The sequence below is a fragment of the Bradyrhizobium sp. SZCCHNS3002 genome (assembly GCF_032377435.1).
Classification (GTDB): domain Bacteria; phylum Pseudomonadota; class Alphaproteobacteria; order Rhizobiales; family Xanthobacteraceae; genus Bradyrhizobium.
In genome coordinates this window covers 112,336-168,396 of the sequence record NZ_JAUHHY010000011.1, presented here as the reverse complement: position 1 = coordinate 168,396, position 56,061 = coordinate 112,336, and the positions used below count along the sequence as shown (strand labels likewise).

Annotated in this window: 52 protein-coding genes (2 of these 52 cut by a window edge); 15 read left to right on the top strand and 37 right to left on the bottom strand. The window is 66.5% G+C overall.

Annotated elements, in window-relative coordinates; genetic code table 11:
- The 3 genes from QW845_RS23710 to pnp all read right to left on the bottom strand — a co-directional run.
- Positions 1 to 677, bottom strand: the 5' portion of a protein-coding gene (locus QW845_RS23710; RefSeq protein ID WP_315803938.1) for a hypothetical protein. Its footprint begins 163 nt before the window's first position; the window shows 677 of its 840 coding nt (coding positions 1–677); the start codon lies at positions 675 to 677; its stop codon lies off the left edge, out of view.
- 115 nt (positions 678 to 792) lie between these two features.
- The gene (locus tag QW845_RS23705; protein ID WP_315803937.1) at positions 793 to 1,263 is read right to left on the bottom strand and encodes a GNAT family N-acetyltransferase; all 471 of its coding nucleotides are present in this window, start codon (positions 1,261 to 1,263) and stop codon (positions 793 to 795) included.
- Between the two features lie 147 nt (positions 1,264 to 1,410).
- Complete coding sequence (gene pnp, locus QW845_RS23700) at positions 1,411 to 3,567, bottom strand: polyribonucleotide nucleotidyltransferase (RefSeq protein ID WP_315803936.1); 2,157 nt, start codon at positions 3,565 to 3,567, stop codon at positions 1,411 to 1,413.
- Here pnp and QW845_RS23695 point away from each other — a divergent pair.
- Complete coding sequence (locus QW845_RS23695) at positions 3,566 to 3,718, top strand: hypothetical protein (protein ID WP_315803935.1); 153 nt, start codon at positions 3,566 to 3,568, stop codon at positions 3,716 to 3,718. The two genes, pnp and QW845_RS23695, sit on opposite strands and share 2 nt — an antisense overlap.
- 208 nt (positions 3,719 to 3,926) lie before the next feature.
- Here QW845_RS23695 and rpsO read toward each other — a convergent pair whose 3' ends face one another.
- The 7 genes from rpsO to rimP all read right to left on the bottom strand — a co-directional run bounded on the left by rpsO (position 3,927) and on the right by rimP (position 11,915).
- Positions 3,927 to 4,196, bottom strand: coding sequence for a 30S ribosomal protein S15 (gene rpsO / locus QW845_RS23690; protein ID WP_015663225.1), 270 nt, complete (start codon positions 4,194 to 4,196; stop codon positions 3,927 to 3,929).
- Positions 4,197 to 4,198: 2 nt separating this feature from the next.
- A complete protein-coding gene (gene truB / locus QW845_RS23685; RefSeq protein WP_315803934.1) occupies positions 4,199 to 5,305 on the bottom strand; it encodes a tRNA pseudouridine(55) synthase TruB in 1,107 nt (368 codons plus the stop codon).
- The gene (rbfA, locus tag QW845_RS23680) at positions 5,305 to 5,721 is read right to left on the bottom strand and encodes a 30S ribosome-binding factor RbfA (protein WP_315716923.1); all 417 of its coding nucleotides are present in this window, start codon (positions 5,719 to 5,721) and stop codon (positions 5,305 to 5,307) included. The genes truB and rbfA overlap by 1 nt, the downstream gene beginning before the upstream one ends.
- Positions 5,722 to 5,882: 161 nt before the next feature.
- Positions 5,883 to 8,645, bottom strand: a complete 2,763-nt coding sequence (gene infB, locus QW845_RS23675) for a translation initiation factor IF-2 (RefSeq protein WP_315803933.1) — start codon at positions 8,643 to 8,645, stop codon at positions 5,883 to 5,885.
- Between the two features lie 77 nt (positions 8,646 to 8,722).
- Positions 8,723 to 9,436 (bottom strand): RNA-binding protein, encoded by a 714-nt coding sequence (locus QW845_RS23670; RefSeq protein ID WP_315803932.1) that lies wholly within the window; start codon positions 9,434 to 9,436, stop codon positions 8,723 to 8,725.
- 80 nt (positions 9,437 to 9,516) lie between these two features.
- Positions 9,517 to 11,139 (bottom strand): transcription termination factor NusA, encoded by a 1,623-nt coding sequence (gene nusA / locus QW845_RS23665; RefSeq protein ID WP_315803931.1) that lies wholly within the window; start codon positions 11,137 to 11,139, stop codon positions 9,517 to 9,519.
- A gap of 14 nt (positions 11,140 to 11,153) precedes the next feature.
- Complete coding sequence (gene rimP, locus QW845_RS23660; RefSeq protein ID WP_315803930.1) at positions 11,154 to 11,915, bottom strand: ribosome maturation factor RimP; 762 nt, start codon at positions 11,913 to 11,915, stop codon at positions 11,154 to 11,156.
- Between the two features lie 424 nt (positions 11,916 to 12,339).
- On the opposite strand from rimP, the gene QW845_RS23655 reads away from it, so the two are divergent.
- On the top strand, positions 12,340 to 13,416 hold the full coding sequence (locus QW845_RS23655; RefSeq protein ID WP_315803929.1) for a DUF2336 domain-containing protein: 1,077 nt from the start codon (positions 12,340 to 12,342) through the stop codon (positions 13,414 to 13,416).
- 21 nt (positions 13,417 to 13,437) lie between these two features.
- Here the strand turns inward: QW845_RS23655 and QW845_RS23650 are convergent, their stop codons facing one another.
- From QW845_RS23650 to tsaB, 12 genes are all read right to left on the bottom strand, one after another.
- On the bottom strand, positions 13,438 to 14,175 hold the full coding sequence (locus QW845_RS23650) for a tRNA (guanine(46)-N(7))-methyltransferase TrmB (protein WP_315803928.1): 738 nt from the start codon (positions 14,173 to 14,175) through the stop codon (positions 13,438 to 13,440).
- Positions 14,172 to 15,305, bottom strand: coding sequence for a M20 family metallopeptidase (locus QW845_RS23645; RefSeq protein ID WP_315803927.1), 1,134 nt, complete (start codon positions 15,303 to 15,305; stop codon positions 14,172 to 14,174). Before QW845_RS23645 ends, QW845_RS23650 begins: the two co-directional genes overlap by 4 nt.
- Before the next feature lie 322 nt (positions 15,306 to 15,627).
- Complete coding sequence (locus QW845_RS23640) at positions 15,628 to 16,044, bottom strand: helix-turn-helix domain-containing protein (RefSeq protein ID WP_006615449.1); 417 nt, start codon at positions 16,042 to 16,044, stop codon at positions 15,628 to 15,630.
- 232 nt (positions 16,045 to 16,276) lie between these two features.
- Positions 16,277 to 17,872 (bottom strand): apolipoprotein N-acyltransferase, encoded by a 1,596-nt coding sequence (lnt, locus tag QW845_RS23635; protein WP_315803978.1) that lies wholly within the window; start codon positions 17,870 to 17,872, stop codon positions 16,277 to 16,279.
- Between the two features lie 11 nt (positions 17,873 to 17,883).
- Entirely contained in the window at positions 17,884 to 19,053 is a 1,170-nt protein-coding gene (locus tag QW845_RS23630; protein ID WP_315803926.1) for a hemolysin family protein, read from the bottom strand.
- Positions 19,054 to 19,055: 2 nt separating this feature from the next.
- A complete protein-coding gene (gene ybeY / locus QW845_RS23625; RefSeq protein ID WP_315803925.1) occupies positions 19,056 to 19,565 on the bottom strand; it encodes an rRNA maturation RNase YbeY in 510 nt (169 codons plus the stop codon).
- A gap of 62 nt (positions 19,566 to 19,627) precedes the next feature.
- Positions 19,628 to 20,665 (bottom strand): PhoH family protein, encoded by a 1,038-nt coding sequence (locus tag QW845_RS23620; protein ID WP_409997956.1) that lies wholly within the window; start codon positions 20,663 to 20,665, stop codon positions 19,628 to 19,630.
- Between the two features lie 4 nt (positions 20,666 to 20,669).
- The gene (gene miaB / locus QW845_RS23615; protein ID WP_315803923.1) at positions 20,670 to 22,067 is read right to left on the bottom strand and encodes a tRNA (N6-isopentenyl adenosine(37)-C2)-methylthiotransferase MiaB; all 1,398 of its coding nucleotides are present in this window, start codon (positions 22,065 to 22,067) and stop codon (positions 20,670 to 20,672) included.
- A 55-nt stretch (positions 22,068 to 22,122) separates the two neighbouring features.
- Entirely contained in the window at positions 22,123 to 22,842 is a 720-nt protein-coding gene (locus tag QW845_RS23610) for an HAD family hydrolase (protein WP_315803922.1), read from the bottom strand.
- Positions 22,835 to 23,290, bottom strand: a complete 456-nt coding sequence (locus QW845_RS23605; RefSeq protein ID WP_315803921.1) for a Fur family transcriptional regulator — start codon at positions 23,288 to 23,290, stop codon at positions 22,835 to 22,837. The genes QW845_RS23610 and QW845_RS23605 overlap by 8 nt, the downstream gene beginning before the upstream one ends.
- A 43-nt stretch (positions 23,291 to 23,333) precedes the next feature.
- Positions 23,334 to 23,816 carry a ribosomal protein S18-alanine N-acetyltransferase gene (rimI, locus tag QW845_RS23600; protein WP_315803920.1) on the bottom strand — a complete coding sequence of 161 codons (483 nt, stop codon included), beginning with the start codon at positions 23,814 to 23,816 and terminating at the stop codon, positions 23,334 to 23,336.
- Positions 23,813 to 24,514: a tRNA (adenosine(37)-N6)-threonylcarbamoyltransferase complex dimerization subunit type 1 TsaB gene (gene tsaB, locus QW845_RS23595; RefSeq protein ID WP_315803919.1), complete on the bottom strand. Its 702-nt coding sequence runs from the start codon at positions 24,512 to 24,514 to the stop codon at positions 23,813 to 23,815. Before tsaB ends, rimI begins: the two co-directional genes overlap by 4 nt.
- A gap of 254 nt (positions 24,515 to 24,768) precedes the next feature.
- On the opposite strand from tsaB, the gene QW845_RS23590 reads away from it, so the two are divergent.
- The gene (locus QW845_RS23590) at positions 24,769 to 26,451 is read left to right on the top strand and encodes a PAS domain-containing methyl-accepting chemotaxis protein (protein ID WP_315803918.1); all 1,683 of its coding nucleotides are present in this window, start codon (positions 24,769 to 24,771) and stop codon (positions 26,449 to 26,451) included.
- 82 nt (positions 26,452 to 26,533) lie between these two features.
- Here QW845_RS23590 and QW845_RS23585 read toward each other — a convergent pair whose 3' ends face one another.
- The 4 genes from QW845_RS23585 to murJ form a co-directional block, all read right to left on the bottom strand.
- On the bottom strand, positions 26,534 to 27,103 hold the full coding sequence (locus QW845_RS23585; RefSeq protein ID WP_315803917.1) for a NifU family protein: 570 nt from the start codon (positions 27,101 to 27,103) through the stop codon (positions 26,534 to 26,536).
- 108 nt (positions 27,104 to 27,211) lie between these two features.
- The gene (locus QW845_RS23580; RefSeq protein WP_315716941.1) at positions 27,212 to 27,706 is read right to left on the bottom strand and encodes a universal stress protein; all 495 of its coding nucleotides are present in this window, start codon (positions 27,704 to 27,706) and stop codon (positions 27,212 to 27,214) included.
- 154 nt (positions 27,707 to 27,860) lie between these two features.
- Positions 27,861 to 28,913, bottom strand: coding sequence for a tryptophan--tRNA ligase (trpS, locus tag QW845_RS23575; RefSeq protein ID WP_315803916.1), 1,053 nt, complete (start codon positions 28,911 to 28,913; stop codon positions 27,861 to 27,863).
- Positions 28,914 to 28,961: 48 nt separating this feature from the next.
- Positions 28,962 to 30,521, bottom strand: coding sequence for a murein biosynthesis integral membrane protein MurJ (gene murJ, locus QW845_RS23570; RefSeq protein ID WP_315803915.1), 1,560 nt, complete (start codon positions 30,519 to 30,521; stop codon positions 28,962 to 28,964).
- A gap of 70 nt (positions 30,522 to 30,591) precedes the next feature.
- Between murJ and QW845_RS23565 the strand changes: the two genes are divergently transcribed.
- Complete coding sequence (locus QW845_RS23565; protein ID WP_315803914.1) at positions 30,592 to 31,593, top strand: adenosine kinase; 1,002 nt, start codon at positions 30,592 to 30,594, stop codon at positions 31,591 to 31,593.
- A 191-nt stretch (positions 31,594 to 31,784) separates the two neighbouring features.
- On the opposite strand, the gene QW845_RS23560 is transcribed toward QW845_RS23565, so the two are convergent.
- Positions 31,785 to 32,975 (bottom strand): serine hydrolase domain-containing protein, encoded by a 1,191-nt coding sequence (locus tag QW845_RS23560; protein WP_315803913.1) that lies wholly within the window; start codon positions 32,973 to 32,975, stop codon positions 31,785 to 31,787.
- Between the two features lie 340 nt (positions 32,976 to 33,315).
- Between QW845_RS23560 and QW845_RS23555 the strand changes: the two genes are divergently transcribed.
- Both QW845_RS23555 and QW845_RS23550 read left to right on the top strand, forming a co-directional pair.
- On the top strand, positions 33,316 to 33,636 hold the full coding sequence (locus QW845_RS23555; RefSeq protein ID WP_315803912.1) for a hypothetical protein: 321 nt from the start codon (positions 33,316 to 33,318) through the stop codon (positions 33,634 to 33,636).
- 153 nt (positions 33,637 to 33,789) lie between these two features.
- On the top strand, positions 33,790 to 35,283 hold the full coding sequence (locus QW845_RS23550; protein WP_315803911.1) for an NAD-dependent succinate-semialdehyde dehydrogenase: 1,494 nt from the start codon (positions 33,790 to 33,792) through the stop codon (positions 35,281 to 35,283).
- A gap of 39 nt (positions 35,284 to 35,322) precedes the next feature.
- On the opposite strand, the gene QW845_RS23545 is transcribed toward QW845_RS23550, so the two are convergent.
- Positions 35,323 to 35,925, bottom strand: a complete 603-nt coding sequence (locus QW845_RS23545) for a hypothetical protein (RefSeq protein WP_315803910.1) — start codon at positions 35,923 to 35,925, stop codon at positions 35,323 to 35,325.
- 294 nt (positions 35,926 to 36,219) lie between these two features.
- Here QW845_RS23545 and QW845_RS23540 point away from each other — a divergent pair, with 294 nt between their 5' ends.
- Complete coding sequence (locus tag QW845_RS23540) at positions 36,220 to 36,909, top strand: phytanoyl-CoA dioxygenase family protein (RefSeq protein ID WP_315803909.1); 690 nt, start codon at positions 36,220 to 36,222, stop codon at positions 36,907 to 36,909.
- Positions 36,910 to 37,057: 148 nt separating this feature from the next.
- Positions 37,058 to 37,687: a glutathione S-transferase gene (locus QW845_RS23535; RefSeq protein ID WP_315803908.1), complete on the top strand. Its 630-nt coding sequence runs from the start codon at positions 37,058 to 37,060 to the stop codon at positions 37,685 to 37,687.
- 25 nt (positions 37,688 to 37,712) lie between these two features.
- Here the strand turns inward: QW845_RS23535 and QW845_RS23530 are convergent, their stop codons facing one another.
- A complete protein-coding gene (locus QW845_RS23530) occupies positions 37,713 to 38,111 on the bottom strand; it encodes a VOC family protein (protein WP_315803907.1) in 399 nt (132 codons plus the stop codon).
- Positions 38,112 to 38,206: 95 nt separating this feature from the next.
- On the bottom strand, positions 38,207 to 39,295 hold the full coding sequence (locus tag QW845_RS23525) for a mandelate racemase/muconate lactonizing enzyme family protein (RefSeq protein WP_315803906.1): 1,089 nt from the start codon (positions 39,293 to 39,295) through the stop codon (positions 38,207 to 38,209).
- A 171-nt stretch (positions 39,296 to 39,466) separates the two neighbouring features.
- Between QW845_RS23525 and QW845_RS23520 the strand changes: the two genes are divergently transcribed.
- Together QW845_RS23520 and QW845_RS23515 are read left to right on the top strand one after the other, a co-directional pair.
- Positions 39,467 to 40,132, top strand: coding sequence for an HAD hydrolase-like protein (locus QW845_RS23520; protein ID WP_315803905.1), 666 nt, complete (start codon positions 39,467 to 39,469; stop codon positions 40,130 to 40,132).
- Positions 40,133 to 40,245: 113 nt separating this feature from the next.
- The gene (locus QW845_RS23515; protein WP_315803904.1) at positions 40,246 to 40,923 is read left to right on the top strand and encodes a nitroreductase; all 678 of its coding nucleotides are present in this window, start codon (positions 40,246 to 40,248) and stop codon (positions 40,921 to 40,923) included.
- Positions 40,924 to 41,064: 141 nt separating this feature from the next.
- On the opposite strand, the gene QW845_RS23510 is transcribed toward QW845_RS23515, so the two are convergent.
- Positions 41,065 to 41,544, bottom strand: a complete 480-nt coding sequence (locus tag QW845_RS23510) for an Lrp/AsnC family transcriptional regulator (RefSeq protein WP_315803903.1) — start codon at positions 41,542 to 41,544, stop codon at positions 41,065 to 41,067.
- A 134-nt stretch (positions 41,545 to 41,678) separates the two neighbouring features.
- Between QW845_RS23510 and QW845_RS23505 the strand changes: the two genes are divergently transcribed.
- On the top strand, positions 41,679 to 42,071 hold the full coding sequence (locus QW845_RS23505) for a nuclear transport factor 2 family protein (protein WP_315803902.1): 393 nt from the start codon (positions 41,679 to 41,681) through the stop codon (positions 42,069 to 42,071).
- 953 nt (positions 42,072 to 43,024) lie between these two features.
- On the opposite strand, the gene QW845_RS23500 is transcribed toward QW845_RS23505, so the two are convergent.
- Both QW845_RS23500 and QW845_RS23495 read right to left on the bottom strand, forming a co-directional pair.
- Complete coding sequence (locus QW845_RS23500) at positions 43,025 to 43,939, bottom strand: phosphoribosylaminoimidazolesuccinocarboxamide synthase (RefSeq protein WP_315803901.1); 915 nt, start codon at positions 43,937 to 43,939, stop codon at positions 43,025 to 43,027.
- A gap of 39 nt (positions 43,940 to 43,978) precedes the next feature.
- Positions 43,979 to 44,896: a pirin family protein gene (locus tag QW845_RS23495; RefSeq protein WP_315803900.1), complete on the bottom strand. Its 918-nt coding sequence runs from the start codon at positions 44,894 to 44,896 to the stop codon at positions 43,979 to 43,981.
- Positions 44,897 to 45,036: 140 nt separating this feature from the next.
- Between QW845_RS23495 and QW845_RS23490 the strand changes: the two genes are divergently transcribed.
- Both QW845_RS23490 and QW845_RS23485 read left to right on the top strand, forming a co-directional pair.
- A complete protein-coding gene (locus QW845_RS23490; RefSeq protein ID WP_315803899.1) occupies positions 45,037 to 46,089 on the top strand; it encodes a helix-turn-helix domain-containing protein in 1,053 nt (350 codons plus the stop codon).
- Positions 46,090 to 46,230: 141 nt separating this feature from the next.
- Positions 46,231 to 47,637: a serine hydrolase gene (locus QW845_RS23485; protein ID WP_315803898.1), complete on the top strand. Its 1,407-nt coding sequence runs from the start codon at positions 46,231 to 46,233 to the stop codon at positions 47,635 to 47,637.
- 8 nt (positions 47,638 to 47,645) lie between these two features.
- Here the strand turns inward: QW845_RS23485 and QW845_RS23480 are convergent, their stop codons facing one another.
- Positions 47,646 to 49,016, bottom strand: coding sequence for an MmgE/PrpD family protein (locus tag QW845_RS23480; RefSeq protein WP_315803897.1), 1,371 nt, complete (start codon positions 49,014 to 49,016; stop codon positions 47,646 to 47,648).
- A 117-nt stretch (positions 49,017 to 49,133) separates the two neighbouring features.
- Between QW845_RS23480 and QW845_RS23475 the strand changes: the two genes are divergently transcribed.
- Complete coding sequence (locus QW845_RS23475; protein WP_315803896.1) at positions 49,134 to 50,276, top strand: FUSC family protein; 1,143 nt, start codon at positions 49,134 to 49,136, stop codon at positions 50,274 to 50,276.
- A gap of 5 nt (positions 50,277 to 50,281) precedes the next feature.
- Here the strand turns inward: QW845_RS23475 and QW845_RS23470 are convergent, their stop codons facing one another.
- The 3 genes from QW845_RS23470 to murA all read right to left on the bottom strand — a co-directional run bounded on the left by QW845_RS23470 (position 50,282) and on the right by murA (position 54,320).
- Complete coding sequence (locus tag QW845_RS23470; RefSeq protein WP_315803895.1) at positions 50,282 to 51,667, bottom strand: MATE family efflux transporter; 1,386 nt, start codon at positions 51,665 to 51,667, stop codon at positions 50,282 to 50,284.
- A 707-nt stretch (positions 51,668 to 52,374) separates the two neighbouring features.
- On the bottom strand, positions 52,375 to 52,854 hold the full coding sequence (locus QW845_RS23465; RefSeq protein ID WP_315803894.1) for a DUF2867 domain-containing protein: 480 nt from the start codon (positions 52,852 to 52,854) through the stop codon (positions 52,375 to 52,377).
- 170 nt (positions 52,855 to 53,024) lie between these two features.
- A complete protein-coding gene (gene murA, locus QW845_RS23460) occupies positions 53,025 to 54,320 on the bottom strand; it encodes a UDP-N-acetylglucosamine 1-carboxyvinyltransferase (protein ID WP_315803893.1) in 1,296 nt (431 codons plus the stop codon).
- A gap of 321 nt (positions 54,321 to 54,641) precedes the next feature.
- On the opposite strand from murA, the gene QW845_RS23455 reads away from it, so the two are divergent.
- A protein-coding gene (locus tag QW845_RS23455; RefSeq protein ID WP_315803892.1) for an acetoacetate--CoA ligase crosses the window boundary here: on the top strand, positions 54,642 to 56,061 show its 5' portion. Its footprint extends 575 nt past the window's final position; 1,420 of the gene's 1,995 nt are visible here — the first part of the coding sequence; it begins with the start codon at positions 54,642 to 54,644; its stop codon lies beyond the right edge, outside the window.

The window sequence follows — 56,061 nt, the reverse complement described above, 5'->3', positions numbered from 1 at the left end:
TCGGCCAGCCGTGCGCCGGTATCCGCCGAGAATGAGCCGATCTTCTCGTAGGAATGGCCGTCGATCAGCGTGATGTTGACGTTCGCGAACAGGTGCGAGTGCCGGATGAGTGATCCGAGGCCCTGATTGTAAGCGCCAATGCCCCTGAGCCTCAGGGTGGTGTTGGGAATGGTCGCCTCGAACCTGGTGACCACGAGGTAGCGTTCGCAATTTGCATTCGTGGTGACGTTGCGCACGATCGAGGTCAGGCTCTCCTTCGGATCGGGCAGGAAGCGCGACGTCGGATGGTAGTAGGGCTCGAACGCGCCTTTGGGATAGCCGACCCTGCGGACGGTCGGATCGCCGGCGGTCGCCGCACGCACGCGCGCCACGGCGAGGTCGTCCAGTCCCCAACCCGGCAGGGTGACCTCGTCCTCTTCGGTTTCGAACACCGTGAGGCCGAACTTGCTGACGGCGAGCTGGTCGCCGAGCGCGGCAATGACGCCCAGCCGGCAGGGACCGCTTTCAACAGCGATCGGCTTCGCCGCCGGCTTCTTTCCCGAGGACTTCTTGGCGGCGGGCGCGGCCTTGGCCGGGGCTGTCATCGTCGACGGAGCCTGGGCCCAAGCCGCAGTTGTGAAGGCAGCAGCGAGACCGACGAGCGCAAGACGGGGGATCAGCAGGAGCGGTGCGGACATGGCGGATGTTCGAGATTGACGAAGCGAGCGGGAACCCGAACTTAGTTCGCCCGCGAAGGCGCACGCAACGGTTTCCGGCCGACACGTGCAAGATCAGCGCTTGCACGCTCCGCGATCATGAGTCCGCCGCCCGGTCGCCACGCTTCCATCGATAATATTTCATGATGCGGCCGTGCAGCGGATCAGCCTGCTTCTTTTCCAGCACGAAGCCCTCGCGTTCGTACCAGCGCCACGCCTTCCCGTTGCCTTCGGCGCAACGCAGCCAGACCTCGTCGGGCAGCAGCTCGCGGGTGAAGGCGAGCAGGCGGCGGCCGAGCGAGCGGCCCTGATGCGACGGGGCGATCATCAGCTGGTCGAGATAGAGCAGGGGCACGTTGATCGCGAGCATCGCCGCGAGCTGGCCGCCGTCATCAGCGACATAGAGGCTCCAGCCACCCTCCATCTCGCGCGGCACGCGCTCCTTGAGCAGGCTCAGCAGCGTGTCGCTCGGGCGCTCCAGCCCGGTCGAGCACCAGCTCTCCATCCAGAGCCTCGCGATGGCGTCGTATTCGTCCGGGCGAGCGGGGCGGATGACAGGATGGTGCATGTGGGGTGACCTGAAGCGGGGGTGACGGCCTGGCCTCTGCATCCGCAGCCATGACCTGGGACGCGCGAGGGTGTGCGACCGATAGGACAACAAAAAAGGGCGGCTCGAAAGCCGCCCTTTGTGTTTCACTCGAAGGGTGCCCCGGCTTTACTCGCCGGCGGCTTCGCGCGCCTCGGCGGGCGCGTCCTTCTGCTTGGCCTCGAGATCCTCGCCGGTGGTCTGGTCGACCGCCTTCATGGACAGCCGGGTCTTGCCGCGGTCGTCGAAGCCGAGCAGCTTGACCTTGACCTTGTCGCCTTCCTTGACGACGTCGGTGGTCTTCTGCACGCGCTTGTCGGCGAGCTGCGAGATGTGCACGAGGCCATCGCGGGTGCCGAAGAAGTTCACGAAGGCGCCGAACTCCATCACCTTGACGACGGTGCCGTCATAGATCTGGCCGACCTCCGGATCGGAGGCGATCGACTTGATCCACTTGATGGCGGCCTTCATCGCCTCGCCGTCGTTGGAGGCGACCTTCACGGTGCCGTCGTCCTCGATGTTGACCTTGGCGCCGGTCTTCTCGACGATCTCGCGGATCACCTTGCCGCCGGTGCCGATCACTTCGCGGATCTTGTCGGTCGGGATCTTGAAGGTCTCGATGCGCGGCGCGTATTCGCCGAGTTCGGCGCGCGCGGCGGTCAGCGCCTTGGACATCTCGCCCAGGATGTGGATGCGGCCTTCGCGGGCCTGACCCAGCGCAACCCGCATGATCTCCTCGGTGATGCCCTCGATCTTGATGTCCATCTGCAGCGAGGTGATGCCGCTCTCGGTGCCCGCGACCTTGAAGTCCATGTCGCCGAGATGGTCCTCGTCGCCGAGGATGTCGGACAGCACGGCGAAGCGGCTGCCTTCCAGGATCAGACCCATCGCGATGCCCGCGGTCGGCCGCTTCAGCGGCACGCCGGCATCCATCAGCGCCAGCGAGGAGCCGCACACGGTCGCCATCGACGACGAACCGTTGGACTCGGTCACCTCCGACACGACGCGCGTCGTGTAGGGGAACTCGTGGTGCGGCGGCAGCACCGGGTGGATGGCGCGCCAGGCGAGCTTGCCGTGGCCGATCTCGCGGCGCTTGGTGCCGCCGAGACGGCCGGTCTCACCGACCGAGTAGGGAGGGAAGTTGTAGTGCAGCAGGAACGTCTCCTTGTACGTCCCCGACAGCGCGTCGATGTACTGCTCGTCCTCGCCGGTGCCGAGCGTGGTCACGACCAGCGCCTGGGTTTCGCCGCGGGTGAACAGCGCCGAACCGTGGGCGCGGGGCAGCACGCCGACCTCGCAGACGATGTTGCGCACCGTCTTGGCGTCACGGCCGTCGATCCGCTTGCCGGTGTCCAGGATGTTCCAGCGGACGATCTTGGCCTCGAGCTCCTTGAACACGGCGGCGATACGGAGCTTGTCGTATTTCGGCTCCTGCCCCTCGGGGAAGAAGTAGGCCATCACCTTTTCCTTGACGGCGCCGACGGCAGCATAGCGCTGCTGCTTGATCGGAATCGCGTAGGCGGTGCGCAGGTCCTGCTCGGCGATCCCGAGCATCTCCTTCTCGATCGCGGCGTTGTCGATGATCGCGACGTCGCGCGGCTCCTTGGCGGCCTTTTCGGCGAGCTCGATGATCGCGTTGATCACCGGCTGGAAGTGACGGTGACCGAACATCACCGCACCGAGCATGATGTCCTCGTTGAGCTCCTTGGCCTCCGATTCCACCATCAGCACGGCGTCCGAGGTGCCGGCGACCACCAGGTCGAGCTGGGTGTCGGCCATCTCGTCGAGGGTCGGATTGAGGATATATTCGTCATTGGCGAAGCCAACGCGGGCCGCGCCGATCGGGCCCTTGAACGGAACGCCCGACAAGGTCAGCGCTGCCGACGCGCCGACCAGCGCGACGATGTCCGGATCGTTCTCCATGTCGTGCGACAGCACGGTCACGATCACCTGGGTCTCGTTGCGCCAGGCATCGACGAACAGCGGGCGAATCGGGCGGTCGATCAGGCGGGAGACCAGCGTCTCCTTCTCGGTCGGACGGCCCTCGCGCTTGAAATAGCCGCCGGGAATGCGGCCCGCGGCGTAGGTCTTTTCCTGATAGTCGACGGTCAGGGGCAGGAAGTCGACGCCCTCCCGCGGCGCCTTGGCGGCGACGACGGTCGCGAGCACGACGGTCTCGCCATAGGTGGCGACGACGGCGCCGTCAGCCTGGCGGGCGATCTTGCCGGTTTCCAGCTTGAGCGGACGCCCACCCCAGTCGATCTCGACGGAATGCTTGGTAAACATGGGTATCTTCTTTCATGAGATGATCGAAGGCGGACTCCCCAGAAACAAAAAAACCATGCGCAAGATTGCGGGGCGCTGGAATGCGATCAGCGGCCTGCGATCCTGCCATGGTTTTCTTATTTCGGATGGCGTCCATCCTTCTCGTAAATAACGGGCACCTTGCCCGTCACGCCCAGCGGCCGGATTGCTGCTGAAGCGTACTGCATGGTCCTGGTCGGATCAGTCGAAGAGCGTATCCGCTTCTTTCCAGATCCGGCCAGACCGCATGATCCCGGATGAGCGAACGCCGCGCGTGCGGCGTCCTCAGGATCATGTCGTCAACGCGCGCAATGACGCGCGCGCTCATTCCATAGCGAAGCTCAACGACGAATGTTGTGCTTCTCGAGCAGCGCCTTGTAGCGCGCCTCGTCGTTCTTCTTCAGATAGTCCAGCAGCGAACGGCGGGTCGACACCAGCTTCAGGAGGCCGCGGCGGGAGTGATTGTCCTTGCCGTGGGTCTTGAAATGGCCGGTCAGGTTGTTGATGCGTTCCGACAGGATCGCAACCTGCACCTCGGGAGAACCGGTATCACCGGCCTTGGTGGCGTTCGCCTTGATGATTTCCGCCTTGCGCTCTGCGGTCACCGACATCGTCAGTCTCTTTCGTTGCGACCGGAGCTGGCAGTCAGTCCGGTCAGGTTGAACACGCGCTTGGGGATGAGTTCGCCATTGCCAATTTCGGCAAGCGCCAGAAGGCGGCCTGCGACCGTGACATAGACTGTGCCGCTACTATTGGGCGCATCCCGTCCGCGCAACAAAACGGCCTGGCCCCTGTGGAGCCTTGCCGCATCAGCCCGAGTGACGGCCAGTGCCGGGATGTCGTCCAGCGCGGTCTCAACGGGCAGGAGTGCGTCGGCGAGGCTTCCCTCACCGGACGCGGCTCTATTGCACAAAGCCTCCAACTGTTCCAGCGGAATCATGTCGTTCTCGGTAAACGGACCCACCAGGGTCCGCCGGAGCGCGCTGATATGGCCGTAACAGCCGAGGAGGCGGCCCATGTCGCGGGCCAGCGCCCGGACATAGGTTCCCTTGCCGCATTCCGCCTCGAATACCGAATGGTCGGTGTCGGGCTGGTCGACGAGGGTCAGTTCATGGATCTCGACCGGGCGCGGCTGCAGCTCGACGACCTCGCCGTCGCGGGCGAGATCATAGGCGCGCTCGCCCTGGACCTTGATCGCGGAATAGCGCGGCGGCGTCTGCTCGATCCGGCCGGTAAATTGCGGCAGCAGCGCCCGGATCGCCGCGGCATCCGGCCGGCTGTCGCTGGTCTCGACGACCCGTCCTTCGGTGTCGTCGGTATCGCGCTCCTCGCCCCAGGTCACGGTGAAGCGGTAGCGCTTGCGGCCGTCCATCACGAAGGGAACCGTCTTGGTGGCTTCGCCCAGCGCGATCGGCAGGCCGCCGGAGGCGAGCGGATCGAGCGTGCCGGCATGGCCGGCGCGCTTGGCCTGGAACAGGCGCTTCACCACCGCCACGGCCTGGGTCGAGGTCATGCCGATCGGCTTGTCGAGCACGACCCAGCCATGGACGTCGCGACGATCGCGGCGCGGCTGGTTGCCCTGACCGTTTCCTTGGCGCTGCTTGTTGCGCGGATCATTGTTGTCGCGCAACGGGCGTCCGTCGGCAGAATGGATCGTCTTGGCCGTGGTCGGTTCGGCGCTCGGCGCGTCGACAGTGCCGGTTTCGGGGGGAATGGTCATCAGCTCTCTTCCGAATCCGAATTGAGGTCTCTCTGCACCGCGGGTGTTCGCAGTAATTTCTCGATCCGTTCCGCTTCGTCGAATCGCTCGTCGACGCGGAAGCGGATGTCAGGTGCAAATTTCAGGTTAACGCGCCGCGCGATGTCGCCGCGCAGGAACTTCTTGTTGCGCTCCAGCGCCGTGAGCACGACGTCCGTATCCTGTCCGCCGAGCGGCATGATGTAGATCGTGGCGAGCTTCAGGTCGGGCGACATGCGGACTTCGGGCACCGTGATGATGTGTCCCTCCAGGTCCGGATCGTGCACGTCACCGTGGCTGAGAATGTCGGCGACAGCGTGACGCACGGTCTCGGCCACGCGCAACTGACGCTGCGAGCCGCCGGAAGCGGCGCTTCCCCTCTGGTGATGGCGAGGCATTTTTCAAAAAATCCAATGGATCGTCGCCCGGCGCTGACGCGGGCGAGAGGATCATTCTGATTGAGTTCAACGACGCTTCGTTAAGTTCAAGAGGCGCAGCGATTCCGCATCTGCACGGAATCGCTGCTCACTCGAATTGCAGCGCTCTGTAGGATTCGGACTTACAGCGAGCGCTGGATAGTCTCCACGCGATAACATTCGATGACGTCGCCGACACGCATGTCGCCGTAGCTCTCGAAGGCCATGCCGCATTCCTGGCCGGCCTGCACTTCCTTCACTTCGTCCTTGAAGCGCTTCAGCGTCGACAGCTTGCCCTCGTGAACCACGACGTTGTCGCGGATCAGGCGGACATTGGCGCCGCGTTCGACAGTGCCGTCGGTGACGCGGCAGCCGGCGACCTTGCCGACCTTGGAGATGTTGAACACCTCGAGGATCTGCGCATTGCCGAGCATGGTCTCGCGCAGCGTCGGCGCAAGCAGACCGCTCATCGCCTTCTTCACGTCATCCACGAGGTCGTAGATGATGTTGTAGTAGCGGATCTCGATGCCGTTGCGCTTGGCGAGCGCGGCCGCTTCCTTGTTGGCTCGCACTGAGAAGCCGATGATCGCGGCGTTGAAGCCTTCGGCCAGCGTGACGTCGGACTCGCTGATGCCGCCGACGCCGGCATGCAGGATGCGGGCGGCGACCTCCTCGGTGCCGAGCTTCTCCAGCGAGCCGAGAATGGCTTCCAGCGAGCCCTGCACGTCGGCCTTGATGATCAGCGGGAATTCCTTGCGGCCCACGGTCTTCAATTGCGACATCATCTGTTCGAGCGAACCGCGCATGCCGGAGATCGAGGCGGCCGCGTTCTCGCGCTTCTGGTGCGCGCGGTAGCTGGTGACCTGGCGGGCACGGGCTTCGTTCTCAACGACGGCGAGACGATCGCCAGCTTCCGGCGGACCGTTGAAGCCGAGCACCTCGACCGGCACCGACGGGCCTGCCTCCTGCAACGTCTCGCCCTGGTCCGAGATCAGCGCGCGGACGCGGCCCATCTCGGCGCCGGCGACGATGATGTCGCCGACCCGCAAGGTGCCGCGCTGAACCAGCACGGTGGCAACCGGGCCGCGGCCGCGATCGAGCTTGGCTTCGATCACGGTGCCCTCGGCCGGGCGATCCGAATTGGTCTTGAGGTCGAGGATGTCGGCCTGCAACGCGATCATCTCGAGCAGACGGTCGAGATTGGTCTTGTTCTTGGCGGACACCTCGACGTCGACGACCTCGCCGCCCAGCGATTCGACCTGCACCTCGTGCTGGAGCAGCTCGGTGCGGACGCGCTCGGGACGGGCGTCGGGCTTGTCGATCTTGTTGATCGCCACGATCATCGGCACCTTCGCCGCCTTGGCGTGGTTGATGGCCTCGATCGTCTGCGGCATGACGCCGTCATCGGCCGCGACCACCAGCACGACGATGTCGGTGACCTTGGCGCCGCGGGCGCGCATCGCGGTGAACGCGGCGTGGCCGGGCGTGTCGATGAAGGTGATCTTCTTGCCGGAATCCGGCGCCGTCACCTGATAGGCGCCGATGTGCTGGGTGATGCCGCCGGCTTCACCCGAGACCACATTGGCATGGCGCAGCGCGTCGAGCAGCGAGGTCTTGCCGTGGTCGACATGGCCCATCACGGTGACGACCGGCGAGCGCGGCTCGGTGTCGGTCGAATCGTCGACGACGTCGAACAGGCCCTCTTCCACGTCCGAGGCGGCGACGCGCTTGACGGTGTGGCCGAGCTCTTCCGCGATCAGCTGCGCGGTGTCGGCATCAATCACGTCGGTGATCTTGTGCATCGCGCCCTGGCGCATCAGCAGACGGATCACGTCGACCGCGCGCTCCGACATGCGGTTCGCCAGCTCCTGGATGGTGATGGCTTCCGGAATCGTCACCTCGCGGACGAGCTTCTCCTTCTGCTCGTTGGCGGCATGGCCCTTCAGGCGCTGCGTGCGGCGGCGGAACGACGCGATCGAGCGCTCGCGCACATCGTCGGCCGTGAGCGCCGTGACCACCGTCAGGCGGCCGCGCTGCTTCTGCGGACCCGGCTTGTGCGTGGTCTTCGGCGGCGGCGCGGGACGTGCGGCTCCACCGGGACCCCTGCGGATCTGGCGCGGACCCTCATCCTCGTCCGGACCGGCGGCAACCGCCGCCGGCGCGCGGCCGAGCGGACCGCCGGCGGCAGGACGGGCGCCGGCCGGGCGTGCGCCCGCCGGCTGAGCGCCGCCGGGCCGCGAGCTCGGACCACCAATCTGCTGCGGCCGGCTGCCCGGTGCGCCGACGGGCCTGCCGGGGGCGGGCGTCGAGCGGGCCGGTGCCGTCGCGGCGGGCTGCGGCGCGGATGTCGCCGGACGGGGCGCCTCGCCTTCACCGAACCGCTTCTTGGCCTCGAGCTCGGCCTTGCGCTTGGCTTCCTCTTCGTGACGGTGCCGCTCTTCCTCGGCCTTGCGGCGCGCCTCGGCAGCCTCGCGCTCGGCGCGTTCGGCGGCTTCGCGCTCGGCGCGGCGGCGGGCTTCCTCTTCGGCCTGGCGGCGTTCCTCGATGTCGCGCACGCGGGCGTCGGCCAGCGCGCTGGCGCGCGCCGAGCGCTCGTCCTCTGTCAGGGTGCGGAGCACGACGCCGGAGCCGCTGCGCTGTGGACCGGACGACCGCGGCCCGGACGGGCGGTTGCTCGCCGGCGGCGGCGTCGGCGCCTTGGCGACGGTCGGCTCCGGCGCGTGCGGCGCATCGGGCGCCCCATCGCCAACACGGCGCTTGGTGCCGCGCTTCTCGACCACCACCTGCTTGCTCCGGCCATGTGGGAAGCTCTGGCGCACCGTGCCAGTCTCGACGCGCGGCTTCAGCGTCAAGGTCTTGGTCGGGACACTCAGTTTCTTGTCGCCCGGAGTGTTGTTGTCGGCCATTCAGTCGTCCTAATCTCGTTTACCTGCGTGCGGGTCTGCCGCACCGTCCCATTCGTGCAATCGTCGCGTATTCGTCGCTATGTCTTCGAAGTCGAAGCAGATTTCGTGGCCGCGGTTCCGGCAATCTTGTCAGCGTCGGCCGACCGGTATCGGACCAGTGTCTGGCTGCGCGACAGGAATGTCCTGCTCGCCGGGCCTGCGAGCACGGCAGCATGTATCACATTTGAGCGCCCAAGTGCCAAATCCAATTCTGCCGAAGTGAGACAGCAGATGATCGGAATTGTCGGGGCTTGGCCCTGACCCTCGGCGTTCGGCCGCACCAGCGCGTCGAGCTTGCGGATCCCGTCGGCTGCACCGTCCGCAGCATGGACGAGGGCTGCCAAGGTCGACCGTGACTGCCGCTGCGACAGCGCCGCTTCCACCTTGGAGAAACCGGAGACGACCTCGCCCGCCTTGGCGGCAATCCCCAGCGCTTCGATCGCGCTGCGGGCCAGCAAGGCTTCCAGGTCTTCGGGAAGGGTAGGCGGGACGCGGACGTTGGTCTTGAAGCCTCGGCTGAAATGGTGACGCCGCACCGCCTCCGCAACCGCCTGGCGCGAGGCGGTGATCCACAAGCCCCGCCCCGGCAGCTTGCGCTTGATGTCGGGCACGACCTCGCCCGACGGGCCGACGACGAAGCGGATCAGCTCGCCGATCGGCCGCACTTCGCGGCTGACCGCGCACATGCGCATGGTCGCGGACTTTTCGGTCCGCGGTCCATTGTCGAGCTCGGGGTCGGCCAAAGCGAGCATGCGGTGATGCGGCTCCTCATCTCAAGCGAGCTGGGTCAGGGTGGGGGGCATTGCGGTGTCCATGGGGCGAGCCAAACGGGTCAGGCGGGCTGTCTTTCGGTCGTTTCGTCCTCATTCTCGGGCTCGGCTTCGGCCTTGGCGAGGTCAGCCTCACTGATCCAGCCGGCCTTGACGCGGGCCTGCATGACCATGGCTTCGGCGTCATCGCGGGAGACATCGAGACCGTCGAGGAAACCGGGGAATTTGGTGGCTTCGCCCCCCTCCTTGCGCTCGGTCCAGCCGACCAGATCGTCGGTGGCGCAGCCCGCGAGGTCCTCGACCGTCTTGATGTCGTTCTCGCCGAACTTGACCAGCATCTTGGTGGTGACGCCGGGCACGTCCTTCACCGCGTCCTCGACGCCGAGCTCCTTGCGCCTGGCCTCGAGCTCGGCTTCCTGCTGCTCGAGGAATTCGCGGGCGCGGGTCTGCAGCTCGGTCGCGGTCTCCTCGTCGAAGCCCTCGATGCCGGCGAGATCCTTGAGGTCGACCAAAGCGAGCTCCTCGACCGAGGTGAAGCCTTCGGACGCCAGCAACTGGCCGACGACCTCGTCGACGTTCAGCGATTCCATGAACACGCGGGTGGAATTCTCGAAGTCGGCCTGGCGGCGCTCCGATTCCTCCTGCTCGGTCAGGATGTCGATGTCCCAGCCGGTCAGCTGCGAGGCGAGCCGGACGTTCTGGCCGCGGCGGCCGATCGCCAGCGAGAGCTGGTTGTTGGTGTCGGGGACGACCACCTCGATGCGCTCGCGGTCCTCGTCGATGACGACCTTGGCGACTTCGGCCGGCGCCAGCGCGTTGACCACGAAGGTCGCGATATCCGGCGACCACGGGATGATGTCGATCTTCTCGCCCTGCAGCTCGTTCACCACGGCCTGCACGCGCGAGCCGCGCATGCCGACGCAGGCGCCGACGGGGTCGACCGAGGAGTCGCGGGAGACAACGCCGATCTTGGCGCGCGAGCCGGGGTCGCGAGCGACCGCCTTGATCTCGACGATGCCGTCATAGATCTCCGGCACCTCCTGCGCGAACAGCTTGGCCATGAACTGCGGATGGGTGCGCGACAGGAAGATCTGCGGTCCCCGGGTCTCGCGGCGGACGTCGAACACGTAGGCGCGGACGCGGTCGCCGTTGCGGAAGACCTCGCGCGGCAGCATCTCGTCACGGCGGATGATGGCCTCGCCGCGGCCGAGGTCGAGGATCACGCTGCCATACTCGACGCGCTTGACGACGCCGTTGACGATGTCGCCGATGCGGTCCTTGAACTCCTGGTACTGCCGGTCGCGCTCCGCCTCGCGCACCTTCTGCACGATGACCTGCTTGGCCGATTGCGCGGCGATGCGGCCATATTCCAGCGGCGGCAGGGTGTCCGCGATGGTGTCGCCGATCTGGGCGCCCGGGTTGGCGCGGCGCGCATCATCCAGCGAGATCTGGTTGGAGGGGTTCTCGACCTTCTCGACCACCAGCATGTGGCGCGACAGCCGCAGCTCACCCTTCTTCGGATCGATCTCGGCATGAACGTCGGTCTCGCTGCCGTAGCGGGCGCGGGCGGCCTTGGCGATCGCGTCTTCCATCGCGGCGATCACGATGCCGCGGTCGATCGACTTCTCGCGCGCGACGGCGTCGGCGATCTGCAGCAGTTCCAACCGGTTGGCGCTGACGGCCATGGCTCAAGTCTCCTCTAATCAGGATCGATCTCGCCCCTGCGCGCGCGGTCGGCAGCGAGGCGATGTTTCTTGGTGTTGGTCGGCAGCGGCTTCTTGGCCGGCTGCTTGTCTTTCAACTTCGGCTTCGGCTTGGCCTGGGCCGCCGGCTTGGCGTGCGGCGCCAGCGGCGGTGCGATGCCAAGCTCGCGCTTCTTCTCACGCTCGGCGGCCTTGCCGCGGCGCATGGATTCGGCGATCAGCTCGTCGGTCAGCACCATCTTGGCGTCGCCGATGTCGGTCATCGGCAGCACGACATCGGCATCCTGGTCCTTGGCGACGTCGTCGCGGGTGATGCGGACGCCGTCACCTTCGACGCCCTTGATGATGCCGCGGAAGCGTTTGCGGTTCTGATGCGCCACCGCCATCTCGATCTTCACGAGATGCCCGATATGGCGCTCGAAATCGGAGCGGCGCACCAGCGGCCGGTCGATGCCCGGCGAGGAGATCTCGAGCCGGTAGGCACGGTCGATCGGGTCGGCGATATCCAGCACCGGCGACAGCGCACGCGACACCGCCTCGCAATCCTCGATCTGCATCGTGCCGTCGGGGCGCTCGGCCATCACCTGGACGGTGCAGCCGGCCTCGCCGGAGATGCGGATCCGCACCAGACGGTACCCCATTCCCTGCAGCACGGGGTCAGCCACCGCCGCGACGCGCGCCGCGACGCCCGGCTCGACGACGAGACGGGGCTCGGTCAGGAGGTCGGTGTCAGCGGTTGCGAACGTAGGTTCCGTCATCGAGGCGTCGATCGCGTGTCTTGCTTGGTTGGGCCGTCGGGCCTGTTCGATCGCGCTCACCGGACCGATCCCGCCCGTGGCGGAGCGATCCAGGTAACAAAAAAGAGCGGGTCCGGAAGGGCCCACCCTCACTACGCGATCGTATATGAGATGATGTTTGATGGCGCTCATATAGCCGCTTTGCCGCCTGACGGCAAGGGTCGTGTCGGCTCAAACGGCGCCTGGAACTGGGAATCTGCTCCGCGCCAGGAGTGCGGATCGGATCGTTTTCCCCGACCGGGAACGGCCGAATGCCGCGGGGTCTAACCCTTCATTCACCAAGATCGCTTAAAAATGAGCTGAGTTCGCGCTTTTTGCCTCCGTAGTCGTGCTGCACGGAGCGGAGCGCACGGAAACGTGTCGTGTTGCGTATCGAGTAGACGTCATGACCCCGGCAACCGCGCTGATCCCCGGCCTCGGCCGGATCGTCAGGCAGGGCAATGCTGAACGCGGCCTCGAGGCCACGCGCCGCATCGCCGACCTGTTCTTCGAGGATGCGACGAAGCTGCGTCCCGAGCACATCAATCTGTTCGACGGTCTCCTGATCGATCTGGTCCCGTTCGCGGATCTGCCGACGCGGATCGATCTGTCGGAGCGGTTGTCGCGGCTCCTCAGGGCGCCCCGTGCCCTCGTCAGCCGGCTGGCGCGCGACGACGAGGTTGCGGTGGCGGGTCCGCTGTTGCGCCGTTCGCTCGTGCTCGACGATCCCGTGCTCATCGCCATTGCGCGCGACAAGAGCCAGGGACATCTGCTCGCGATGGCAGAGCGGACGCGCCTGTCGGCCGATATGACCGATGTGCTGGTGCGCCGTGGTGATCGCGACGTGGTGCGGCGGACCGCTGCCAATGATGGCGCCGCGTTTTCCCCGCGCGGCTATGCCGCGCTGATCCACCGCGCGAGTTCAGACGGCGTGCTGACGCTCACGGTCGGCCGGCGCGACGATGTTTCCGACGATCATCTGCGACAATTGCTGGCCGGTGCGCTCGATGTCGTCAGGCGGCGGCTGTTCGATGTGGTGCCGCCGGACAAGCAGGCGAGGATCAAGCAGGCCCTCGCCGAGCTCGCCGATGCGGCACAGGCAACAGACAGCACGCGCAATTTCGTGCCGGCGCAGCGGACCATCCTGTCGCTGTATGAAGCCGGTGCCTTGGACCAGTCGGCGCTGTTCGGCTTCGCATCCGAGCACAAATACGAGGAGGTCATCGCGGCGCTCGCCGCAATGACGGGATTGAAGATCGCGACGCTCGACCGGCTCATGTCGGGCGATCGTCACGATCCGCTTCTGATCCTGGGGCGTATGATCGGGCTCGATTGGCGCACCGTGCACGCACTGATCCTGCTGCGCCTCGGACCGAAACGCGTGCCGGCGCAGCGCGACATCGATGCGATCAGGGTCAACTACGCGCGCCTGCTGCCATCGACCGCCGAGCGGGTCGTCGCGTTCTGGAAGACACGGCATTGAATGACGCCCACGGCGCAGTGGTCAGCGCCGGCGGAAGATCAGGTAGTTGGCGACGCGGCCTTCGCGCGTCGCCTTCCGTCCGTAGCGCGTCATGGTGTAGCCCGGCCAGGGCAGACGCCAGTCGTCGGCGCGCTCGGCCGTCCAGGCGAACTCGGGCGACCGGAGCAGATGCCACAGCGTCCAGGCGCAATAGTCGGCGATGTCGCTGACGAAGCGGAACTCGCCGCCGGGCTCGAGAGCGCGCGCCATCGCGGCGATCGTCGCATCCTGCACGAAACGCCGCTTCCAGTGCCGCCGCTTCGGCCAGGGATCGGGATGGATCAGATCGATCCGCTGCAGCGATCGCGGCGGCAGCCAGGCCAGCAGTTCGGCGGCGTCGCCGGCCAGCAGCCTGATATTGCCGATGTTGTCGGCCTCGATCGCCGACAGGATCTTGGCCATGCCGTTGACATAGGGCTCACAGCCGATGAAGCCGGTGGTCGGAAACGCCTTTGCTTCGGCGGCAAGATGCTCGCCGCCGCCGAACCCGATCTCCAGCCGCAGCGCGTCGACCGGCGGATCGTACAGCGTGGGCAGCACGGCATCCGCGGGAGCGGCGAGATCGAGCGCGAGATGCGGCAGCAGGTTGCCGACCAGGTCGGCCTGATGCGCCCGCAGCTTGTGGCCCTTGCGCCGGCCGAAGAACGAGCCCTGACCATGCAGGGCCGCGGTGTCGGTGTGATTGTCGTCGTCGACGGGCATGTTGATTGCGGTGCTCATCGCAGCGTTTCATAGAGGCGGTAGAGCAGCCTTGTCCGCGGCTCGATCGAGGAGATGTACATCTGCTCGTAATGTGTATGCGCGCCCTTGCCATCGACGCCGAGCCCATCGAGCGTCGCCGTGAACGGTGCGGTGAAATTGCCGTCGGAACCGCCGCCGGTATAGGTGTCGATCAGCTCGAAGCCGATTTCGTCGGCGAGCGATTTCGCATGCTCGAACAGGGCGGCGCCGGCGTTGCCCTTGACGTAAGGCGGCCGGTTCACCTCGCCGCTCACTTCGACCGTGACGCCATCGCTGCGCGAGGTCAGCCCCAGGATCTTGGGCAGGATTTCCTCGGCATCGGCAGGCGTCGGCAGCCGTGCGTCGACCTCGGCATAAGCTTCCTCGGCGATCACGTTCGGACGTGTTCCGCCGCGCACGACGCCGACATTCACGGTGATGCCGCGGGCGGGGTCGTTGAGCGCCTCGAGGGCGTGAATGACGTTGGCGAGTTCGCGGATCGCACTGCGTCCATCCTGTGGACGCGCGCCGGCATGCGCGGGCACGCCGCGGATCGCCACGTCGAACCGCGCCACGCCCTTGCGTCCGGTCACGATCTTGCCGCCGTCACGCGCGGGCTCGGTGACGAGGACGTATTTGGCCTTGCGGCCTTCCTCCTCGATCAGCGCGCGCGAGGTCGGGCTGCCGATCTCTTCATCCGAGACGAACAAATGAGTAATGCCGAGCGGCGATTTTTGACCGCCTGCGCAGAGTTGACGAAAGGCGTGGAAGGCGAGATACGCGCCGCCCTTCATGTCGTAGATCCCCGGACCGTACGCGACGTCGCCGTCGACCGAGAACGGCAGCCGCGCGATGAACCCGATCGGATGCACCGTGTCGAGATGGCTCAGGACCAGGATGCCAGGCTCGTCCTGTCCCCACGACGACCGTGCGACGAGGTGGTCGCCGCAGCCGTCGCGTCCGGCGATCCGTTCGATCGTGGCATCGAGCCCCCGATAACCATCCGCGACAAGGGAAGCCAGCTTGTTGACCTGATCAGGCGCCTCGGTCGGGGTCTCGATCTCGACCCATTGGCGGATGCCTTCGAGAATTGTGCGACTATCGAACGGGCTGCTGCTGCTGGTTGTCATGAGCTTTGTAAATCGTTCTCGATGGTTACGAAGTGGTAGCAGGCGGTTGGGCGCGCTGGCGCGTCGCGGGGCGGGTTGGCGGCCGGGACGCCGGAGTTCCAGGCCACATGTGCATAAAAAGATTTAGAGCGCGATAGCCTTTCCCGAAGGGGAGCCATCGCGCTCTATTGGTCGTGATCCAACCTGTCTATCGGTTCATTCGTCTGCGGAATGAAGCGTGCCCAGCGCGTCGTCCGCAAACGTGCCCCGCTGATGGCCCCCCGAGGGCGCTGACATTCCTATGAGAGTGATCACGATAGGAATGTCAGCGCCGGCGCATCAGCTAGCCTTCTTCCGGAGCTTCGCGATCAGCGATCTGCTCGACCAGGTCGACGATGCTGCGACGAAGCTTCGAATCGTGGATCCGCGTGAATGCGCGGGTCAACGCCAGTCCTTCGGAGGTCGCCAGGAAATCAGACACATAGGCGGGCGAAGCGCCTTCGCCGAAAGCTTCACCGTTGGTCCCGCCACTCGGGACCCCTTCGAACAGGAAGGAGACCGGGACCTGCAGAACCTCCGATATCTGCTGAATCCGGCTGGCGCCGACTCGATTGGTGCCTTTTTCGTACTTCTGTATCTGCTGGAACGTGAGTCCGAGAGCCTCACCAAGTTTTTCCTGGCTCATGCCCAACATGATACGGCGCATCCGCACCCGGCTGCCGACATGCTTGTCAACAGGGTTGGGCGCTTTCGTCGACATCTCTCAACTCCTTAGAATGGGCCTCGGAACGAGGCGGTCGCAGTATGCCTCAGGCGCTCACACCGTCAATTTCTGTTCGCATGTCGTACTAACGAAGACGGCCGAGCAACGAACTGGACGGCTCATGCTGCCGCGCGAGAATGCGAATTGCAGCAGCTATCTGTCAACACTTGGGGTTTTGCTTGTCAAAAAAAATCTTACGGACCCGGAAAGAATCGAGATCTTGCTGTCGTCAGGGAAGCTTTTGAGCAACACGTCTGCGAACGACGGTGCTCAGGGCGATCACTAACAGGATCGCAACCGGAATGTCGCCGAGCCTTGCATAGACGGTCGGCTGCAACGCAACAGGCAGCGCGGAATCCAGCACGCCCTCTGCGCCGAGAGGCAATTGCTTAACGATACGGCCGACCGGATCGATCACTGCGGAGATGCCGGTGTTCGCAGATCGAACTAATGGAAGTCCTTGCTCGATCGCGCGCCACTGCGCCTGCTGCAGATGCTGATGAGGACCGGTCGATATGCCGAACCAGCCATCGTTCGTCAGGTTGACGATCCAGCCCGGTCGTTCTTCGCTCGGCACGCTGTCGCTCGGAAAGATCGCCTCGTAGCAGATCAAAGGAAGCACACGTGGGGCGTGTGGCACGTCCAGGTTGCGTCGCACCGTGCCGGGGATGAAGCCGCCCTGCACCCGCGTGAGCTGCTCGAGCCCGATCCGCTCCAGCAGAGTCTGGAACGGCAGGAACTCGCCGAATGGGACCAGATGGAGCTTGTCGTAGACCGACAGCACGGTGCCGTCGTGATCGATCACGTAGATCGAATTGTAGGCCCGGGTGATCGGGGTGTTGCGAGGCGCGTCGGGGGCGCGGACCGAACCGGTGATCAGCACCGTGCCCGGTGACAGCAGGTCGGCGATCTGGCCCATCGCGTCCGCCTCGCGGGTTAGGAAGAACGGGAACGCCGATTCCGGCCAGATCAGGACGTTGGCGTCCCGGACACCGGTGGCGTTCGGGCCGGAGGCGCGGTCCGACAGCGCCAGATAGCGGCGCATGACGTCGGCCTTGGCGCCGTAGTTGAACTTCACGTCCTGTTGCAGGTTCGGCTGCATGATCCGCAGCTTGAGGTCGGCGACGAAGGCGGTCGGATGCAGCCCGAGCCGGATGACGCCGAACACGCCCATCATCACGAGCAGGGCGGCGGCCGCGGCCGGCGCCCGCCAGCGCTCACGCCAGGTCTTGCCGTCGATCAGCACTGCGGGGCTGGCGAAGATCGCGATCGTCAGGAGCGTCATGCCCCAGATCCCGATCAGCGAGGTGGCCTGCGCCAGCGCCAGCGGCCGCGACAGGGCATAGCCGAACGTGTCCCAGGGGAAGCCGGTCAGCGCGTGGCCGCGCAGCCATTCGCTCGCGGTCAGGCAGACGGCGAGCGCCAGGATGCGGGTTGCATCACGCGTCCAGATCAACCGGGCCAAGGCGAAGCCCAGCGCCGGAAACAGCGCGAGATAGGCCGGCAGGCCCAGCACGGCGAACGGCATCAGCCAGGCGAAGGTGTCGGCATCGACCAGGAACGCGTTGCCGATCCAGTACAGGCCGGGCACGAAATAGCCCATGCCGAAGCAGAAGCCGGTGAAGGCGGCAGCCGGGATGCCGCGCCGCCGTCCCGCCGCGGCGCCGTCGATCAGCCAGACCAGAACAGGGAAGGTGATCGCGAGCACCGGCCAGGCGTTGAACGGGGCCATTGCCAGCGAGGAGAGCGCGCCGGCGGCGAGCGCGATCGCCGCACGCTTCCAGCCCCAGGCCAGGACAACGCCGATGGCGAGGCCGCGAATCATCGATGGGCGGATCACTGTGAGCTGGCTCCGTCGCCCCGTGGCGGGCTGCTATCATCATGGACCGGCGCAGGGCCGGCCTCTGCCGGCGGCGGCTCGGCCGGGACGTCCGTGTCCGGCGGGGTCACTTCCGGCGCAACGTCTCGACGCCGGCTTTCGCGCGGCGGGCGGGGCGTGGGGCGTTCCTTGCGCGGCGCGATGCGCAGCCGCTTGACCCGGCGCGGATCGGCATCGAGCACCTCGACCTCGAAATTGCCGGGGCCGGAGATCAGTTCGCCGCGCACCGGCAGCCGGCCGACATGGTTGACGAGATAGCCGCCGAGCGTCTCCACGCCCTCGCCGGCCTCGCCCGTCACGAACTCCTCGCCGATCACCCGGCGGACGTCGTCGAGGCTGGCGCGGGCGTCCGCGATGAAGGCGTTGTCGGCCTGCCGCACGATCGCCGGCGGCTCGTCGCTGTCGTGCTCGTCGTCGATCTCGCCGACGATCTGCTCGACGATGTCCTCGATCGAGACCAGTCCGTCGGTGCCGCCATATTCGTCGACCACCAGCGCCAGATGGATGCGCGAGGCCTGCATCTGCGCCAGCAGATCGATCGCGCGCATCGATGGCGGCACATAGAGCAGCTTGCGGATGATGTTGGCCTCGAACAGCGGCATCGAGAGGTCGACTGCCTTCAGGTCGAGCCCGGCCGGCAGCGGCTTCTTGCGCCGCGCCTTGACCTCGTCCGAGACGCGCGCCTGTGCGGTGGTGAAGGCGAGCAGGTCGCGGATGTGGACCATGCCCTCGGGATCGTCGAGCGTGTCGTTGTAGACCACGAGCCGTGAATGCGAGGCACTCTCGAACAGGCTCATCAGCTCGCCGAGCGTGATGTCGCGCCTGACCGCGACGATGTCGGCGCGATGTACCATCACGTCGGCGATCCGCCGCTCGTGCAGATCGAGGATGTTGCGCAGGAGCGTGCGCTCGACCGCGGAGAAGCCGATGTCGTCGGGTGTCGAGGCGTCGAGCACGACCTGCAGGTCGTCGCGCACCGATCCGCCGCCCTTCCATCCGAACAGATTGCGCAGCGCGCGAAAAAGCCAGTTCTCGCTCGGCGAGCGGCCGAGCTCGGATGCCGGCACCACGGCCGGAAGATTGCGCGTGTTGCGCGGATTGTCGTGAATGGGTTCGGAGTCGGCCATGATCAATTCGTCCGCTCCCGGTCGGCATAGGGATCGGGGATGCCGAGATGGGCCAGGATCTCGCGCTCGAGCGCCTCCATCTCCTCGGCCTCGTCGTCGGTCTCGTGATCGTAGCCGATCAGGTGCAGGAAGCCGTGCACCGCGAGATGGCTGAGGTGCTGGTCGAACGGCTTCTGCTCCTCGTCGGCTTCGCGCCGCAGCGTCTCGTAGGCGATGGCAATGTCGCCCAGCATGCGCGGCGCGTCGTCGTCGCCACGCGGGCCGGTCGGCTGCAGCGCCGGAAACGACAGCACGTTGGTCGGCTTGTCGATGCCGCGCCAATTGCTGTTCAGGGTGCGGATGCCGTCGTCGTCCGTCAGCATCACCGCGATCTCGGCGTCGCCGACGTCCGCGTCGACCGTCTCGGCGGCGGCGACGATGGCGCGATGTATGACGTCCTCGGCGTCGGGCTGGTCCTGCCAGCAGTCGGCGGCGACGATCACCTCGGTGGTTGGAATGGGACTTTGTGGCATCCTGGTCGTTCTGTGCGGATGGCGCTTGGATCACGCGCCGATCGGCGAGCTTGCTCTCGGGGTCAGCGCGCCTTTGGGCTCTCATAGGCGGCGACGATACGCGCCACCAATTCGTGGCGAATGACGTCCTCGCCGGTGAACCTGACCTGCGCGATCCCGTCGACGCCGTCGAGCAGCCGCGCGGCCTCGGCGAGGCCCGACGTCTGGCCGTTCGGCAGATCGACCTGCGAGGGATCGCCGGTGATGATCATGCGGCTGTTCTCGCCTAGGCGCGTGAGAAACATCTTCATCTGCATCGATGTCGTGTTCTGCGCCTCGTCGAGAATGATCGCGGCATTGGTCAAGGTGCGCCCGCGCATGAAGGCGAGCGGCGCGATCTCGATCTCGCTGGCCTGCAGCGCACGCTCGACGATGCGCGCATCCATCAGATCGTACAGCGCGTCGTAGATCGGGCGCAGATAGGGATCGACCTTCTCGCGGAGGTCACCAGGCAGGAAGCCGAGCCGCTCGCCGGCTTCGACAGCCGGGCGTGAGAGGATGATGCGGTCGACTTCCTTCCGCTCGAACAGCTGCGCTGCATGCGCGACCGCGAGCCAGGTCTTGCCGGTGCCGGCCGGACCGATGCCGAACACCAGCTCGTGGCGCTTCAGCGCGCGGATATACGAATCCTGCGCGGCGGTGCGGGCGCGCACCGGACGCTTGCGCAGGTTGATGCTCTCGAACGCGTTCTTGGCGTTCTTGGCGTCGAACTCGAACAGCGAGCCCTGCGCGACCACGGCGCGGATCGCGCCCTCGACGTCGCCCTGCGCCAGATCCTGGCCCTTGACGGCCTGCGCATAGAGCGATTCCAGCACGCGCCGCGCGGCATCGCAGCCGTCGCGGGTGCCGCCGATGGTGATGTGGTTGCCGCGGGAATCGACGACGACGCCGAGGCGTCGTTCGACCAGCGCCAGGTTCTGGCCGTAGGGGCCGACCAGGGCGGATGCGGCGCGGTTGTCGTCGAAATCGATGACGACCTGGGTCTCGGGGGGCATGGACATGTCGCGGTCGTACTTGCGGCTGGGAGCGAGGGAAGACGAATCCGATGCGCTCTTGGGCAAGTGCTCAGCCTCCGATGGACACGAGGGGCGTGGGGGAGATCACTGCCGGCGCGGCCGTGACGAGCTCGCCGAGCAGGCTGTAGCGTTCGAGACTGTCGATCCGCACCGGCAGAACCTGGCCGATGATGTCGTCGGACGCCATGACGTGAGCCGGCTGCAGATACGCGGTCCGTCCGACCAGCTGCCCGGGCCTGCGCGCTGGCCGCTCAAACAACACGTCGACGACCTGGCCGATCGCGGCCTTGTTGAAGGCTGCTTGCTGGCTGTCGATCAAGCTCTGGAGGCGCTCCAATCGCTCGTCCATCTCGGTCGCTGACACCATCTCCGGCATGTCCGCTGCCGGAGTTCCCGGACGCGGCGAATACTTGAACGAATAGGCCGCAGCGTAGCCGATTTGGTCGATCAGGGCGAGGGTGGCGCGAAAATCTTCCTCGGTCTCGCCCGGGAACCCGACGATGAAATCCGAAGAGAATGCAATGTCGTCACGGACGGCGCGGAAACGGTCGACGACTTTGCGATAATCGGTCGCCGTGTGTTTGCGGTTCATGGCGCTCAGGATGCGGTCGGATCCCGACTGAACCGGCAGATGCACGAACGGCATCACCGCTGCGAGATCGCGATGCGCCGCGATCAGGCTGTCGTCGACGTCGTTGGGATGGCTGGTCGAGTAGCGGATCCGCGCCACGCCCGGAATCTCGGCAATCCTGTAGAGCAGCCGACCCAGCGTCCAGGGCCGGCCGTCGGGGCCTTCGCCGTGATAGGCGTTGACGTTCTGGCCGATCAAAGTGATCTCGCGAACGCCGTTGTCGGCGAGCTGCGCCACGTCGTCGACGATGCGCGCCACCGCGCGCGACATCTCGCTGCCGCGTGTATATGGCACCACGCAGAAGGTGCAGAACTTGTCGCAGCCTTCCTGCACGGTGACGAAGGCCGAGACGCCGCGGGCGCGGATGGCCTCGCGGCTGGGCTTCGCCAGGAAGCCGAACTTGTCGTCGGCCGGGAATTCGGTCTCGATCGCCCGCTCGCCGCGGCGGGCCTGGGCCAGGAGCTGCGGCAGATGGTGGTAGCTCTGCGGCCCGACCACGACGTCGACGGTGGGGGCGCGGGTGATGATCTCCTGGCCTTCCGCCTGCGCCACGCAGCCGGCCACGGCGATCTGCATCGTCCGGCCGGCCCGCGCGGCGTCCTCCTTGGCGACCCGCAGCCGCCCGAGCTCCGAATAGACCTTCTCGGAGGCCTTCTCGCGGATGTGACAGGTGTTGAGGATCACGAGATCGGCGTCGCTGGCCTCGGCGGTCTCGACGAAGCCCTCAGGCCCCAGCGTGTCCACCATGCGCTGGGCATCGTAGACATTCATCTGGCAGCCATAGGACTTGATGTGCAGCTTGCGCGGCGGCGTCATGAACCCTTGCATGCAGTCGGAGGCGCGCCCAATTGGCGCCGCGCTCAGATATAGGCTAGGGGGCCGGAAATCCAGCGATCGCGGGCTTTTTCTCGGCCAGCCGGCTCAGAATCGCCGGCAACTGCCGCATGTCGTCGAAAACCAGGGTGGCGCCGGCGGCGCGCAGGTCGTCGGCGTGCCCGGGCCGGCAGTGGCTGCCGCCGTGAAACCCAAGCACCGTCATGCCGGCGGCGACACCGCCCCGGATACCGGCCGTGCTGTCCTCGACCACCACGCAGGCCGCGGGACGCGCCTTCATCTGCGCTGCCGCGAACAGGAACAGATCGGGCGCGGGCTTGCCGTTCTCGACCTGGGAGGATGAGAAGATGTGCGGGGCGAGGCGATCGTAGAGCCGGGTGGCGCCGAGGCTGACGCGCATGCGCTGGTGCGATCCGGAGGAGGCGACGCACACCGGCACGTCGATGGTGTCGAGCGCCTCCATGATCCCGTCGATGGCCGCGAGGTCCTGCTCGAAGGCGCGGAACAGGCGATCCTGCAGTTTCGGGTTGAAATCGTCGGGCAGGCTGCGGCCGAGTTCGGCCTCGACCTCGAGCTTCGCCTGTTTCAGCGACCGGCCCAGGAACCGCGCGAACACCTGCTCGGTCGTGATCGGATAGCCGCACAGGCTGAGCACGTCGGCGTGCGTCTGACAGGAGATCACCTCACTGTCGACCAGCACGCCATCGCAATCGAAAATGACGAGATCGAAGTTCGAAGCCGGCGCTACGTCAGCCATTCGTCTCTTCGTCGAGCGGCACGCAATACAGCTCCAGCCGGTGGTCGACCAGCTTGTAGCCGAGCTTGCGGGCGATCTCGGCCTGCAGCTTCTCGATCTCCTCGGAGGTGAACTCGATCACCTTGCCGTCGCGCAGATTGATCAGATGATCATGATGGCTGTCGCGCATCTGCTCGTAGCGGGCGCGGCCCTCGCGGAAATCGTGGCGCTCGATGATGCCGGCATCCTCGAACAGCTTCACGGTGCGATAGACCGTGGAGATCGAGATCTTGTCGTCGACGGCGACGCAGCGCCGGTACAACTCCTCGACGTCGGGATGGTCGCAGGCTTCCGCGAGCACGCGGGCAATGACCCGGCGCTGCTCGGTCATGCGCATGCCGGTGGCGGCACAGCGGGCCTCGATTCCGGTGGAATTGAGCGCTGGCGTAGTTTTCAAGGAGGAGGTCATCGTGTCTCGCCTCAAGGATGCGCTTTCTGCCACCAAGCGCAGGTTACGACAAGTCCCGGCGCATCAGAAGCGCATTCAACTGTTCCCCGCCGGGCTGAAGGTAATAGCGTTCCCGACGGCCCACGGTCGCAAATCCGGCGCGTTCATAGAGTCGGCGGGCCGGCTGGTTGTTTTCCTCCACTTCGAGAAAGACCGTCCGGACCCCGCGCCCCGCAAGGTGCCCGAGATGCTGCAGCAACAGATCACGAGAAAATCCACGGCCGCGCTGATTTGGGTCAAGTGCAACTGACAATATTTCCGCTTCGTCCGCGCCGATCCGCGAGACGATGAAGCCTATGAGCTTCCGCCCGAGCCGCAGCCGATGGATCATGGTGTTGCGCTCGGCCAGCATCGCCTCGAACTCGCCTTCGCCCCAGCCGCGGTGAAACGAGGCGGCGTGGATCTGGGCGAGTCTGGCGGCGTCGCGCAGCGAGGCCGCTTCGATCAACGGTTTGGGGCTGCCGAGCCAGCGGAAGAACATGTTCATGACGAGATGGCCGTCTGCACCGGTTGACGCGTTGCGCCGGCGGGCGGCTTGACGTCGGGTGCGCGCAGATAGAATGGCCGCGCCGGCGCGTGCACTGGGTCGGCGGCCGCGCCGAGCCAGGCGACCCAGCCGATGTCGGGTCCGTCTTGCGAGTCGACCGCAACTGGCGCGGCTGATTCCTTCGGCCACCGCTCGGCCAGCAGCGCCGCGGCGTTGCCGACGAGGTGTGGGGCGCCGAGCCGCGCGACCGCCAGAACGTCGTCCAGCGCAGCCACCTGGGGCGCGACCAGCTCCTCGCCGTTGCCGCTCACGACTTGGTAGTAGACATGGTCGTGCCGGGCATCGATCGCCGAGATTACCGGGTTGGCGCGGTCCTCGCTGACGATCGGCGCCGCGTAGGCGGACAGCGTGGTCACGCCGACGACCGGCTTGTGGGCGGCCAATCCGATGCCGCGGGCGGCGGAGAGCCCGACCCTCAACCCCGTGAAGCTCCCGGGGCCGGTCGTCACCGCGATGCGGTCGAGATCGGCGAAACCGACGCCGGATTGCTGCATCACGCGCGCGAGCAGCGGCATCAGGGCCTCCGCGTGGCCGCGCTTCATCGGGAGTGTCTCCTGCGCCCGCATCAAGGCCGAATCAGTATCCAGCACGGCAGCGGCGCAATGGTCGAGGGCAGTATCGATGGCGAGGATCAACATCCGGTCGGGTTCGCATTGAAGAGAGCGCAAATACCTATTGTGGTACCGTGATAAAGTTAGTTGACGCCTTCTTACATCCTCATCGGGAAAAACGCATCAAGGCGCAACTACTGATACGCTAAGTTACTGAACTATATGCCATTTAAGCAAATCTTTCCGCGCCTGTGGGAATTATCCGCTCGGCACGTTCGGGGGAGAGATGACGCGCCGCCCGTTGGCGGATGGCCGCCCCCGTCCCGAGAAGAGGAATTTCCATGTCATTCTGGTCAGGCAGTTCGGCATCGCGCGATGCGATGGCGCAGGTCGCGGCGATCAACCGCTCGCAAGCGGTGATCGAGTTCGACACCGACGGCACGATCATCACCGCCAACCAGAATTTCCTCGACGCGATGGGCTACTCGCTGAGCGAGATCCAGGGCCGGCACCACGCGATGTTCGTGGCGCCCGAGATGCGCGACAGCGCCGAGTACCGCGTCTTCTGGGCCGATCTGCGGGCCGGGAAGTTTCGTTCGGGGGAGTACAAGCGGTTCGGCAAGGGCCACCGCGCCGTCTGGATCCAGGCGAGCTACAATCCGGTGATCGACGGCGGCAAGCCGGTCAAGATCATCAAATTCGCAACCGACATCACCGAGCAGAAGATGCGCAGCATCGAGGACGCCGGCAACATCGCGGCGATCGGGCGCGCCCAGGCGGTGATCGAGTTCAATCTCGACGGCACCATCATCGATGCCAACGATCAGTTCCTGAGCGCGATGGGCTACACGCTGGCCGAGATCAAGGGCCGGCATCACAGCATGTTCGTGCTGCCCGACGAACGCGACAGCGCCGCCTACAAGGAATTCTGGACCAGCCTCAGTCGCGGCGAATTTCGCTCGGGCGAGTTCAAGCGTTGCGGCAAGGGCGGCCGGGAGATCTGGATTCTCGCGTCCTATAACCCGATTCTCGATGACGAGGGGCGGCCGTTCAAGGTCGTCAAATACGCCTCCGACGTGACGCAGCAGAAGCTGGCTGCGGCCGATTTCGCCGGCCAGATCGCCGCGATCCGCAAGTCCCAGGCGGTGATCGAATTCGACCTGAACGGCATCGTGCTCGACGCCAACGAGAACTTCCTCGCCACGCTCGGCTACACGCTGGCGGAGATCAAGGGTCAGCACCATCGCATGTTCATGCCGGCGGGCATGGGCGACAGCGCCGCGTATCGCGAGTTCTGGGCCGCGCTCGGCCGTGGCGAATTCCAGATGGGCGAGTTCGAGCGCGCCGGGAAGGACGGACGACAGGTCTGGATTCAAGCGAGCTACAATCCGATCAAGGATCTCAACGGCAAGCCGTTCAAGATCGTGAAATTCGCGAGCGACGTCACTGCGCAGGTGATCAGCCGCATGAAGGGCGACAAGGTGCGCGGCATGATGGAGCACGTCGCCGCCGGCGCCGAGCAGCTCAATTCCTCGGTGCAGCAGATCGCCGATGCCATGGCGAAGTCGAAGGAGACGGCGACGGCGGCGGTATCGCGCGTCGAAGACGCGGACCAGCAGGCCAAGCGCCTGTCCTCGGCAGCCGGCGCCATGAGCAGCATCGTCGAGCTGATCGGCAGCATCACCGGCCAGATCAATCTCCTGGCGCTCAATGCGACGATCGAATCGGCCCGTGCCGGCGAGGCGGGGCGCGGCTTTGCCGTCGTCGCCGGCGAGGTGAAGAACCTGGCCACGCAGGCCAAGCAGGCCACCGATCGCATCGGCAGCGAGATCGGCAATCTCAACGGCATCTCGTCCGACGTCGTCGGCGCGCTCGGCGCCATCAAGAACGCGATCGAGAGCGTGAATGACTACGTTTCATCGACGGCGCACGCCGTCGGCGAGCAGAGCGCCGTCACCAGCGAGATGTCGGAGAACATGCGCCAGGCAGCTGCGGAGGCAGCGTCCATCGGCAAGGCGGCGTAGAGAGCGAATGGCGAATAGGGAGCAACGAATAGGGAATGCATCTACTCGCTACTCACTATTCCCTACTCGCTCGCCCCCCTTGTCACATCGGCCGGACTTCGACCACCTCGGGCACGAAATGCTTCAGCAGGTTCTGGATGCCGTGCTGCAGGGTCGCGGTCGATGACGGGCAGCCGGAGCAGGCGCCCTTCATGTTGAGATAGACGATGCCATCCTTGAAGCCGCGGAAGGTGATGTCGCCGCCGTCATTGGCCACGGCCGGGCGGACGCGGCTCTCGATCAGGTCCTTGATCATGCCGACCGTCTCGGTGTCGGCCTCGTCGTAGAACTCGTCGTCCTCGTCGGCGGAGTCGTCATTGGCGGCGCTGCCGTCGGCGAGCAGCGTCGCGCCCGACATGTAGTGCTCCATGATCGCGCCGAGGATCGCCGGCTTGAGGTGCTGCCATTCACCGTCGCTCTTGGTGACGGTGATGAAATCGGCGCCGTAGAACACGCCTGTGACGCCGTCGACGGCGAACAGGCGCTCGGCCAGCGGCGAGCGCGCGGCGGCGTCGCGGCTGTTGAATTCCATCGTGCCAGCGGGCAGCACGACTCGGCCCGGGATGAACTTCAAGGTGGCGGGATTGGGGGTGGCTTCGGTCTGGATGAACATGGTTTTCTCCGGCAGCGCCGGTTCAAGGCCGGCCTGTGGTGTCCTCATAGCAGATGGCGCGAGCGCGCGCACGATCAAGGGGGCTCGGCCGGCGTTTCCGCTCTAAGCCTATGAAAGAGCGTCGAGATCGGCGTCACCGAGATCGCCCGGCACGATCACCAGCGGGATCGGGAAGGCGCCGCTCGTCTTGGTGACATGGGTGACCAGGGGTCCCGGCCCCTCGGGGCCCGAATGGGCGGCGAGCACCAGCAGCGCGATGTCGCTGTCATGCTCGATCGTCTCCAGGATCTGCGCTGTCGGCTCACCCTCGCGGATGACCCGTTCCGGCGCGGTCACGCCGATCGCGGACAGCAGCGCCGCGGCCTGGTCGAGCTCGGCATGCGCTTGCTCCTGCGCCTCCGCCCGCATCAGGTCGGCGACCCCCAGCCACTGCTGGTTCTGGTCCTCCGTTTCGATGACGTGGAGCATGACGATGCGGCCACCGGAACGGACCGCCCAGCGGCCGGCATAGCGGACCGCGCGGTCCCATTCCTCGCTGTCGTCGACCACGACCAGGCATTTCGGCGCATGGCCGGTCTGGTAGCTCTGCCGCTGCGCCGCCATCGCGTTCCCGCCTGCTGCTGCGAGTCGATCCGGCCGCGATGCTGCCACAGCCCATCTCCGTTGGGGAGAGGGCTGCGGGTTCCATGGCGCCTGCAATGACACCGGTGGTGCGGCAGCAAGGCCGACTTCGGGAACTCGCGCCGTGCTGCTCTGGTCAGGGCTTGCGGATGAAGCCGACGATGTCCTTGGCCGTCTTCATGGTCTCCGCGGCGATGGCCTGGGCGCGGTCGGCGCCGTCGACCAGCACGGACTCGACATAGCCGGGATCAGCGGTCAGGCGCTTCATCTCGGCGGCGATCGGCCCGAGCTTGGTGACGCACAGCTCGACCAGCGCATTCTTGAAGCTGGAGAACTGGCCGCCGCCGAAATCCCTGAGCACATCGGCCTTGCTGCGGTCCGACAGCGCGGCGTAGATGCCGACGAGGTTATCGGCCTCGGGACGTGCGTCCAGCCCCTTTTCCTCGGTCGGCAGCGGCTCCGGATCGGTCTTGGCCTTGCGGACCTTCTGCGCGATCGTATCGGCATCGTCGGTGAGGTTGATGCGCGAATAGTCCGAGGCATCGGACTTCGACATCTTCTTGGTGCCGTCGCGCAGCGACATCACGCGCGTCGCGGGACCGGTGATGAAGGGTTCCGGCAGCGGGAAGAACAGGCCGTCGCCGAAGCCGTGGCTGCGGATCGAGTCGCCAAAATCATTGTTGAACTTTTGCGCGATGTCGCGCGAGAGCTCGAGATGCTGCTTCTGGTCCTCGCCGACCGGAACATGGGTGGCGCGGTACAGCAGGATGTCGGCGGCCATCAGCACCGGATAGTCGTACAGGCCGACCGATGCGTTCTCGCGATCCTTGCCGGCCTTCTCCTTGAACTGCGTCATGCGGTTCAGCCAGCCGATGCGCGCCACGCAGTTGAAGATCCAGGCCAGCTCGGCGTGTCCCGAGACCTGGCTCTGGTTGAACACGATGTGCTTCTTCGGATCGATGCCGGCGGCGATGAAGGCGGCCGTGACCTCGCGGGTGTTGCGCGCGAGCTCGGCGGGGCCGCCCCAGACGTCGATCGGCATGGTGATCGCGTGCATGTCGACGACGCAATAGATGCAGTTGTGGGTCTGCTGCATCTTCACGAAGTTGACGATCGCGCCGAGATAGTTGCCGAGATGCAGGTTGCCGGTCGGCTGGACGCCCGAGAAAACCCGTTCCACGAAGGCCATGATCACTGTTCCGGATGATGGATTTGGGCGTCGTTTGGCACGTGCGCCTCAAAGGTGCAAGTCGGCGGCGGGCTTTTGCCGGATCGCCCGGACGGTTTCGCGCCAGCTCACGGCGCCGAGGGACACGAGAAGCCCTCCGTAGAGGATGACGGCGCCGCCGATCAGGGCGCCGAGCAGCGCGGCCGCGCCGAGATGGCTGCTGCTCCAGGTGCCGGCAAAGCGTCCGGCGGCGATCCAGAGGACCGCGCCCATGACCATGGCGGCCAGCGTGATGCGCGGCAGCCGGCGTCGCGAGGCCGGGGAAAGCGCGAAGCCGAAGCGCGTGGCGCCGCGCCGGATCAGGACCGCGGCATTGGCCCAGGCACCGAGCGCGAGCCCCGCCGCGATGCCGCTTGCCGCGAAGACGTGTGCGAGCAGGAACGCCAGCGCGATCGCGACAGAGCATCCGATCAACGTCGCGCGCAGCGGCGTCTGCGTGTCCTCGCGCGCGAAGAAGGCGGGCTGCAGCGCCTTGGTCAGCACCTGCGCCGGCAACGCTGCCGCGAGCCATGTCAGCACCTGCGCCGTCGCGGCGGCATCGTCCGAACTGAATGCGCCATGTTCGAACAGCAAACGAATGATCGGCTCGTTCAGGATCATGAGTCCGAGCGTCGCAGGCAGCGCGAGCCCGATCGTCAGCTCGAGGCCGCGCGATTGCACCTCCGCGAGAGCCGCCTTGTTGCCCTCGTGCAGCGCGCGCGTCAGCTCCGGCACCAGCACCGTGCCCATGGCAACGCCGACGAGCCCGAGCGGCAGCTCGATCAGGCGGTTGGCGAAATACAGCCACGACACCGCGGACGGCGAGGTGGAGGCGATGATCGCGCCGCCGACCGCGAGCAGTTGCGGGCCGGCGCTGGCGACCATGCCGGGCAGCGCCTTGGCGAAGAAGCCGCGCATCTCGGCGTCGAGGGCGATACGCACCGGCGCGGCAATGCGGCTGCTGCGTCCGCGCCGCGCGAGCAACGCGAGCTGCAGCAGCCCGGCGATGCCGATGGTCGCGGCGAGCATCAGCGCGGCCCGCGAGGGATCCGGATGTTGCATCAGCAACACGATGGTCACGCTGATCAATGCCACGTTGAACAGCAGCGGGGCGAAGGCCGCGAGCGCGAAGCGTCGTTGCGCGCTGGACAGTGCGAGCAGCACCGTCGAGGGGCCGGCGAAGGCGAGATAGGGCAGCATCAGCCTGGCATCATTGACGGCCAAGGTGAGCGTCTCTTCACCGGCGAAGCCCGGCGCGAGCAGGGTCATCACGAACGGCATCAGCAGCGCCAGCACCAGGGTGGCGGCGAGCAGGCCGGCGCTGACGGTGCCGAGCACACGGCCGGCAAAAGCTGCCGCATGTGTCGTACCAGCCTGCTGGTATATTCGCAGCCAGGCCGGCACCAAGGCCGCATTGAGCGCGCCCTCCGTCAGCAATCGCCTGATGACGTTGACGAGTTGAAACGCCGCGAGAAATGCGTCCGCGACCGGACCGGCGCCGAGCAGCGCGGCCATCAGCGCATCCCGGATGAAGCCGAGCAGGCGCGAAGCCAGTGTTCCTGACACCACAGTCACGAATGAGCGGATCATCAGGCTTCTATAGCAGCGCCGCTTGTGATAGGCCGCAGCGTTTGCAAAACGCCGTAAACGGGGCCAGTGGATGACTGACGCGAAATACGATGTTCTCGGGATCGGCAACGCGATCTTCGACGTGCTGGTGCATGCCGATGAAGCCTTTCTCGCCCGGCACGGCATGACCAAGGGCAGCATGGCGCTGATCGACGAGGCCCGCGCGGCCGCGATCTATGCCGATATGGGCCCGGCCACCGAGATGTCCGGCGGTTCGGGGGCCAACACCATCGCCGGCCTCGCCAGCCTGGGCGCGCGTGCCGCCTACGTGGGCAAGGTCAAGGACGACCAGATCGGCCGGATGTACCGGCACGATATCCGTGCCGCCGGCGTGACCTTCGATACCGCGCCCGCTGCCGACGGCCCGGCGACCGGCTGCTGCTACATCCTGGTGACGCCGGACGGCGAGCGCACCATGAACACCTATCTCGGCGCCGCGCAAAATCTCACCGCCGCGGACATCGATCCCGCGCAGATTGCGGCGGCGCGCATCATCTATCTCGAAGGTTATCTGTGGGACCCGAAGGACGCCAAGGATGCGTTCGTGAAGGCGGCGGCGATCGCGCATGACGCCGGACGCGAGGTCGCGCTGACCCTGTCGGATTCGTTCTGCGTCGACCGCTATCGCGAGGAGTTTCTCGACCTGATGCGCGGCGGCACCGTCGATCTCGTGTTCGCCAACGAGGCCGAGCTGCATTCGCTGTACCAGACCTCGGATTTCGACGGCGCGCTGAAGCAGCTGCGCGAGGACGCCACGCTCGGCATCGTCACCCGCAGCGAAAAGGGCTGCGTCGTGGTGTCGAATGACGGCGTGATCTCGGTGCCGGCGCATCCGATCGAGAGCCTGGTCGATACCACCGGCGCCGGCGATCTGTTCGCCGCCGGCTTCCTGTTCGGGCTGGTGCGCAAGACCGGCTACGAGATGGCCGGCCGCCTCGGCGGCCTGGCTGCGGCCGAAGTGATCCAGCACATCGGCGCAAGGCCGCAGGTGTCGCTGAAGGAACTGGCGGTGCAGAGCGGGCTGAAGGTTTAGGCCTGGGCTGAGGCGGCTCGGCCATTCTCTGTCGCGTGTGACACATCTCTCTCCATCGTCATGGCCGGGCTTGACCCGGCCATCCACGATCTTCGGTTTGCAGGATCAAAGACGTGGATGCCCGGGACAAGCCCGGGCATGACGCGCAACTAACAACGATCTTGCCTGCGTGGATCGAGCGTTGGGTTCTCTCACGCCGCCTTCTTGCCCGCCGCATCCAGCCCGGCATACACGCCGCGCTCGAAGCCGGCAAAGGTCTCCAGGCACAGCCGGTCGGCGAACGGCAGCAGCTGCATCAGGATCACGCCGGTGACGTCACGCGCCGGATCGATCCAGTAGTAGGTGTTGGCGAGGCCGGCCCAGGCGAGGCTGCCGGCGCTGCGGCCTTCCAGAGTCTGCGCGGTCGTGATCATGAAGCTGAGGCCCCATTTCTTGACGATGTCGGGATAGAGATCGACGTCGTTGGTCACGCCGGGCACGGCCGCGGCCATCTTCGTCATCTCGAGCTCGCCGATGTGGTTGTCGCGCATCGCCGCGACCGTCTCGGGCTTGAGCACCTGGTTGCCGTTGCCGCGGCCATTGTTGAGGATCATCCGGGTGAAGCGGATGTAGTCGCCGGCCGTGCCGTAGAGCCCGCCGCCGCCCATGTGGAATTCCGGCTCCTGCTCGATCTCGAACGGGATCGGCGCCAGGCTGCCGTCCTCGCCGCGCGCATGCATCCCGACCAGGCGGGCGCGTTGCGACGGACCGAGCTTGAAGCCGGTGTCGTCCATGCCGAGCGGCGCGAACAGGTGGTCGCGCAAGTAGGCATCGAGCTTCTGGCCGCTGGCGGCCTCGACCGCCTTGCCGACGAAATCGATGTTGATGCCGTATTCCCAGCGCGTGCCGGGATCGGAGGCCAGTGGCAGCGCCAGCGCATCGTTCTTGCAGGTGATGATGCCGGGCGTGCCGGCCTTCTGCACATAAGCGGCCATGTCGCCGTTCCACATGTCGTAGCAGAAGCCGGCGGTGTGGGTCATCAGATGGCGCAGCGTGATCGCGGTCTTCGCCGGCCGCAGGATCGGCTCGCCATTGGCGTCGAAACCGTCGAGCACCTTGGGCGCCGCGAGGTCGGGCAGCAGCGTGCCGATCGGCGCATCCAGCGACAGCCGGCCCTGCTCGACCAGCTGCATTCCGGCCGCACAGGTGATGGCCTTGGTCATCGAGGCGATCCAGAACACGCTGTCGGCGGTCATCGGATCGTCGCGGCCGAGGTCGCGCCTGCCGAAGGCGCCTTCGTAGATGATGCCGTTGCTGTCAGCGGCGACGGCGACGACGCCGGGGATCTCTCTCGCCTCCGCCTTCTGCCGCAACACGCCGTCGATGTCGGTCTTGTTCTGCATGGTCTCCTCCGTTCCGTTCTTGATGACGGTAGGCGATTGTTCCTCGCGCCGGCCCGGCCAGCAAGGACCGCCGGTCCCACGGCCGGTCGCGATCTCGTGATGATGCGGCGCGAACGAAGCAGCCGGGGACAACAGCGCTGCGGAGGCCACAGCGCTTCAATTTTCCGCCAGAATCATGATTAGTTCCATGTAGCCGCGAGACCGACACATGGGGGCCATGTTCCCACCACGGGCTTGCGCCTGTTGTGAGTTGCAACCATTTTTGCATTAAAGAGTTCGAGAACCGGCTTTTTCGAGCCGATGACGTGTTTTGGCGGCAATGTCCGCCGTTGGGGGCGATATGATTTCGACGTGGAGCGAGTGGAAGCGGTATCCCCGCCCGGGGCGCGGTGACAATATCGAGGCGCCCATCACGCCCGGCATCTACGAAGTGCGCATTGCGGCGACCGGAGCGCTGTACGCGTTCGGCGCGGTCGACAATGTGGCGCAGGCGCTGGCGCTGCTGCCCGTGGGGCAGAAATCATGGTTCGGCCGCCGTGATCCCGCCACCTTGCCGGACCTGGAATACCGCACCTGCGCCACCTCGACCAAGGCCGACGCCAAGGCGGCGGCGGAGCGCATGATCGGCCGCCGCGAGACCTATATGAGCGGCGCGGCCTGATCCCGCGCCGGCGCGTCGGCATTCAGCATCCGGTGCCGTACAGGCACGGATCGCCGGATCGAATGTACCGTTGAGGAGGCGCACGAGTCGTGCGCTGCCGCCGGGGCTTGGCTATAGTCGGGGGAAAGATCGCTCGCTCCGAGGAGTAGCCCGATGACACCGCCCGCCGCCGCCCGTGCCTCCACTGCCGCTCCGAGCCTGCGTGACCGCCTGAAGGATCCGTCGCTGCTGCGTGAGCAGTGCTACATCGATGGTGCGTGGGTCGGTACGCCGGTGCTCCCGGTCAACAATCCCGCCACCGGCGCCGAGCTCGCCAAGGTCGCGCAACTCGGTGCGGCGGAGACCACGCGAGCCGTCGAGGCCGCCGCGCGCGCGTTCCCGGCCTGGGCCAGGCTGACCGCCAAGCAGCGCTCCAACATCTTGCGCAAATGGTTCGAGCTCATCACGGCCAACCGCGAGGACCTCGCGCTGATCCTGACCTCCGAGCAGGGCAAGCCGCTGACGGAGGCGCTCGGCGAGGTCGATATCGGCGCCGCCTATATCGAGTTCTTCGCCGAGGAGGCGCGCCGCGTCTATGGCGAGACCATCCCGACGCAGAAGCCGGATGCACGTCTCCTGGCGCTGAAGCAGCCGATCGGCGTCTGCGGCGCCATCACGCCGTGGAATTTCCCGAACTCGATGATCACCCGCAAGGTGTCGCCCGCGCTGGCGGCCGGCTGCACCGTGGTGCTGAAGCCGGCCAACGAGACGCCGCTGTCGGCGCTGGCGCTCGCCGTGCTGGCCGAGCGCGCCGGGATTCCTGCGGGCGCGCTCAACATCATCACCGGCGATGCGCCTCCGATCGGCAAGGTGCTGTGCGAGCATCCGTCGGTGCGCTTCGTCGGCTTCACTGGCTCGACCGAGGTCGGCAAGATTCTCTATCGCCAGTCGGCCGGCACGGTGAAGAAGCTCGGCCTCGAGCTCGGCGGCAACGCGCCGTTCGTGGTGTTCGACGATGCCGACGTCGATGCCGCCGTCGAGGGCGCGATGGTCTCGAAATATCGCAACATGGGCCAGACCTGCGTCTGCGCCAACCGCCTCTACGCGCAGGACGGCATCTACGACCAGTTCGTGCACAAGCTCGCCGCCAGGGTCGCGGCGATGAAGATCGGCGACGGCACCGAGGCCGGTGTGGTGCAGGGACCGCTGATCAACGAGGAAGCGGTCGAGAAGGTCGAGCGCCACATCGCCGATGCGGTCAAGGGCGGCGCCAGGATCGTCACCGGCGGCAAGCGCCATGCGCTCGGCCGCACCTTCTTCGAGCCGACCGTGCTGTCGGACGTGAAGGCCGATGCGCTGGTCGCGCATGAAGAGACGTTCGGCCCGCTCGCGCCGGTCATTCGTTTCCATAGCGAGGCCGATGTGATCGCGATGTGCAACGCCTCGCCGTTCGGTCTCGCGTCCTACTTCTTCGCCCGCGATCTCGGCCGGGTCTGGCGCGTCGCGGAGGCGCTGGAGTCGGGCATGGTCGGCGTCAACACCGGCCTGATCACCACCGAGGTCGCGCCGTTCGGCGGCGTCAAGGAAAGCGGCCTCGGACGCGAGGGCTCGCATCACGGCATCGAGGAATATCTCGAGATCAAATACGTGATGATGGCGGGTGTCTGAACCTCGGACGCCTGAGTTCAGGCGAGGCGATATTGGGAATCAGGCCGTCTTGGGCAGCTTGTCGACCGGTACCAGGTAGGACTTGTTGCCGACCTGGAAGATGACCTTGCCGCTCTTGCCGTCGGTCGTCGAGATCTGCGACTGGCCGAACATGATGACGTTGTTGTAGACGATCCCCGTGCCTTCGCGCGTGACGCCGTTGGTCGTCACGCTGACCTGCGCCTCCTTGCCGCTGACGGACAGCACGCGAAAGCTCGCGCTCTGGCCGTTCTCGCCGGAGTAGCCGGCCCAGCTGCCGACCAGATTGCTCTCGTCGGCGGGAGGCGCCTGCTTTTCGAGCATCGCGGTGGCCTTGCCGCCGCCGGCCGAGAACAGCAGCACCGCGTTCTTGCCGTTCTTGGTGCCGAGCGTGACCGCGCCGAAGTCGATGGTCGAGCCATTGACCTGGCCGATGCCGCGCTCGGTGCGGCCGTTGTGGGTGTATTCCACCGTGGCCGCGGCGCCTCTGATGTTGACGACCTTGAAGCTCACGGCCTGGCCGTTGGCCGTCCAACTGCCCTTCCACTCGCCGAGCAGGTTGCTCTGGCGATAGACCCGCTCATTGGCGGGCGAGATCTGGTTGGTGCTTTGGATGGCGACCATGCGTGCTTCCAAGGAGCTCGATTGCTCGTTTACCCCGTATGTCGGATCGTTGCAGAGTGTTGCTAACGAGACGTAGGTCGAGGGGGTTAATGAAACGTAAACTGGCCCCGCGAGCCGCCCGGGTCGCGGTGCGGCCCATCGTCTCAGCGTCCTCCGGAGCGATGGCGGTCATGGCCGGATGAATGCAGCAGCGAGGGGCACCTGGCGACCTGGGAGCGAGCGGACGCTTGCCGCGGAGCGCCGGATCGCCGACCATGATGCAGCGAACCACGCCCTCTCTTGTGCGAGCCCACTATGACCGCAGCCCTCACGCGCAGCAGCGTCGGCCAGCTTCAGGACGCGGAGGCGCGCCGCCTCGATGGGGATGGCTATCTGCTGCTGCGCGGTGCGATTCCGGCGGACTGGCTTGTCGCATTACGCGACGCCTTCGAACTGGGCACGCGGCCGTCCGAGCAATGGCCGGTGCCGCGCGGCCGCGACTGGCGCCACGCCATGGTCGATCTCGATGCGACGGTGCAGCAGGTTTGCCGCCTGCCGGTGATGCTCGCCGCCGTGCATCATGTCCTGAAGGCGCCGTTCTTCCTCGGCCAGGTCGAAGGGCGCGAGCCGTGTGCCGATGGCGGCCAGCAGCCGCTGCATCGCGACGGCGTCGACCGCCGGCGCACCGACGCCGTGTCGGCGCTGGCCTTTCTCGATTCCTTCGGCCCCGACAATGGCGCCACGCAAGTGGTGCCGGGCTCGCATCGCCTCGACGCGGACGATGCGCGGGCCGCGTCGTCTGCGTTCGTCACGGCGGGCGAGGCCGGCGACATCCTGCTGTTCGACGTCAACCTGCTGCACGGCGCGACGCGCAACCGCAGCGGCGCCCGCCGCCGCTCGCTGCTGATCACTTACGCCGTCTTCTCGCAGCAAGAGGACTGGCGCAGGACGCGCAAGTTGCGCGCGGTGCGGATGGATCAGGACGAGATTTTCGGGGCTGACTGATCCGGCTGCGTCATGACCACCGTCATCCCGCGGCGAGGCCGCGGGCCTGGGAACATGCCACGACGTCGATCGTGACAGCGCAGAACGACCCGCGCCGACTCGTTCCGACGTCACGCGCCCGTGGTTTGGTCAGACAGAGAGAACGCTCATGAAGCTGTACGATGCCGCAGTCGCCCCAAGCCCGCGCCGCGTGCGGATCTTTCTCGCCGAGAAAGGTCTCGCCATTCCCATGGTTCGGCTTGATCTGCGTGCCGGCGAGCAGTTCGAGCCGGAGTTTCGCGCGCTGAATCCGCAATGCACCGTTCCGGTGCTGGAGCTCGACAGCGGGGCTGCCATCACCGACGTCATCGCGATCTGCCGCTATCTCGAGGAGCTGCATCCCGCACCGCCTCTGATGGGCCGCGACGCCGAAGAACGGGCGCTCATCGAATGCTGGATCCGGCGGATCGAATGGGACGGTCTCTACGCTCTCCAGGAGGCCTTTCGCAACGGCACCCCTGGGCTGGAGCGCCGGGCATTGCCGGGTCCGCTGCCGCTCGAGCAGATCCCGGCGCTCGCGGAGCGCGGACGCCTGCGCGTCGCGCACTACTTCGCATGGCTCGACGCGCGGCTGGCCGAGCACGCCTTCGTCTGCGGGCCCGATTTCAGCATCGCCGACATCACCGCCATGGTGTCGGTCGACTTTGCAGCCCGCGCCAAGCTCGATCCGCCGAATCATCTCCATCATCTCAGGCGATGGTACGGCGAGGTTTCGAGCCGTCCGAGCGCAAAGGCTTAGGGCGGATGCGCGCCCGCGAGTCTCTTCAGCGTGATCCGAAGCGCTGTTTGGCGGTGTCGGTGACCGGCGTATAAAGACTGACGATCGTGCCCTCCGGGTCGCGGAACTGAGCGGCGCGGTTGCCCCACGGCATCGTCTTCGGCGCGTGCACCACCTCGACCTCGTCCTTCAACCGCGCGAAATCACCATCCACGTCATCGACCTCGAACTCCAGAATGGCGCTGCGATTGGCGCCGGGCTCGGCGCTGCCCTCCTTGAACAGCGCCACGGTCTCGGCGCTGCCGATCGCGAGCGTTGCGCGCGACGTGACGATCTCGGCGAACACCGGCGCCAGCCAATCCGCGGTCTTCCCGGTGACCTTTTCGTAGAAGCTGACCACTGCCTTGATGTCGGCCGCCACCAGACGGGTCGATGCGAACTTCATGACTTTTACCTTGCGTTCGAGGATCGGTCCCCGACCCGCTATCGCAGGGCTGCTGACAGCCTTGTGTCAGCAATGGTGTCCCAGCATCGGCCGCATTACGCCGCGAGCTTCGCCAGCCCCTCCCAGTCGAACGCGATGCCATGGCCCGGCCGCGCCGGCGCCTGGGCCAGGCCATCCCTGAGCACGAGCGGATGCTCGATGTAGCGGTCGAGGCCAAAACCGTGAGCTTCGAGAAACGACCGGTTCGGGCAGGCCGCCAGCAGGTGCACGGTGATGTCGTGCGCGCCATGGCTGGTCACCGGCAGGTTGAACGCCTCGGCGAGCCGCGCGATCTTCATGAATGCGGTGACGCCGCCGCAATTGGTGACGTCGGGTTCGGGATACGACACCGCGCCGGCGGCGATGTAGTTCTTGAAGTCCCACAGCGAGCGCAGATTTTCGCCGGCCGCGATCGGCACGCCGCCGGCGCTCAGGATGCGCGCGTGGCCGGCGATGTCGTCGGGAATGGTCGGCTCCTCCAGCCAAGTGAGATCGAACGGCTGCAACGCGCGGGCGGCGCGGATCGCCTCCTCGACCGTCCACTTCATGTTGGCATCGCCCATCAGCGGAAAGCCGTCGCCGAGATGTTGCCGCATCGCCTGCACGCGCGCGACGTCGGCGGAGAGACCCGGCCGGCCGACCTTCATCTTGATGGCACGAAAGCCCTTGGCGAGATTGTCGTCGGTCTGCTTCAGTAGAGCGTCGACCGACAGATCGAGGTCGATGCCGCCGGCATAGCAGGGCACCCGGGCATCGAAGCCGCCGAGCAGCCGGAACAGCGGCAGCTTCGCGCGCCGCGCCTTCAGATCCCACAGCGCGATGTCGAGCGCCGACAGCGCCAGCACGACTGGACCGCCGCGCCCGCCATAATGCAGGCCCCACCACACCCGATGCCAGATCGCCTCGGTGTCGTCGGCCTCGTGCCGCGCAACCAGATCGGGGATCTCGCGCCTGACGATGTCGGCGACCGCGGGGCCGTTGCGGCCGACCGTGTAGGTGTAGCCGACACCCTCCGCGCCGTCGGCATCGCGCACCCTGCACGTGATCAACTCGAAGGCTGTCATCTCGCCATGCGTGCTGTCGGACAGCGTGACGGAAAGTGGGATGCGATAAAGACCGGTCTCGATCGATGCGATCACTGCCATCGGCTCGGTTCCTTCCCTGGCGTTTCTTATCAGCGTAGGCCTGCGGCGGACCGCGGGCAATTGCTCAAGCCATCGGCCTGATGCATTCATTGTCGCGGCGGAACTGATGCCCGCGTCTGCGCGGCACGGAGCGGGCGTTTACGCGTCTCACACCGGCCGCTATGCTCGGACATGTCTCCGGTTCACTCAGTGCTGCTCGACCTCGACGGCACGCTGATCGACTCGCGCCCCGGCATTGCCGCGAGCGCGCTCGCGGCCCTGCGGTCGCTCGGTCATGCGCCTGACGACACGCTCGACGTCACCGCCGTGATCGGTCCGCCGCTGCAGGACATGCTGCGTGTGCTGCTGCAGGCCCACGGCGACGGTCGCGTCGACGAGGCCGTCGTGGCCTACCGCGAGCACTATGGCGAGATCGGTCTGTTCGGCAGCACGCTCTATCCCGGCATCCGGGAGGCGCTGCAGGCGATGCGCGATGCGGGCTTGCGCATCTATCTCGCAACGTCGAAGCGCGAGCTGTTCGCGCGGCGCATCCTGGAGCATCTCGATCTCATATCGTATTTCCAGGCCATTCATGGCTCGGTGCCGTCGGGTGCGCTGGATCACAAGCCCGAGTTGCTCGCGCATATCCTCACCGAACGGAATATCGCCGCGCGCGACAGCCTCATGGTCGGCGACCGCCGCCACGACATCGCAGGCGCCCATGCCGTGAAGATGCGGAGTCTCGGCGCGCTCTGGGGCTATGGCAGCCGCGACGAGCTCGAAACCGCCGGTGCAGACCGTCTCGTGGAAAATCCAGATGATCTGGCGCGCGCGGTGCTGACGATGCTGAGGCGTTAGTCCGGTTCGAGGCGGTGACGCAGATGATCGCCTGCGCGTCGCAACCTTGCACTGGAACCGGAAAGTCGCGAAGATCGCGGCCAGCTCAGGGATCATTCCGGGAATACCAGCATATGCAGTTTGACGACGTCATCCTCGGCCGCCGCAGCATCCGTGGCTACAAGCCGGATCCGGTGCCGCGGGCGCTGATCGAGGAAATCCTCACGCTGGCGATGCGCGCGCCATCGTCGATGAACACCCAGCCGTGGAATTTCTACGTCATCACCGGCGAGCCGCTCAACCGCATCCGTGCCGGCAACACCGAGCGCATGCTCGCCGGCGTGCCGCAGTCGCGCGAGTTTCGCATCGGTCAGCCGTTCGACGGCGCGCACCGCGAGCGCCAGATCGGCGTCGCCAAGCAATTGTTCTCCGCGATGGGCATCGCGCGCGACGACAAGGAGAAGCGCCAGGACTGGGTGCTGCGCGGCTTCCGCCAGTTCGACGCGCCGGTCTGCATCATCGTCACCTATGACCGCGTGCTCGACGGCAGCGACGACACGCCGTTCGACTGCGGCGCCGTCACGACCGCGCTGGTCAATGCCGCATGGTCACGCGGCCTCGGCGCCGTCATCAACAGCCAGGGCATCATGCAGTCCCCCGTCGTCCGCGAGCACGCCGGGATCGCCGACGACCAGGTCATCATGAAGAGCATCGCGCTCGGCTGGCCGGATCATGATTTCCCGGCCAATGCCGTGGTGTCGGAACGGAAGTCGGTGAAGGACGCGACGGTGTTCGTGGGGTTCGGGGATTAGTGGTGGGCCGGGGAGATGAGGTCCGTAGACCGATGAGGCCAATGACGTGCGTTGTCGGATCCAAGCTGTAGCGTGGGCAAAGCCGCCGCCGAAGGCGGCAGCGTGACCACCGTCGACCGGCGCATTCGTCTGGCGATAGCGTCACTGCACGTGCTGCAGCGGCAGCGGTGCCGCGGCCTTGCGGGTCTGGATCGCGATGTTGCTTTTGACCTCGCGGACGATGGGCAGGTTCAGCAGCCGCTCGACCAGGAACTGCCGGTAGTGCTCCAGGTCGGCCGTGACGACCTCGAGCAGATAGTCCGACTCGCCGGAGACCAGATGGCAGGCCAGGACTTCCGGCATCGCGCAGACGGCCTCTTCGAAGGCCAGAGCGTGCTCGTTCGCATGTCCCGCGATCTTGATCGCGAGGAATGCCGAGAATCCGAGGCCGACGCCGTCGCGATTCAGGACCGCGCGATAGCCCTGGATGACGCCGTCCTGCTCCAGCCGCTTGACGCGACGAAGACAGGGAGACGGTGACAGGCCGACCCGGTCGGCCAACTCGACATTGCTGAGCCGGGCGTCGGCCTGCAATTCCCCGATGATGCGCTGGTCGATCGCATCGAGCTTAGCTTTTGGCATATCTCTGACATCAGTCGCGGAAAACAGCGGGTTTATTGCGTAACGAGCCCGTACGTTAGCACAGTTCGCAAGGACACGCGCGCCGGTTCGGGGCGAGGATGACGTGCTTCCCACGAGCCTCCGGAGACCTGGATATGACCGACACCGCTGTGCCCCAGACGTTGCTCGATGCCGTCGAGCGATACTTCGACACCATGTTCGACTCTGATGTCGAACGATTTGACCGGGTGTTTGCGCCGACCGCGCAACTGCACGGCCTGCGTGACGAGGCTCTGCGCGTCCTGACCGCGGCCGAGTATCGTCAGCTGTTGACGACCACCCCCTCGCCGCAGTCGAAGAGCGCGCCCCGCCAGCAGGAAATTCTGCTCATCGACTTCGCATCATCCACGCAGGCGGTCGTGAAGGTTCGCGTCAGGATCGATCTGATTCTCTATCTCGACTATCTCTGCTTTCACCTGATTGGCGGCGAGTGGCTGGTGACGGCCAAGTCGTTTCATGTGGAGCGGCGTTTTGCGGACGGGAAGTAATTGTTCAGCCGACCTGCGCCAAATGCGCGCCGTACGCAACTGCCCGTCGGGCTATTCTGCCGCATCAGTTTGTGCTTGCTAATTTTCCGAAATCACGTTTCTATCCGCGCATCCCGTCCTCATGCAGAGGGGCGTACGCGTCGTCACGATACGTAGAGGCGGGGAGCGGTGGCCGCGGGTCTGTCAGGTGCTGATGCGCTGGACGATGGACAGCTCGCGGACGTTCAAGCTGTGTGGTCCTGGCGCCCCGAAGCTGGCGCCAAGTCCGCGGTGACGCGATCCCTGACAGGACGTGTCATCAGGGCGACGGGGGCAAACAAGCCGGTCCCCGGGGAGAGCGCGGAGCAGACGTAAACCCATCGCGCAGGGAGGGCCGGGATGTCTCGGCTGAACCTGTGGTACCTGCCGCCTGCATTTTTTTCCGCAGGCGGGCCATGGGAGCAGCCAGCTCCCGGCCTTCCCTGCGCCCTCGGCATTTCCAGAGGGCGGGATCGATCAGCAGAACTCGGGCCATTGCGCCGCGAGGCCGATCAGGCGCGTCTTAACATGGATGGCGGGGCTCATGCATGCTCGGCGCTCGCCTCGCTTGCAATAGGGCCATTTCATATGAGGTACGGGCTGTGGCGACAAACAATCCCGGACGTTAGTTACGCCGTCATGCCCGGGCTTGTCCCGGGCATCCACGTGGCGCTCAGCGTGCTGAACGACGTGGATGGCCGGGACAAGCCCGGCCATGACGATGTGGCGACGCATGAGCGCACGACTCTGATCGCCAGATACCATGGCTCTGCCCCTTCCAGGGGAGCTCGGATTGCCTCGAATGCGATCCGGATCAGCGGCTCCCCTCCCTGCCAGCGGGGTGAGGGGGAGCACTGCCGATGCGGCATGAGTTCAGCTCACACGTCCAAACAAGAGCGCTGGTCGTACAACCGCTGACCGCAGAAAAGCGATCCTTAAATCTTTAGCTCGCTGCCCGTCACGCGCCGGAACGCCTCCAGATAACGCTGGCTCGTCGCGTCCACCACGCTCTGCGGCAGCGGCGGCGGTGGAGCGTCGCCGTTCCAGCGGCCGGCCTTGCGCTCGGCGTCGAGATAGTCGCGCAGCGGCTGCTTGTCGAAGCTCGGCTGCGGCTTCCCCGGCTGATAGGCGTCGACGGCCCAGAACCGCGAACTATCCGGCGTCATGACCTCGTCGATCAGGATGATGTTTCCATCCTTGTCGCGGCCGAACTCGAACTTGGTGTCGGCGATGATGATGCCCTGCTCACGCGCCAGCGTCTCGCCGAGCGTATAGACGGCGCGTGTCATGCTCTCCAGCGTGTAGGCCGTGTCGTCGCCGACCACCTCGCGCATCCGCGCAATGGTGATGTTCTCGTCATGGCCAGTCTCGGCCTTGGTCGCCGGGCTGAAGATCGCGGGCTCGAGCTTCTGGCTCTCGACGAGGCCGGTGGGAAGCTGCTCGCCGGCCAGCGTGCCGCTGGCGGCATATTCCTTCCAGGCCGAGCCCGAGAGATAGCCGCGGATCACGCATTCGATCGGAAACACGGTGGTGCGCTTGCACAGCATCGCCCGCCCGAGGATCTCCTCGCGATGCGGCTGCAGCGCCGGCACCTCGGCGATGATCTCGTCGGTGTCGGCCGAGATCATGTGGTGATGCACGACGCCTTCCAGCGCGTTGAACCAGTAGGCCGAGATCTGCGTCAGCACCGCGCCCTTCATCGGGATGGTCTCGTTCATCACGACGTCAAAGGCCGAGATGCGGTCGGTGGTCAGCAGCAGCACGCGGTCGTCGCCGACGGCATAGATGTCGCGGACCTTGCCGCGGCCGATCTTCGGGAGCGGCAGATTGCTGGCGAGAAGCGTGGTCATCGTTCGGGGCCTTCGAAAGGGAGCATCGCCTCCCATAGCCTATTCCGGCAGCGGAATGAACTCGTGCTCCTGGGGAACAGCGGCGAAGCGGCCGGTTTTCCAGTCCTGCTTGGCCTGCTCGATGCGCTCTTTGCTGGAGGAGACGAAATTCCACCAGACGTGGCGCGGCCCCTCCAGCGCGTCGCCGCCGAGGAACATCATCCGGGTCGGCTTCACCGTGCGCACGCTGATCGCATCGCCAGGCCGGAAGATCAGCAGCCGCGGTCCCTCGTGGCGCTCGCGGGTGATCTCGACCTCGCCGTCGACGATGTAGATCGCACGCTCCTCGTGGTCCGGATCGAGCGGCACCACTGTGCCGGCCTGCGCCGTCACCTCGACATAGAACCAGGGCGAAACCATCGTCACCGGAGAGGCTTTTCCAAACGCCCGGCCGGCAATGATGCGCGCGGAGAAGCCGGTGTCGCTGACCGTCGGCAGCGCGCCCGCCGCGTAATGCTGGAAGCTCGGCGCGATCTCTTCCGATTCCACCGGCAGCGCGATCCAGCTCTGCAGGCCCAGCATGTTCTGGCCGTTCTGCCGCTGCAGGTCCGGCGTGCGCTCGGAATGCGCGATGCCGCGGCCGGCGGTCATCAGGTTCATCGCGCCGGGCTGGATCTCCTGGACGTTGCCCTCGCTGTCGCGATGCATGATGGCGCCGTCGAACAGATAGGTGACGGTGGCCAAGCCGATATGCGGATGCGGCCGCACGTCCATGCCCTTGCCGGAAACGAATTGCACCGGACCGAAATGGTCGAAGAAGATGAACGGCCCGACCATCTGCCGGCGGCCATGCGGCAGCGCGCGGCGTACCGCAAAGCCGTCGCCGAGATCACGGGTGCGCGGCACGATGACGTGCTCCAGCGCATCGCACGAGGTGGGATCGCCGAATTCGGGATCGTTCGAAGGCTGCCAGCTCATGGGACGCTCCTGAGATGTGGTCACGCGAGCCTAGCAGCTTCGCGACGGCGAGGGCAGGGCATGAGGTCGCGGCGTCGGCGTGATTTGAACGGAGCGGCACTCCGGCCTAGAGTTCCGGCGCTGACAACGGATCCGTGACGATGACGCTCGACAGCCTCGATCTCGTGCTTCGCGCCGCCGCCATTGCGCTGCTCGCCGTGCTCGCCGTCGCGTTGGGACGTGACCTCGGTGGTCAATGGCGCGGCCGGCTGGCGATCGCGCTGGCGCTCGGCTCGGCCGCGCATGCGGCGACCTTCAACATCGGCGGGACGGCGGCGCCATCGCTCGCTTCCGCGCCGCTGATTGCGCTCGCGACGGCCGACATCATCGTGCTCTGGCTGTTCTGCCGCGCGCTGTTCGACGACGGCTTTGCGTTGCGCGGGCTGCACGGCCTGATCTGGCTGGCTGTGTTCGGCTTCAGCCTGATCGGCTGTCTCGTGCTCGGACCTGCCGGACATGGCCGGCTCGTGATCGTCGCCAACAATGTGCTGGCGCTCGGCTTCCTTGGCCTGACCTTGGCGCAGACCATCCGCTCCTGGTCGGCGGATCTCGTCGAGGGACGGCGGCGCATCCGGGCCTTCGTCGTGATCGCGGCGCTGTCCTACGGTGGCGTCAATGCGCTGCTGCAGATGGCGTCCGCCGGCAGCGGCCCGTCCGAGCTTGCCAATGTGGTCAATGCGGCGATGTTCCTGGTCGTGGTCGGCGCCGTCGCGCTGATGCTGCTCAGGGTCGGTGCCGGCGATGTGTTCGCGCCGGAGACACCGCCGGTCGCAGAGCCCGAAGCCACGGCTCCCAGGGCCGCGGACCGCAGGCTGGTCGACGCGCTGATGCGGCTGATGGCGGATGAGCGGATCTATCGGCGGGACAACGTCACCATCGGGATGCTGGCGACCAGGCTCTCCATTCCTGAATACCGGCTGCGGCGGCTGATCAATGGCGAGCTCGGCTACCGCAACTTCAACACCTTCCTCAACGCCCACCGCATTGAGGAGGCCAAGGCCGCGCTCGCCGATCCCGCCCAGGCCGAGGTGCCCGTGATCACCATCGCGATGGACGCTGGGTTCCAGTCGCTTGGGCCCTTCAACCGCGCCTTCAAGGCGGTGACCGGGGTGACGCCGACCGAGTACCGGCGCATGAGGCTGTCGGCGGCGTGACCTGTTCCACACTGAAATCATGGAGGAATTCCAAAATCGGCGAGGTCTCGGCCAGTCTCGGCTGGTGTGATTTGCGAAATCGGCGAGCATCCGGGCCGCAGCCGCAGTCTGGTCCGGCAGATCCAACTGCCGGAGCTCCTCATGACCAGACGCCGCCTGCTGCTTGCCCTCGTTGCCACCACCGCGCTGACCGCCCTGGCGGTCGGCGGTGCCCGGGCCCGTGACGTGCCGAAAATCGCGACCGGCTTCATCGCCAGCGTCCTGTGCTCGGAGACCTTCGTCTCCGGTCTCGACCCCGACCGCACGCTCTCCGAGACCCGGGCCGCGATGCCCGGCGCCGGCCTGCTGAGCTGGGCAATGGACGTCCGCGTCGATCGCGCCGCCAAGGACGTCAGCGTGACGCTGCTCGGGCTCGGCCGGAGCCACGCCGTGTATCGCGACGGGCTCGGCTGCCACGTGGACCATGGCGAGAGCCGCGACTGGCCGGCCGTCCGGTTGTCGCCGCCGCAGCCGGCCTTGCTGCCCGACATCGCTCCGCCGCATGTCGTGGCGCCGGCGACACCGGCGCTCGCCGCGGCGCTCGACCGCGCCTTTGCCGAGCCGGAGGCGCCGCCGTTCCGGCGCACCCATGCCGTCCTGGTGATGAAGGACGGCAAGGTCATCGCCGAGCGCTACGCGCCCGGCTTCACGCTCGACACCCCGCTGCTCGGCTTCTCCGCGACCAAGTCGATGACCGCGACCCTGATCGGCATTCTCGTCCACCAGGGCAAGCTCGCGCTGCATGCGCCCGCGCCGGTGGCGGCGTGGCAGAGCGAAAGCGATCCGCGCCATGCCATCACCGTCGATCATCTGCTGCGCCACACCGCCGGTCTCGCGCTCGGCAGCTCGCTGCAGGCCTCGCTGTTGTCGGCGCTCGAGCCGGTCAACCGGATGAAGTTCGTCGAGCCCGACCGCGCGGCCTTTGCCGAATCCATGCCGATGGAGACTGCTCCGGGCGCGGTCAGCAACTATCACGACGGCAACACCGTCATCCTTTCCCATCTCATCCGCGATGCCGCCGGCGGCAGCGCCGCGGATGTGCTGCGCTTCGCGCATCGCGAGCTGTTCGATCCGCTCGGCATGGCCAGCGTCACGATCGAGTTCGACGCCGCCGGCACGCCGGAGGGATCGAGCCAGATGCTAGCCTCGGCGCGCGACTGGGCGCGGCTCGGCCAGCTCTATCTCGACGACGGCGTCGTCGCCGGCCGGCGCATCCTGCCCGCCGGCTGGGCGGACTACGTCGCCACGCCCACACCGAACGCCTATGTCGGCCTCGGCGCCGGCTTCTGGACCAACCGCGGCGACAGTTTTGGCGCCAACTACCGCATCGCGCACGGCTGGCCGCGCGATGCGGTCTTCGCCAAGGGCACGCTCGGCCAGTACGTCATCTTCGTTCCCTCCGAGCGCCTCGTCATCGCGCGCTTCGGTCGCACCGTGAACTGGCCGCCGGAGGCCGACGGCGTGGCGCAGCTCGTGAGCGACGTGATCGCAGCGACAAGAGGGGAATGACGCATGCGCTACACTCTCCCCAACGCCGTCGCCTGCGCCACACGGTCGAAACGCTCCAGCGACAGGATCGCATCGGCAAAGCTTTGCGCGCGGCTGCTCAGCACCGGCCGTGCCAAAGTGATGAACTTGTCGCTCATCGCCTGCGCCGAGGGAAACGAGGTCGGCTCGCCCGAGGGATCATCGTGCAGCCGCTCGTGCACGCCGTCCTCGGTGGTGATGGTCACGCGGGCGCCGAACGGATGGCTGCGGCCGATCTCCAGTTTGTCGTCCTGCACGACGTCGAACTTGTCGGCGAGCGCGTTGATCGCGGCGTCACCCAGGCGCGTGTAGTCGTCCCAGCCGAAGCGGCCCTGGTCGAGCGCCAGCGCGCCGGTGAAGAACATCGAGAACTGGCCGCCGACGATCGAGCTCGGATGCCGCTTGGTCGCGGCGTCGCCCGTCAAGGTGATGCCGTTGCGATGCAGGCCGATCTCGACGCGCTTGACCTGGTCCGGCGTCAGATTGTGCTCGCGGCGCAGCGCGATGATGGCGTCGATCGCGGCATGGGTGTAGCGGCAGCTCGGATACGGCTTCACGCCGATCTTCATCGTCTCATAGGTGGAGCCGAGCCCGGCGACGGCCTTCTCATGGTGCGGCGTGTCGGTGTAGCCGACCAGCAGGCCGTGCTTGCCCTCGACGGATTCGATCGCGCCGACGAAGTCGTTCTTGGCGAGCGTGGCCGCGATCACGCCGTTCATCGCCGACGCGCCGACCTGATAGCGCTTGTTCCAGGCGCCGTTGACGAGAAACTGCAGCGAGCCCGCGGCCTGGCTGCCGGAGACGCCGAAGGCGTAGATCAACTGCTGCTCGGACAGCCCGAACAGCTTGCCGGCGGCGGCCGCCGCACCATAGGTGCCGGCGGTCGCGGTCGGGTGGAAACCGCGGGCATAATGCGAGGTCGGATCGAGCGCATTGCCGAGCCGGCAGCACACCTCGTAGCCGGCGACAATAGCGGTCAGCACCTCGCGGCCGGAGGCGCCGACCATCTCGCCGACGGCGAACGCGGCCGGCACCACGGGTGCGCTCGGATGCAGCGAGGAATCGGCGTGGGTATCGTCGAAATCGAGCGAATGGCCCATCGTGCCGTTGAGCAGCGCCGCGACCGCCGGCGTCCAGGTTCTGTCGTCGCCGAACACGGTCGCCTCGCCCGCCGCATCCAGCTTCAGCGCCGCCAGCATGTTCACCACCGACGGCGTCGACTCCGCCTCGCGCCGGGCGCGGATGGCGCTGCCGAGAAAGTCGAGCGTCAGCACCTTGGCGCGGTCGAGCACCTCGGGCGGGATATCGTCGTATTTCAGCGCGGCGACGTAGGCGGCGAGCGTTGCGGTTTCCTGGGCCATCGTGTTTCCTCACATCGTTGCAGCCAGGGTAGGCAAGCTGATTCCGCCTTTCAAGCCGGTCCGGCCCGGTGGGAGGCTGCCATGCCGACGCGCTGGTCCGTTCGAGGTGGATGATTGATGGCGTCGTTCAAGGAGCTGTTCGGCAGGTTGCGCGGCCGCAAGGCGCAGATGTCGCTGGCGGTCCGCGGCACGGTGGCGGCGACGCTCGCTTTTGCCGTTGCCACGGCCTTCCACCTGAAGCTGCCGCTGTGGGCGGTGCTGACCTCGCTGATCGTGACGCAAGGCAGTGTCGGGCGTTCGCTGAAGGCGACGCGCGACTACATGTTCGGCACCATCGGCGGTGCCATCTATGGCGGCGCCATCACCGTGTTCATTCCGCATTCCGGCGAATTGCAACTGCTCGGCATGCTGATCCTGGCGGTGACCCCGCTCGCCTTCATCGCCGCGATCAATCCCAGCCTCAACGCCGCCACCGTGACCGCGGTCATCGTGCTCCTGGTGCCCACGATGGGCCATCTCGATCCGCTGGGATCGGCGATCGACCGCGTGTTCGAGGTTGCGGTCGGCGCGTTCACCGGCCTCGCCGTATCGTTCATCGTGCTGCCGTCGCGGGCGCATGTCCAGATGCGCAGCGCGGCAGGCCGCCTGCTCGAACTGATCGCCGCAGCAATGACCGAGCTTCTGGCCGGCCTGTCGCGGGGCCGCGACAACGACGCGCTGCATCGGATCCAGGACGGTATCGGCACCGCGCTCACCGAGTTGAACGCGACCGGGGCGGAGGCCGAGCGCGAACGCTCGGCGCGGCTGTCCTCTGGCGCCGACACCGGTCCGCTGCTGCGGACGATCCTGCGCCTCCGCCATGACGTCGTGATGATCGGCCGCGCCAGCGTGGTGCCGCTGCCCTCGGAGCTGCAGGCACGTTTGTCGGCGCCGGTGGCGCGCGTCAGCGATGCGATCGCGAGCTATCTGCGCGGCTGTGCCGCGGCCATCCGCAACGGCTCCGGCCCACCGCCGATCTGGCCGATCCATGTTGCGGTCAAAGCCTATGCCGAGCAGGTCGCCGCCGTCCGCAGCAACGGGCTGACGCGCGGGCTGCCCGGCGATGCCGCCGAACGCTTCTTCGCGCTCGGCTTCTCGCTCGACCAGATGCGGCAGAACCTGATCGACCTCGAGCGCGTCGTCGCCGAATGGTCCGGAGCGTCGGCTGGAAAGGTGCATCGGCCGGAGCCCGGGGAGTCGTCCGATACGGCCGGCGCCTGAACTCTTCATCGGGTCAGCCGCAGGAAGCGCACCACCAGCAGCGCGGCGTAGATCGTGGTGCCGATCGACAGGCCGATCCAGATTCCGACCGCGCCGAGCGCGGTGTGGAGGCCAAGCAGATAAGAGGCGGGGAAGCCGATCAGCCAATAGCCGAGCACGGCGAGCAGCAGCGGCACCCGCGTGTCCTTGATGCCGCGCAGCGCGCCGACCGCGATGCTCTGCAATGCGTCCGTGATGAAGAACGTCGTGCCGACGAGCAGCAACGTGGCGGCCAGCGCCGCCGTCGTTTCGGCATCGGATATCCCGGAGCCGAGGAACAGCTGCACGATGTCATGGCGCGCAATGACGATGCCGAGCGTGAACAGCACTGCGAGTGAAAGGCCGAGCAACATCGCCATCAGGCCGGCGCGGCGAACGCCGGTCGCATCATCGCGTCCGGCGGCGTGGCCGACGCGCACGGTCGCGGCCATGCTGATCCCGAACGGCACCATGAACAGGATCGCGGTGATCTGCAGCGCGATCTGATGCGCGGCGAGAGCGGCCGTGCTGATCAGTCCCATCAGGATCGCGGCCGCCGAGAACAGGCCGTATTCGAGCAGGAACGACAGCGAGATCGGGGCGCCGAGGACGAGAAGCTGCCGCATCAGCCGCCAGTCGATGCGCCCGAGCTGCGCAAGCACGTGGTAGTCGCGGAACGGCGGGCGGAACACCGCGAACCATAGACCGGCAAGAAACGTTCCGAGGTTGACGGTCGAGGTGGCCAAGCCGACGCCGGTCAGGCCGAGCTGCGGAAAACCCCAGTGGCCGTAGAGCAGCGGATAGACCAGCAGCGCGTTGGGCGGGATCGCGGCCAGTGTGATCCAAAGCACCGGCTCAGGGCGGTTGACGGCGCCCATGAAGCTGCGCAGCGCCATGAACCACAGCATCGGCGCAATACCCCAGGCGAGGCCGCGCAGATAATCCTGCGCAGGACGCGCGACGTCGGGGGCCTGTCCGAGCGTGAGCAGGATGGCCTCGCCGTTCAGCGCGATCATCATGATCGGCAGCGCGATGAACAGGCCGGCCCATAGTCCAACGCGGAGCGCGCGCCGCACCAGTGCTGCATCCGCGGCTCCGAACGCCTGCGCGGCGAGCGGCGCCACCGCCGACATCAGGCCCATGCCGAAGGTCGAGCCGACGAAATACACCGTGCCCGCCAATGCGGCCGCCGCGACCGCATCGCCGCCGAGACGGCCGATGAAGGCGAGGTCGGTCGACATCATCGCGATCTGCGACAACTGCGTCAGCGCCATCGGTGCGGCGAGCCGGATCGTGTCCCAGAGCTCGAGCGCGAGGGGAGGCGTCGGCGCCGCCGTTGGCGGTGCGTGGTTGGTTCCGGCTGTGGAGGTCATGGTCGGGGCTATAGCAGGCCCTGCGGCGTCGTGCACATCACGGCGGCATGTTCGGTCGCAGCCGCGTGCGGCACGGAGGCGCAGCTCCACCTGGCCAAATGCAGACGGCTGCGTGAGGCGCATCGTCAATCGCATTGACGTGATCGCGGGCATGACTGACCGATCTCGCGGCGCTGACACGTCCGAGCTCTGCTTGATCGATGGCCCTCGGAAGCGAGAGGGCGCGGGGAATGCCGGGTGCTGGCCGCACCCATGGCCCGCCTGCGTAAAAAAATGCAGGCGGCAGGAACCACAGGTTCAGCCGAGACATCCCGGCATTCCCCGCGCGATGGTTGGAACGACTTATACGTATTCTCCCCGGGGACCGGGCTTTCTTGCCCCCGTCGTCAGCGGAATCGCCCGCCGGCTTGACCTCAGCGTCGGGAGGCCAGGACCATACGCTTTCGCCGTATGCGACCGCCCCTTCGTCCACGCGCCAGCCTCGAGTTGCTACCCAAGTGCGCGCTGAGAGCCGCCGCATCCACCGCATCCCCGCCCTCAACGTCCGTGACGATCGCGAAGCGCCCCTCTCATGAGGACGGGATGGCTACATTGTTTCTGATTCTTGGAATAATAGCAAGCAAAAAATTCGGAAAAACGGCAGTCGCGATATTGGCGGCTTGGGCACGGAGCGCCGGTGCGACAGCGAGCCGAAGACTCGCGTGTCATCATGCGGCTGCTGCGACCTGCCGGAGCATCGCCTTCACGACGAGCCGGTGAAACGGCTTGATCATGGCGAGATAGATGCGGCCGAGAGCATTGTGGGTCTCGACCAAGGTGGTCGCTGTCACTTGCGAGGTCGCGTGCTGAGAGGCCACGTCGACCAGGACGCGAAAGTCCAGATGCTTGTCGTCGAAGCCGAGCACGAGCCGGGCCGGCGTTTCGTCGACGACCGGAAAAATCCCGATCAGAGGACGTGGGTTGCTTGGGTCCGCGCCCGAGGTCTTCAGACCGAAGGGCCTGACCAGCAGGTTGCGGAGCTTCAGGAGCGCCGCTATCCACCAGGGCGTGTGACCGAGCATGCGCTCGGCCGCGGTGCGGGCAGCAACGGGCGGGCCGTTGATCGTGATGCGAAAGGCATCGGCGAACTCCGCGCCGGCCAGCCATCGGGTACCGTCGACGTTGGGAGTGATCTCGCTGATTGTCATGAGCGATGAGCCTCACATGTCAAGGTTGCTCGCGCGCCATGCGCGATGCGCAGCAGCATCGCACGCGCATGTCCGCGAAGCCAGTGCGCCGATGGCCTTGCGCCAGGGTCGTTCAATTTCGTCATTGCGAGCTGCGCTCGCAATGACGGAGGAGAGATGTGCGTAGTAAACTACCGCCCGCGCTCCGGCACGCGGGTGATCTTCGCGCCCAGTGCGTTCAGGCGCTCGTCGATGCGTTCATAGCCGCGTTCGATCTGGTCGGCGTTGTCGATGTACGAGGTGCCTTCGGCGCAGAGTGCTGCCAGCAGCATGGCCATGCCGGCGCGGATGTCGGGGGAGACGACGCGGGCGCCGCGCAGGCGGCTGGGGCCGGCGACGATGGCGCGGTGCGGGTCGCACAGCACGATGCGCGCGCCCATCGAGATCAGCTTGTCGACGAAGAACATCCGCGACTCGAACATCTTCTCGAACATCAGGATCACGCCCTCGCATTGCGTGGCGGTGACGAGCGCGATCGACATCAGGTCGGCCGGGAAGGCCGGCCAGGGCTGGTCCTCCAGCTTCGGCACGTGGCCGCCGAAATCGTCCTTGATCCTGAGCGTCTGCTCCGAGGGCACGATGAGATCGTCGCCGGCGACCTCGCAGACGATGCCGAGCCGCTCGAAGCCCATGCGGATGGAGCGCAGATGCTCGGTACCGGCGCGCACGATGCGCAAGGGAGAGCGCGTCACCGCGGCGAGCCCGATCAGCGAGCCGACCTCGATGTGATCGGGCTGGATCGCGTAGGACGCCTGACCGAGCGTGCTGGCGCCATGGATCACCATCGTGTTGGTGCCGATGCCCTCGATGTTGGCGCCGAGCGCCACCAGGAAATGCGCGAGGTCCTGGACATGCGGCTCCGAGGCCGCGTTGCGCAGATAGGTCGTGCCGTGCGCAGCGACGGCGGCGACCAGCGCGTTCTCGGTGGCGGTGACGCTGGGCTCGTCGAGGAACACGTCGGCACCCTTCAGGCCGGAGGCGCGCAGCTCGATCTTGTCGGTCGCGGTGACGGTGGCGCCGAGCTGCTCGAAGGCCAGGAAATGGGTGTCGAGCCGGCGCCGGCCGATGACGTCGCCGCCCGGCGGCGGCAGCGCCACTTCGCCGCAGCGGGCGAGCAGGGGTCCTGCCAGCAGGATCGAGGCGCGGATGCGAATGCACAGATCCGGATCGAGATCGGCGGCGCGGATGTCCTTGGCATGGATCGCGAGCCGGTTGCGGCCGCGCCATTCGGCGGAGGCACCGACCGAGCGGATCAGCTCGACCAGGGTCTCGGTGTCGCGGATGCGCGGCACGTTGTCGAGCGTGACCGGATGCTCGGTCAGCAGCGCGGCGGCGATGATCGGCAGCGCGGCGTTCTTGTTGCCGGACGGCTCGATCGCGCCTTTGAGCCGGTGACCGCCCTCGACGATGTATTGAATGGGCGCCATGCGGTGATGATCCGTTGTCGAAGCGTGTGGCCGCTGCCCTTGCCGGCTTCGCGACGGCGTTCGGGCACAGGGTGTCCAGCGGGATCAACCTGTTCCGCAATCCGGCGACCGCGAACCTGGTTCACGGGCCGCCGGGGTCCTCATGAGACCGACTCCTAACGCCAATTCCAAAACGGAATCAATGCCGGAAAATCGCGGCGGGCCACTTTGCCACGGCGGCGGGGCAGCGGCCGGGGAGCGCGCCGTGTTCTTGACGGCCGGTGTGGCGCGGCCGATGGTCGTTGGCTGCCGCGGCTGCGGCAGGGATGGAGAAACGCTGGAATGGCCGATGATCAAGCTGACGTCTGGACCTGCTCGGCGCAGCGACAGGCGCGCGCCAACATCCGCCGATATCTCGACTGGCTCGCTTCGCGCGGCCACAGCTTCTCCGGCTATCACGATCTCTGGCAGTGGTCGGTCGACGACGTCGCCGGGTTCTGGCGTTCGATCTGGGATTATTTCGAGGTCATGGCCGACGGCGAGATCGGCGAGGTCGTCTCGCGCGATCCTATGCCGCGGACGCGCTGGTTCACGGGGACGCGGCTGAACTTCGCCGAGCACGTGCTGCGCCACGAGTTGAGCGGCAGTCCCGATCGAGCGATGCTGCATCACGGCTCGGAGCTGCGTCCGCTGGCGGCCGCGAGCTGGGGCGAAATCGCAGGCCGCGTGCGGCGGCTCGCCACGTCGCTGCGCGAGATGGGAATCGGCAAGGGCGACCGGGTCGTCGCCTACATGCCGAACATTCCCGAAGCCGTCATCGCGATGCTCGCGACCACGGCGATCGGCGCGGTGTGGTCCTCGGCGGCACCGGAATTCGGCGCGCAGACGGTGATCGACCGATTTTCGCAAATCGCGCCGAAGCTCGTCTTCGCGGTCAACGGCTATCGTTACGGAGCGAAGGATTTCGACCGCATCGGCGATCTCGAGACGATCCTCGCGGCGCTGCCGAGCGCCGAGATGCTGGTCATGCTCGACTATCATCCGGCCGCGCGCAAGGCGCCGGAGTTTCGTGGCGGCATTCGGGCGTGGCCCGACCTGCTCGACGGTCCGGCGATCGCGCGCGACGCATTTCAGTTCGCACGCGTCGCATCGGATCATCCGCTCTGGGTGCTGTTCACCTCGGGAACGACCGGCCTGCCGAAGCCGATCGTGCACAATCACCACGGCATCGTGCTTGAGCACTACAAGTCGGCGGCGTTTCATTTCGAGATCGAGGCGGACGGCACGCTGTTCTTCTACTCGACGACAGGCTGGATGGTCTGGAACACGCTGATGTGGGGGCCGCTGATGAACGGCACCTCGGTGCTCTATGACGGCCATCCGAGCCATCCGGACGCGCGGCTGGTGTGGCGGCTCGTGGAAGCCGCCGGCGTGACCGTGCTCGGCATCAGCCCGAGCTACATCCAGCTGGTGCGGCAGCAGGGCGTCGTTCCGGGCCGCGAGTTCAATCTGGAGCGGCTGCAGTCGGTGATGCTGGTCGGATCGCCATCGACACCGGAGGTGTTTCGCTGGGTGCACGAGGCGGTCAAGCCCGAGGTCTGGGCCTCCTCGCAATCCGGCGGAACGGAGTTCTGTTCCGGTCTGCTGGCCGGCTCGCCGCTGCTGCCGACGCATGCTGGCGAGATCCAGGCTCCGGCGCTCGGCGTGGCCGCGGTCGCGTTCGACGATGCGGGGCGCGAGATCATCGACGAGGCCGGCGAAC

Coding starts and splice junctions, on each gene's coding strand:
- truB (WP_315803934.1), bottom strand. CDS start 5,305: ATGACCATTCCCCCCGAAACCGGCACTGTCGACGCGCCGAGCGCCGAA.
- QW845_RS23645 (WP_315803927.1), bottom strand. CDS start 15,305: ATGACAACCAGCAGCAGCAGCCCGTTCGATAGTCGCACAATTCTCGAA.
- QW845_RS23465 (WP_315803894.1), bottom strand. CDS start 52,854: ATGACAATCAGCGAGATCACTCCCAACGTCGACGGTACCCGATGGCTG.
- QW845_RS23585 (WP_315803917.1), bottom strand. CDS start 27,103: ATGTTCATCCAGACCGAAGCCACCCCCAATCCCGCCACCTTGAAGTTC.
- QW845_RS23555 (WP_315803912.1), top strand. CDS start 33,316: ATGATTTCGACGTGGAGCGAGTGGAAGCGGTATCCCCGCCCGGGGCGC.
- QW845_RS23610 (WP_315803922.1), bottom strand. CDS start 22,842: ATGGCTGACGTAGCGCCGGCTTCGAACTTCGATCTCGTCATTTTCGAT.
- QW845_RS23590 (WP_315803918.1), top strand. CDS start 24,769: ATGTCATTCTGGTCAGGCAGTTCGGCATCGCGCGATGCGATGGCGCAG.
- murJ (WP_315803915.1), bottom strand. CDS start 30,521: ATGATCCGCTCATTCGTGACTGTGGTGTCAGGAACACTGGCTTCGCGC.
- rpsO (WP_015663225.1), bottom strand. CDS start 4,196: ATGTCGGTGACCGCAGAGCGCAAGGCGGAAATCATCAAGGCGAACGCC.
- QW845_RS23495 (WP_315803900.1), bottom strand. CDS start 44,896: ATGAGCTGGCAGCCTTCGAACGATCCCGAATTCGGCGATCCCACCTCG.
- QW845_RS23480 (WP_315803897.1), bottom strand. CDS start 49,016: ATGGCCCAGGAAACCGCAACGCTCGCCGCCTACGTCGCCGCGCTGAAA.
- QW845_RS23560 (WP_315803913.1), bottom strand. CDS start 32,975: ATGCAGAACAAGACCGACATCGACGGCGTGTTGCGGCAGAAGGCGGAG.
- QW845_RS23545 (WP_315803910.1), bottom strand. CDS start 35,925: ATGGTCGCCATCCAAAGCACCAACCAGATCTCGCCCGCCAATGAGCGG.
- QW845_RS23565 (WP_315803914.1), top strand. CDS start 30,592: ATGACTGACGCGAAATACGATGTTCTCGGGATCGGCAACGCGATCTTC.
- QW845_RS23485 (WP_315803898.1), top strand. CDS start 46,231: ATGACCAGACGCCGCCTGCTGCTTGCCCTCGTTGCCACCACCGCGCTG.
- QW845_RS23705 (WP_315803937.1), bottom strand. CDS start 1,263: ATGCACCATCCTGTCATCCGCCCCGCTCGCCCGGACGAATACGACGCC.
- QW845_RS23580 (WP_315716941.1), bottom strand. CDS start 27,706: ATGGCGGCGCAGCGGCAGAGCTACCAGACCGGCCATGCGCCGAAATGC.
- QW845_RS23515 (WP_315803904.1), top strand. CDS start 40,246: ATGCAGTTTGACGACGTCATCCTCGGCCGCCGCAGCATCCGTGGCTAC.
- QW845_RS23470 (WP_315803895.1), bottom strand. CDS start 51,667: ATGACCTCCACAGCCGGAACCAACCACGCACCGCCAACGGCGGCGCCG.
- rbfA (WP_315716923.1), bottom strand. CDS start 5,721: ATGCCTCGCCATCACCAGAGGGGAAGCGCCGCTTCCGGCGGCTCGCAG.
- infB (WP_315803933.1), bottom strand. CDS start 8,645: ATGGCCGACAACAACACTCCGGGCGACAAGAAACTGAGTGTCCCGACC.
- ybeY (WP_315803925.1), bottom strand. CDS start 19,565: ATGCCACAAAGTCCCATTCCAACCACCGAGGTGATCGTCGCCGCCGAC.
- QW845_RS23695 (WP_315803935.1), top strand. CDS start 3,566: ATGGGTATCTTCTTTCATGAGATGATCGAAGGCGGACTCCCCAGAAAC.
- rimP (WP_315803930.1), bottom strand. CDS start 11,915: ATGACGGAACCTACGTTCGCAACCGCTGACACCGACCTCCTGACCGAG.
- QW845_RS23510 (WP_315803903.1), bottom strand. CDS start 41,544: ATGCCAAAAGCTAAGCTCGATGCGATCGACCAGCGCATCATCGGGGAA.
- QW845_RS23670 (WP_315803932.1), bottom strand. CDS start 9,436: ATGCTCGCTTTGGCCGACCCCGAGCTCGACAATGGACCGCGGACCGAA.
- QW845_RS23520 (WP_315803905.1), top strand. CDS start 39,467: ATGTCTCCGGTTCACTCAGTGCTGCTCGACCTCGACGGCACGCTGATC.
- trpS (WP_315803916.1), bottom strand. CDS start 28,913: ATGGCCTTCGTGGAACGGGTTTTCTCGGGCGTCCAGCCGACCGGCAAC.
- QW845_RS23525 (WP_315803906.1), bottom strand. CDS start 39,295: ATGGCAGTGATCGCATCGATCGAGACCGGTCTTTATCGCATCCCACTT.
- QW845_RS23530 (WP_315803907.1), bottom strand. CDS start 38,111: ATGAAGTTCGCATCGACCCGTCTGGTGGCGGCCGACATCAAGGCAGTG.
- QW845_RS23475 (WP_315803896.1), top strand. CDS start 49,134: ATGGCGTCGTTCAAGGAGCTGTTCGGCAGGTTGCGCGGCCGCAAGGCG.
- QW845_RS23505 (WP_315803902.1), top strand. CDS start 41,679: ATGACCGACACCGCTGTGCCCCAGACGTTGCTCGATGCCGTCGAGCGA.
- pnp (WP_315803936.1), bottom strand. CDS start 3,567: ATGTTTACCAAGCATTCCGTCGAGATCGACTGGGGTGGGCGTCCGCTC.
- QW845_RS23655 (WP_315803929.1), top strand. CDS start 12,340: ATGACCCCGGCAACCGCGCTGATCCCCGGCCTCGGCCGGATCGTCAGG.
- QW845_RS23540 (WP_315803909.1), top strand. CDS start 36,220: ATGACCGCAGCCCTCACGCGCAGCAGCGTCGGCCAGCTTCAGGACGCG.
- tsaB (WP_315803919.1), bottom strand. CDS start 24,514: ATGTTGATCCTCGCCATCGATACTGCCCTCGACCATTGCGCCGCTGCC.
- QW845_RS23550 (WP_315803911.1), top strand. CDS start 33,790: ATGACACCGCCCGCCGCCGCCCGTGCCTCCACTGCCGCTCCGAGCCTG.
- miaB (WP_315803923.1), bottom strand. CDS start 22,067: ATGACGCCGCCGCGCAAGCTGCACATCAAGTCCTATGGCTGCCAGATG.
- rimI (WP_315803920.1), bottom strand. CDS start 23,816: ATGAACATGTTCTTCCGCTGGCTCGGCAGCCCCAAACCGTTGATCGAA.
- QW845_RS23490 (WP_315803899.1), top strand. CDS start 45,037: ATGACGCTCGACAGCCTCGATCTCGTGCTTCGCGCCGCCGCCATTGCG.
- lnt (WP_315803978.1), bottom strand. CDS start 17,872: ATGATTCGCGGCCTCGCCATCGGCGTTGTCCTGGCCTGGGGCTGGAAG.
- nusA (WP_315803931.1), bottom strand. CDS start 11,139: ATGGCCGTCAGCGCCAACCGGTTGGAACTGCTGCAGATCGCCGACGCC.
- QW845_RS23535 (WP_315803908.1), top strand. CDS start 37,058: ATGAAGCTGTACGATGCCGCAGTCGCCCCAAGCCCGCGCCGCGTGCGG.
- QW845_RS23605 (WP_315803921.1), bottom strand. CDS start 23,290: ATGACCTCCTCCTTGAAAACTACGCCAGCGCTCAATTCCACCGGAATC.
- QW845_RS23650 (WP_315803928.1), bottom strand. CDS start 14,175: ATGAGCACCGCAATCAACATGCCCGTCGACGACGACAATCACACCGAC.
- QW845_RS23500 (WP_315803901.1), bottom strand. CDS start 43,939: ATGACCACGCTTCTCGCCAGCAATCTGCCGCTCCCGAAGATCGGCCGC.
- murA (WP_315803893.1), bottom strand. CDS start 54,320: ATGGCGCCCATTCAATACATCGTCGAGGGCGGTCACCGGCTCAAAGGC.
- QW845_RS23630 (WP_315803926.1), bottom strand. CDS start 19,053: ATGGCCGACTCCGAACCCATTCACGACAATCCGCGCAACACGCGCAAT.
- QW845_RS23640 (WP_006615449.1), bottom strand. CDS start 16,044: ATGTCGACGAAAGCGCCCAACCCTGTTGACAAGCATGTCGGCAGCCGG.